The sequence below is a fragment of the Gimesia aquarii genome, assembly GCF_007748195.1.
GTDB classification, from domain to species: Bacteria; Planctomycetota; Planctomycetia; order Planctomycetales; family Planctomycetaceae; genus Gimesia; species Gimesia aquarii.
The window spans coordinates 4,611,858-4,668,105 of the sequence record NZ_CP037920.1; the positions used below are offsets into that span (position 1 = coordinate 4,611,858).

Annotated in this window: 63 protein-coding genes (2 of these 63 only partly in view); 17 read left to right on the forward strand and 46 right to left on the reverse strand. The window is 46.9% G+C overall.

Annotation, left to right across the window (positions count from 1 at the left end):
• The 3 genes from V144x_RS17760 to V144x_RS17770 form a co-directional block, all read left to right on the forward strand.
• A protein-coding gene (locus tag V144x_RS17760; protein WP_144986650.1) for a DUF1559 domain-containing protein crosses the window boundary here: on the forward strand, positions 1 to 483 show its 3' portion. It extends 426 nt beyond the left edge of the window; 483 of the gene's 909 nt are visible here — the last part of the coding sequence; its start codon lies beyond the left edge, outside the window; its stop codon occupies positions 481 to 483.
• A gap of 58 nt (positions 484 to 541) precedes the next feature.
• Entirely contained in the window at positions 542 to 967 is a 426-nt protein-coding gene (locus tag V144x_RS17765) for a hypothetical protein (RefSeq protein WP_144986652.1), read from the forward strand.
• A gap of 90 nt (positions 968 to 1,057) precedes the next feature.
• On the forward strand, positions 1,058 to 2,200 hold the full coding sequence (locus V144x_RS17770; protein WP_144986655.1) for a sialidase family protein: 1,143 nt from the start codon (positions 1,058 to 1,060) through the stop codon (positions 2,198 to 2,200).
• A gap of 27 nt (positions 2,201 to 2,227) precedes the next feature.
• Here the strand turns inward: V144x_RS17770 and V144x_RS17775 are convergent, their stop codons facing one another.
• Complete coding sequence (locus tag V144x_RS17775; RefSeq protein WP_144986657.1) at positions 2,228 to 2,767, reverse strand: hypothetical protein; 540 nt, start codon at positions 2,765 to 2,767, stop codon at positions 2,228 to 2,230.
• A 480-nt stretch (positions 2,768 to 3,247) separates the two neighbouring features.
• On the opposite strand from V144x_RS17775, the gene V144x_RS17780 reads away from it, so the two are divergent.
• Positions 3,248 to 3,664 carry an ester cyclase gene (locus V144x_RS17780; RefSeq protein WP_144986659.1) on the forward strand — a complete coding sequence of 139 codons (417 nt, stop codon included), beginning with the start codon at positions 3,248 to 3,250 and terminating at the stop codon, positions 3,662 to 3,664.
• A 67-nt stretch (positions 3,665 to 3,731) separates the two neighbouring features.
• Here V144x_RS17780 and V144x_RS17785 read toward each other — a convergent pair whose 3' ends face one another.
• The 16 genes from V144x_RS17785 to V144x_RS17860 all read right to left on the reverse strand — a co-directional run bounded on the left by V144x_RS17785 (position 3,732) and on the right by V144x_RS17860 (position 15,211).
• A complete protein-coding gene (locus V144x_RS17785; RefSeq protein WP_144986661.1) occupies positions 3,732 to 4,295 on the reverse strand; it encodes a hypothetical protein in 564 nt (187 codons plus the stop codon).
• A 233-nt stretch (positions 4,296 to 4,528) separates the two neighbouring features.
• Positions 4,529 to 5,035 (reverse strand): hypothetical protein, encoded by a 507-nt coding sequence (locus V144x_RS17790; protein WP_144986662.1) that lies wholly within the window; start codon positions 5,033 to 5,035, stop codon positions 4,529 to 4,531.
• 115 nt (positions 5,036 to 5,150) lie between these two features.
• Complete coding sequence (locus V144x_RS17795; protein ID WP_144986665.1) at positions 5,151 to 5,393, reverse strand: DUF6868 family protein; 243 nt, start codon at positions 5,391 to 5,393, stop codon at positions 5,151 to 5,153.
• 159 nt (positions 5,394 to 5,552) lie between these two features.
• Entirely contained in the window at positions 5,553 to 6,116 is a 564-nt protein-coding gene (locus V144x_RS17800; RefSeq protein WP_144986667.1) for a hypothetical protein, read from the reverse strand.
• An 18-nt stretch (positions 6,117 to 6,134) separates the two neighbouring features.
• Positions 6,135 to 6,611 carry an SRPBCC family protein gene (locus V144x_RS17805; protein ID WP_144986669.1) on the reverse strand — a complete coding sequence of 159 codons (477 nt, stop codon included), beginning with the start codon at positions 6,609 to 6,611 and terminating at the stop codon, positions 6,135 to 6,137.
• Between the two features lie 67 nt (positions 6,612 to 6,678).
• Positions 6,679 to 7,347: a pyroglutamyl-peptidase I gene (gene pcp, locus V144x_RS17810; protein WP_144986671.1), complete on the reverse strand. Its 669-nt coding sequence runs from the start codon at positions 7,345 to 7,347 to the stop codon at positions 6,679 to 6,681.
• 152 nt (positions 7,348 to 7,499) lie between these two features.
• Positions 7,500 to 9,002 (reverse strand): SDR family oxidoreductase, encoded by a 1,503-nt coding sequence (locus V144x_RS17815; RefSeq protein WP_144986673.1) that lies wholly within the window; start codon positions 9,000 to 9,002, stop codon positions 7,500 to 7,502.
• 176 nt (positions 9,003 to 9,178) lie between these two features.
• Positions 9,179 to 9,808, reverse strand: coding sequence for a macro domain-containing protein (locus V144x_RS17820; RefSeq protein ID WP_144986675.1), 630 nt, complete (start codon positions 9,806 to 9,808; stop codon positions 9,179 to 9,181).
• 170 nt (positions 9,809 to 9,978) lie between these two features.
• Positions 9,979 to 10,407, reverse strand: a complete 429-nt coding sequence (locus V144x_RS17825; protein ID WP_144986677.1) for a hypothetical protein — start codon at positions 10,405 to 10,407, stop codon at positions 9,979 to 9,981.
• 10 nt (positions 10,408 to 10,417) lie between these two features.
• The gene (locus V144x_RS17830; protein WP_197998493.1) at positions 10,418 to 10,912 is read right to left on the reverse strand and encodes a hypothetical protein; all 495 of its coding nucleotides are present in this window, start codon (positions 10,910 to 10,912) and stop codon (positions 10,418 to 10,420) included.
• A gap of 2 nt (positions 10,913 to 10,914) precedes the next feature.
• A complete protein-coding gene (locus tag V144x_RS17835) occupies positions 10,915 to 11,439 on the reverse strand; it encodes a hypothetical protein (RefSeq protein ID WP_144986681.1) in 525 nt (174 codons plus the stop codon).
• A 122-nt stretch (positions 11,440 to 11,561) separates the two neighbouring features.
• The gene (locus V144x_RS17840; RefSeq protein ID WP_144986683.1) at positions 11,562 to 12,134 is read right to left on the reverse strand and encodes an ester cyclase; all 573 of its coding nucleotides are present in this window, start codon (positions 12,132 to 12,134) and stop codon (positions 11,562 to 11,564) included.
• Positions 12,135 to 12,283: 149 nt separating this feature from the next.
• Entirely contained in the window at positions 12,284 to 12,985 is a 702-nt protein-coding gene (locus V144x_RS17845) for a class I SAM-dependent DNA methyltransferase (protein WP_144986684.1), read from the reverse strand.
• Between the two features lie 24 nt (positions 12,986 to 13,009).
• Positions 13,010 to 13,921, reverse strand: coding sequence for a GNAT family N-acetyltransferase (locus tag V144x_RS17850; RefSeq protein WP_144986687.1), 912 nt, complete (start codon positions 13,919 to 13,921; stop codon positions 13,010 to 13,012).
• An 81-nt stretch (positions 13,922 to 14,002) separates the two neighbouring features.
• Entirely contained in the window at positions 14,003 to 14,674 is a 672-nt protein-coding gene (locus tag V144x_RS17855; protein ID WP_144986689.1) for a hypothetical protein, read from the reverse strand.
• Positions 14,675 to 14,725: 51 nt separating this feature from the next.
• Positions 14,726 to 15,211 carry a hypothetical protein gene (locus V144x_RS17860; protein WP_144986690.1) on the reverse strand — a complete coding sequence of 162 codons (486 nt, stop codon included), beginning with the start codon at positions 15,209 to 15,211 and terminating at the stop codon, positions 14,726 to 14,728.
• A 284-nt stretch (positions 15,212 to 15,495) separates the two neighbouring features.
• Here V144x_RS17860 and V144x_RS17865 point away from each other — a divergent pair, with 284 nt between their 5' ends.
• Positions 15,496 to 17,433, forward strand: coding sequence for a PQQ-dependent sugar dehydrogenase (locus V144x_RS17865; protein WP_144986692.1), 1,938 nt, complete (start codon positions 15,496 to 15,498; stop codon positions 17,431 to 17,433).
• A 45-nt stretch (positions 17,434 to 17,478) separates the two neighbouring features.
• Complete coding sequence (locus tag V144x_RS17870; protein WP_144986694.1) at positions 17,479 to 18,360, forward strand: carbon-nitrogen hydrolase family protein; 882 nt, start codon at positions 17,479 to 17,481, stop codon at positions 18,358 to 18,360.
• On the opposite strand, the gene V144x_RS17875 is transcribed toward V144x_RS17870, so the two are convergent.
• The 15 genes from V144x_RS17875 to V144x_RS17940 form a co-directional block, all read right to left on the reverse strand.
• The gene (locus tag V144x_RS17875) at positions 18,357 to 18,938 is read right to left on the reverse strand and encodes an HD domain-containing protein (protein WP_144986696.1); all 582 of its coding nucleotides are present in this window, start codon (positions 18,936 to 18,938) and stop codon (positions 18,357 to 18,359) included. The two genes, V144x_RS17870 and V144x_RS17875, sit on opposite strands and share 4 nt — an antisense overlap.
• Before the next feature lie 19 nt (positions 18,939 to 18,957).
• Positions 18,958 to 20,043, reverse strand: coding sequence for a hypothetical protein (locus V144x_RS17880; protein WP_144986698.1), 1,086 nt, complete (start codon positions 20,041 to 20,043; stop codon positions 18,958 to 18,960).
• 167 nt (positions 20,044 to 20,210) lie between these two features.
• Positions 20,211 to 21,536, reverse strand: a complete 1,326-nt coding sequence (locus V144x_RS17885) for a glycosyltransferase (protein WP_144986700.1) — start codon at positions 21,534 to 21,536, stop codon at positions 20,211 to 20,213.
• Positions 21,537 to 21,569: 33 nt separating this feature from the next.
• Positions 21,570 to 22,424 (reverse strand): alpha/beta fold hydrolase, encoded by an 855-nt coding sequence (locus V144x_RS17890; protein WP_144986702.1) that lies wholly within the window; start codon positions 22,422 to 22,424, stop codon positions 21,570 to 21,572.
• Between the two features lie 33 nt (positions 22,425 to 22,457).
• Positions 22,458 to 22,790: a TfoX/Sxy family protein gene (locus tag V144x_RS17895; protein WP_144986704.1), complete on the reverse strand. Its 333-nt coding sequence runs from the start codon at positions 22,788 to 22,790 to the stop codon at positions 22,458 to 22,460.
• A 242-nt stretch (positions 22,791 to 23,032) separates the two neighbouring features.
• Positions 23,033 to 23,626, reverse strand: coding sequence for a DUF4291 domain-containing protein (locus V144x_RS17900; protein WP_144986706.1), 594 nt, complete (start codon positions 23,624 to 23,626; stop codon positions 23,033 to 23,035).
• Between the two features lie 35 nt (positions 23,627 to 23,661).
• Entirely contained in the window at positions 23,662 to 24,015 is a 354-nt protein-coding gene (locus V144x_RS17905) for a VOC family protein (RefSeq protein ID WP_144986708.1), read from the reverse strand.
• A gap of 137 nt (positions 24,016 to 24,152) precedes the next feature.
• Positions 24,153 to 24,692: a hypothetical protein gene (locus tag V144x_RS17910; protein WP_144986710.1), complete on the reverse strand. Its 540-nt coding sequence runs from the start codon at positions 24,690 to 24,692 to the stop codon at positions 24,153 to 24,155.
• A 241-nt stretch (positions 24,693 to 24,933) separates the two neighbouring features.
• Positions 24,934 to 25,056 carry a hypothetical protein gene (locus V144x_RS28920; protein ID WP_261343628.1) on the reverse strand — a complete coding sequence of 41 codons (123 nt, stop codon included), beginning with the start codon at positions 25,054 to 25,056 and terminating at the stop codon, positions 24,934 to 24,936.
• A complete protein-coding gene (locus V144x_RS17915; protein ID WP_144986712.1) occupies positions 25,046 to 26,128 on the reverse strand; it encodes an MFS transporter in 1,083 nt (360 codons plus the stop codon). Before V144x_RS17915 ends, V144x_RS28920 begins: the two co-directional genes overlap by 11 nt.
• Positions 26,129 to 26,214: 86 nt before the next feature.
• The gene (locus V144x_RS17920) at positions 26,215 to 27,303 is read right to left on the reverse strand and encodes a hypothetical protein (protein WP_144986714.1); all 1,089 of its coding nucleotides are present in this window, start codon (positions 27,301 to 27,303) and stop codon (positions 26,215 to 26,217) included.
• A gap of 75 nt (positions 27,304 to 27,378) precedes the next feature.
• Entirely contained in the window at positions 27,379 to 27,615 is a 237-nt protein-coding gene (locus tag V144x_RS17925; RefSeq protein ID WP_144986716.1) for a hypothetical protein, read from the reverse strand.
• 40 nt (positions 27,616 to 27,655) lie between these two features.
• On the reverse strand, positions 27,656 to 27,958 hold the full coding sequence (locus V144x_RS17930; RefSeq protein WP_144986718.1) for a hypothetical protein: 303 nt from the start codon (positions 27,956 to 27,958) through the stop codon (positions 27,656 to 27,658).
• 35 nt (positions 27,959 to 27,993) lie between these two features.
• On the reverse strand, positions 27,994 to 28,641 hold the full coding sequence (locus tag V144x_RS17935) for a suppressor of fused domain protein (protein ID WP_144986720.1): 648 nt from the start codon (positions 28,639 to 28,641) through the stop codon (positions 27,994 to 27,996).
• Positions 28,642 to 28,661: 20 nt separating this feature from the next.
• Positions 28,662 to 29,243 (reverse strand): RDD family protein, encoded by a 582-nt coding sequence (locus V144x_RS17940; protein WP_197998494.1) that lies wholly within the window; start codon positions 29,241 to 29,243, stop codon positions 28,662 to 28,664.
• 208 nt (positions 29,244 to 29,451) lie between these two features.
• Between V144x_RS17940 and V144x_RS17945 the strand changes: the two genes are divergently transcribed.
• Entirely contained in the window at positions 29,452 to 31,710 is a 2,259-nt protein-coding gene (locus tag V144x_RS17945; RefSeq protein WP_144986724.1) for a penicillin acylase family protein, read from the forward strand.
• Between the two features lie 38 nt (positions 31,711 to 31,748).
• On the opposite strand, the gene V144x_RS17950 is transcribed toward V144x_RS17945, so the two are convergent.
• Positions 31,749 to 32,456, reverse strand: a complete 708-nt coding sequence (locus V144x_RS17950; RefSeq protein ID WP_197998495.1) for an alpha/beta hydrolase — start codon at positions 32,454 to 32,456, stop codon at positions 31,749 to 31,751.
• A 200-nt stretch (positions 32,457 to 32,656) separates the two neighbouring features.
• Here V144x_RS17950 and V144x_RS17955 point away from each other — a divergent pair, with 200 nt between their 5' ends.
• From V144x_RS17955 to V144x_RS17975, 5 genes are all read left to right on the forward strand, one after another.
• The gene (locus V144x_RS17955) at positions 32,657 to 33,031 is read left to right on the forward strand and encodes an ArsR/SmtB family transcription factor (protein ID WP_197998496.1); all 375 of its coding nucleotides are present in this window, start codon (positions 32,657 to 32,659) and stop codon (positions 33,029 to 33,031) included.
• Positions 33,032 to 33,037: 6 nt separating this feature from the next.
• Entirely contained in the window at positions 33,038 to 33,487 is a 450-nt protein-coding gene (locus tag V144x_RS17960; protein ID WP_144986728.1) for an SRPBCC family protein, read from the forward strand.
• A 34-nt stretch (positions 33,488 to 33,521) separates the two neighbouring features.
• Positions 33,522 to 34,034 carry a DinB family protein gene (locus V144x_RS17965; RefSeq protein WP_144986730.1) on the forward strand — a complete coding sequence of 171 codons (513 nt, stop codon included), beginning with the start codon at positions 33,522 to 33,524 and terminating at the stop codon, positions 34,032 to 34,034.
• A 94-nt stretch (positions 34,035 to 34,128) separates the two neighbouring features.
• Positions 34,129 to 34,842 carry a DUF899 domain-containing protein gene (locus tag V144x_RS17970; RefSeq protein WP_144986732.1) on the forward strand — a complete coding sequence of 238 codons (714 nt, stop codon included), beginning with the start codon at positions 34,129 to 34,131 and terminating at the stop codon, positions 34,840 to 34,842.
• Between the two features lie 35 nt (positions 34,843 to 34,877).
• A complete protein-coding gene (locus V144x_RS17975; protein WP_144986734.1) occupies positions 34,878 to 35,171 on the forward strand; it encodes a hypothetical protein in 294 nt (97 codons plus the stop codon).
• Between the two features lie 24 nt (positions 35,172 to 35,195).
• Here V144x_RS17975 and V144x_RS17980 read toward each other — a convergent pair whose 3' ends face one another.
• The 3 genes from V144x_RS17980 to V144x_RS17990 all read right to left on the reverse strand — a co-directional run bounded on the left by V144x_RS17980 (position 35,196) and on the right by V144x_RS17990 (position 37,668).
• A complete protein-coding gene (locus tag V144x_RS17980; protein ID WP_144986736.1) occupies positions 35,196 to 36,083 on the reverse strand; it encodes a hypothetical protein in 888 nt (295 codons plus the stop codon).
• A 208-nt stretch (positions 36,084 to 36,291) separates the two neighbouring features.
• A complete protein-coding gene (locus tag V144x_RS17985; RefSeq protein WP_144986738.1) occupies positions 36,292 to 36,834 on the reverse strand; it encodes a cysteine hydrolase family protein in 543 nt (180 codons plus the stop codon).
• 99 nt (positions 36,835 to 36,933) lie between these two features.
• On the reverse strand, positions 36,934 to 37,668 hold the full coding sequence (locus tag V144x_RS17990) for an AraC family transcriptional regulator (protein WP_144986740.1): 735 nt from the start codon (positions 37,666 to 37,668) through the stop codon (positions 36,934 to 36,936).
• 169 nt (positions 37,669 to 37,837) lie between these two features.
• On the opposite strand from V144x_RS17990, the gene V144x_RS17995 reads away from it, so the two are divergent.
• The 3 genes from V144x_RS17995 to V144x_RS18005 are packed head-to-tail and all read left to right on the forward strand — an operon-like array spanning position 37,838 to position 41,003.
• Positions 37,838 to 38,785, forward strand: a complete 948-nt coding sequence (locus V144x_RS17995; protein ID WP_144986742.1) for a dihydrodipicolinate synthase family protein — start codon at positions 37,838 to 37,840, stop codon at positions 38,783 to 38,785.
• Positions 38,786 to 38,802: 17 nt separating this feature from the next.
• Entirely contained in the window at positions 38,803 to 39,747 is a 945-nt protein-coding gene (locus V144x_RS18000; protein WP_144986744.1) for a proline racemase family protein, read from the forward strand.
• The gene (locus V144x_RS18005; RefSeq protein ID WP_144986746.1) at positions 39,744 to 41,003 is read left to right on the forward strand and encodes an NAD(P)/FAD-dependent oxidoreductase; all 1,260 of its coding nucleotides are present in this window, start codon (positions 39,744 to 39,746) and stop codon (positions 41,001 to 41,003) included. Before V144x_RS18000 ends, V144x_RS18005 begins: the two co-directional genes overlap by 4 nt.
• Before the next feature lie 25 nt (positions 41,004 to 41,028).
• On the opposite strand, the gene V144x_RS18010 is transcribed toward V144x_RS18005, so the two are convergent.
• Positions 41,029 to 41,919 carry a PH domain-containing protein gene (locus V144x_RS18010; RefSeq protein WP_144986748.1) on the reverse strand — a complete coding sequence of 297 codons (891 nt, stop codon included), beginning with the start codon at positions 41,917 to 41,919 and terminating at the stop codon, positions 41,029 to 41,031.
• Between the two features lie 152 nt (positions 41,920 to 42,071).
• Positions 42,072 to 42,929 carry a TIGR02452 family protein gene (locus tag V144x_RS18015; RefSeq protein ID WP_144986750.1) on the reverse strand — a complete coding sequence of 286 codons (858 nt, stop codon included), beginning with the start codon at positions 42,927 to 42,929 and terminating at the stop codon, positions 42,072 to 42,074.
• A 307-nt stretch (positions 42,930 to 43,236) separates the two neighbouring features.
• Between V144x_RS18015 and V144x_RS18020 the strand changes: the two genes are divergently transcribed.
• Complete coding sequence (locus V144x_RS18020; RefSeq protein ID WP_144986752.1) at positions 43,237 to 44,790, forward strand: glycoside hydrolase family protein; 1,554 nt, start codon at positions 43,237 to 43,239, stop codon at positions 44,788 to 44,790.
• A 149-nt stretch (positions 44,791 to 44,939) separates the two neighbouring features.
• Here the strand turns inward: V144x_RS18020 and V144x_RS18025 are convergent, their stop codons facing one another.
• The 8 genes from V144x_RS18025 to V144x_RS18060 all read right to left on the reverse strand — a co-directional run bounded on the left by V144x_RS18025 (position 44,940) and on the right by V144x_RS18060 (position 54,490).
• Positions 44,940 to 45,944, reverse strand: a complete 1,005-nt coding sequence (locus V144x_RS18025; protein ID WP_144986754.1) for an ABC transporter permease — start codon at positions 45,942 to 45,944, stop codon at positions 44,940 to 44,942.
• A complete protein-coding gene (locus V144x_RS18030) occupies positions 45,941 to 47,500 on the reverse strand; it encodes a sugar ABC transporter ATP-binding protein (RefSeq protein WP_144986760.1) in 1,560 nt (519 codons plus the stop codon). The genes V144x_RS18025 and V144x_RS18030 overlap by 4 nt, the downstream gene beginning before the upstream one ends.
• Positions 47,497 to 48,480, reverse strand: coding sequence for a sugar ABC transporter substrate-binding protein (locus V144x_RS18035; RefSeq protein WP_232102568.1), 984 nt, complete (start codon positions 48,478 to 48,480; stop codon positions 47,497 to 47,499). Before V144x_RS18035 ends, V144x_RS18030 begins: the two co-directional genes overlap by 4 nt.
• A 13-nt stretch (positions 48,481 to 48,493) precedes the next feature.
• On the reverse strand, positions 48,494 to 49,426 hold the full coding sequence (gene rbsK / locus V144x_RS18040) for a ribokinase (protein WP_144986762.1): 933 nt from the start codon (positions 49,424 to 49,426) through the stop codon (positions 48,494 to 48,496).
• 16 nt (positions 49,427 to 49,442) lie between these two features.
• Positions 49,443 to 50,510 carry a nucleoside hydrolase gene (locus V144x_RS18045; RefSeq protein WP_144986765.1) on the reverse strand — a complete coding sequence of 356 codons (1,068 nt, stop codon included), beginning with the start codon at positions 50,508 to 50,510 and terminating at the stop codon, positions 49,443 to 49,445.
• A gap of 37 nt (positions 50,511 to 50,547) precedes the next feature.
• Positions 50,548 to 51,582 (reverse strand): LacI family DNA-binding transcriptional regulator, encoded by a 1,035-nt coding sequence (locus V144x_RS18050; protein ID WP_144986767.1) that lies wholly within the window; start codon positions 51,580 to 51,582, stop codon positions 50,548 to 50,550.
• 124 nt (positions 51,583 to 51,706) lie between these two features.
• A complete protein-coding gene (locus tag V144x_RS18055) occupies positions 51,707 to 52,981 on the reverse strand; it encodes a glycoside hydrolase family 71/99-like protein (protein WP_144986769.1) in 1,275 nt (424 codons plus the stop codon).
• 9 nt (positions 52,982 to 52,990) lie between these two features.
• Complete coding sequence (locus V144x_RS18060; protein WP_144986771.1) at positions 52,991 to 54,490, reverse strand: outer membrane protein assembly factor BamB family protein; 1,500 nt, start codon at positions 54,488 to 54,490, stop codon at positions 52,991 to 52,993.
• Positions 54,491 to 54,816: 326 nt separating this feature from the next.
• Here V144x_RS18060 and V144x_RS18065 point away from each other — a divergent pair, with 326 nt between their 5' ends.
• A protein-coding gene (locus V144x_RS18065; protein ID WP_144986773.1) for a DUF1501 domain-containing protein crosses the window boundary here: on the forward strand, positions 54,817 to 56,248 show its 5' portion. Its footprint extends 8 nt past the window's final position; 1,432 of the gene's 1,440 nt are visible here — the first part of the coding sequence; its start codon is at positions 54,817 to 54,819; its stop codon lies off the right edge, out of view.

Genomic DNA, 56,248 nt, shown 5'->3' on the forward strand with positions numbered 1-56,248 from the left:
TGTAACCGGACCGGTGGTATTAATAACGGCGGACCAGGCAATAGAGACGATCTGGGCCGCTCAAACATGGCTGGCGTTGCTGACTCCGTGAATTGGGAATGTGCTGCGAACTGGGGCCGCTCCGATGGTGATGGTGTGTTGTATAACAATTCCAGAACGAAGATCCGTGACATCATCGATGGCAGTAGCAATACATTAATGGTTGGCGAAGTAACCGGAGGCAGACCCGGGTCTTTTGACTGTAATTACTGGAGCGTCGTGAATCATATCGACACCGCCGGAGGTATTAACGGGCCAAATACCACGCCTGGCCAAGGGACATGGAGCCTCAGATCACAACAGGCTTCGAGCTGGCATACGGGCGGCTGTCATTTTTTGCTGGCAGATGGCAGTGTGCATTTTCTTTCCGAAAACATCGACTCTGGAGTGTTAAAAAGTTTAACCACACGCGCCGGCGGCGAAGTCGTCTCCCCCTTTGAGTAATGCATTCCTTAAGTCCCTATCTTTAAAGACATCGAAGATAATAACAAGGCCAGCAACAATGAAACAGAGTTCGGTAATCGTAATCTTTGTTCTGAGTCTCACACTTTCAGGCTGTGGATCGACGGAGACGGGCCCCGATCGAACGATTGTAACCGGAAAGGTCACATTCAAAGGGGAACCAGTACTACAAGGACAAATCTGGTTTCTCCCTCAAGCGGGCAGGGAGGCTCCTCAGGCGGGCGCACCAATTGTTGAGGGACAATACCGAGTGGAAAATAAAGGGGGAGTCCCCATCGGTTCCTGTCAGGTGAAAATTACAGCAGAACAACCCAAAGCAGACATAAAAATTGTCGAGGACGGCGGCCCCGAAGAAATTCCCACCACTCAGTATTTACCAGCACGCTATAATGAGCAAACAGAATTGACGGCTGAAATCAAATCCAGTGCGGATCCTATAGAAATCGATTTCGAACTCAAGCCATAACACTTACTTTTGCTGATAAGAATAACCTGATTTTATTTTATCCTCCAATCAAAACAGACACTTATTTCCTTATTGATAGAAGACGGATTCATGAAACCATTCTTTTCATTCCAGACTGCGTTGCTTTTCCTCTTAACCATCACTTGCAGCAATCTGTCTCTACATGCCGACGACAAATTACCACTCATTGATATTTCGAAGCAGGCAGAACGTCAGACAGTAATTGCCGCCGGTACCAAAGACGTCTATCAGGGACATCCCACGACATTGCTGATGCCCGATCAGAAAACGATGTTTGCCGTCTGGTGCGTCAATCATGGTGGTTCAGCAGGCCCCATGGCCAAGAGCATGGATGGTGGAAAATCCTGGCAGAGGCTTGATGACCAATTACCAAAGGGCTATGCCACGCATCAAAATTGTCCCAGCATTTATCGCATGGTCGACCAGTCAGGCAAAGCACGGCTGTGGGTTTTTTCAGCCGCCAGAGGCACGCGCAGTGGACCGGGCATGCCCAGTATTATGAGCGAAGATGCAGGAAAAACCTGGAAAGAGATGCCCCCCCTGGGTTTTCCCTGCGTGATGACGTTCAGCAGTATGGTCAAGTTAAAAGATGGTCGCTATCTGGGACTGTATCATAAAGGACCTGATGGCAAAGACCGATCTCCTCTGGTGGTCCTGCAAACCATCTCCGATGATGGGGGGTTCAATTGGTCGGAACCACAAATCGTGGCCGAAGTCAAAGGTAAAAACCCATGCGAACCCTGTGTGTTCCGCAGTCCTGATGGAAAACAACTTTGTTGCCTGATGCGAGAAAACACGCACAAAGGACGCAGCCTGATGATGTTCAGCAATGATGAAGGCACCACCTGGTCCACTCCCGTTGATACTCCCTGGGGACTAACGGGAGACCGACACAAAGAAGTCTTTACGAAAGAGGGCCAACTGGTGGTCAGTTTTCGTGATCAAGCACCCGGCAGTTCCACGCGCGGCCACTTTGTAGCCTGGGTCGGAACCTATGACGACATTATTAACGGACGAGACGGCAAATATCGCATTAAGCTGTTACACCATTATGGACGAACCGGAGACTGTGGTTATCCGGGAGTCGAACTGCTCCCCGATGGGACAATCGTCGCGACAACCTATGTGAAATATCGCAACGACAAAGCAAAAAATTCGGTCGTTTCTGTTCGTTTTCGCCTCAACGAACTACCTCATTCATCAGACCAATAAACTGACAAACGATTGAAAATAAGGCCACTAATATTTCGGAGTATCGACAAAACCTTCACCGACTTTTTCCATAATATAACCCAAAAACACAGCGCCCCCTTCCAGGCAGGCAAATAAGATAATCAGCCAGAGACGCTCTGTAAAAGTAAAGGCGATGACGGAAAATACATTCGGAATCTGACGAAATGCATTGAACACAAAGTCTTTCAGAGAAACAAAAACGTTTTTGATCATAGCACCTCTGGCTCGACTTCGTCTGCCAAACCTTGTTTCATTAGGATCTTCTGCGCTATTCTCTTCGATAAATTTTTCAGCTTCATTCGACCTCCAGCCTTCTTTCGCATGCGCGTAAGCCGCTGCTGCACACGCCCAGCCAAACAGGGCAATTGCCACCATTAACATCGCAATCACTTTATGGGTTGAAGGTTCTTCGTCTTTCTTCTTTTTTTTCCGCTTTTTGTCTGTTGCCTTTTTTTGAGGCGTTGCAGAGGCCTTAGCTTCAACCTTTCCTGCAGTCGGTCTACGTCTCCGTTTACGCTTTGGACTTCGATTTGGCTCTTGGATCATTGCTGAGGTCCCAATTGATGCTGAATGTGTTATTCACAAATACTTGCCTTGAATGCCTGATTTTTTACACACCTTCTTCTACATTTTCTTCAATCCCTTTTCAGAAACAAAATCTGGTCGAAACGTGTCAATCTTGTCGTACGTCTCCACAGTCTTGGGATAATCGTTGTCGTTTTCATAAACCCCAGCGATCTCAACAAACATGAAAACACTTTTTAATATGGTGAATCGATTACCGTTCTCATCACCTTATCTAGATCTATGCATCTATTTCAATCAATAACATGTGAATCTGATGAAGATTTGTAATCATTTAAACTTCACGGCATAAAGTGCTTGCAGTATCGTTTTTTCGTTCTACGATGAAACTCATTATAAGTTATCTGAAATCGCGATGGCTTCTGACATGAATCTGGACTACATGGGCTATCTAATTTACATACTTTGAATCGGGCTTCACCATCAGATGAGGAGAAAGAGATGTCAGTAGACGAACAAAAGAGCATGTCGCGCAGCATTCTGGAATTGTGGGGCAGCCATAATACAATTCAGACAGAGGATCTCGTGACTGCAAATTATGTCAGCCATCAGCAACCCAGCCCCGATAGTTCTGGTGCATCAACATTGAAACGAGAAGAATGGGAGCAGTTACTCAAGGACTTTCATGAGGCCTTCAGTGAGGGTTCTGTGCAGATTCTTTCGCAGATTGCCGAAAACAATCTCGTCGCGAGCCGTTGGGAGTTCACCGCAACCCAGGGAGGAGACTTTAGAGGGAGTTCATCCAGCGGCAAGACAACAACATGGACGGGAGTCCAAACAGATCGATATGAAGGTGGCAAGATTGCAGAAAGCTGGGTCAACTGGGACAAGGCCAGTTTCCTGGAAGGCCTTGCTTAGTTGAGCTACAAAAATCGTACAGCTACTTCGCTAGAACCTGACAAAACGAAGTGGCTGTTACTTTTGATTAGTCACTTGTCTCAACATTGTCTGACAAATCATTAAGATAGTTCCGCAAGCGGATTGATAAATCAAGATACTGTTTTGCCTGATCCTCGGTGAATGTATAACCTTCGGCGTGCACAATCTTGTTTCTCAACAGGCGTAGATCATTGAAGATCTTGCAATGGCGTTCGTCCATCAGATCCTGTTGATCCAGCGTATCCTGAATCAATTTGTAAGGAGTCGACACATCATAATTCAATCTGTGCCCCTTCGCCTGAATTAGTGCTTTGGCGGCAGTTTCGATGGACTTCCAGGCTTCCACCACAGCCGCCGTGGGAGAAATACTGGCGAGTTCATAAAGATCGATCTCGATACTTTCCAGTTTCCGTTCCGGCGGCGGTGCATCCAGTGAAACTTCTTGAGCTTCGGCCTGAATTTTTTGAATGCTCTCGCGGAAACTGACTTCCAGGTCTTTATATTTGAGTTTCTTGGTGGTCTGCACCAGTTTCCCCAATGGCTGCCGCAAGATGACTACAACAATAATCACTGTCACGGGCCAGACCAGGATTTCAATCAATTCGTTCATGTTGCCTCTGTGGATTAATTCTCATATAAAAGATTGTTTAGCCTGCATGCCGCAAGTTGCTATTATCTTGTTTGGAAAACAGTTCATTCCTCGCTAATTTAACAGACCATTGATCTCCATAGTAACGAGCCACAACATAACCAGTCCCCATATCTCTTACTTATTCAAACTCTTCCAGAAGTCCAAATTGGACTGTGATTATTTCCACCAGACTGGTCATTTTGCTCATTTGTTTAAGGATCAACAAACTGCTGCAGGTGTTGTTCAAGTTCATTCCATTCTTTGATGACATGTTGATGAATTTCCGGATCAGAATAATAGGGATGCCCACTGGCGACGTAAGCATCGATCGATTCCTTCACCTGAGCAATCAACGTCAACACGCGTGGCGCAAGCTGCAACAACTCTTGTAGACTCTCTTCAGTAAACTGAAACTGGATCACAGATCCCAGCCCCAGAATCTGACACCACTCACTTCCATTCTCTTTGCCCCAGACTGGAGTGACCAGCAGATAACGTTCGAGTACCGGGAAATAATAGACAAACGCCTTATCTCCCATCCACATGAAATCTTCTGAGTACGTACCGGGATTCTCCAAAAATTTCTGGTACGCCTCTGCCAGGCTCAAGCCACCAAAATTTTTCCAGGCAGACTGCGCATCCAGGTCACCTTCAAAAGGATCAAAGTCCCGTTCGCCGGGTAGGGAACCGGACTGATTCTGAAATTGATTTTGTGTCATACTACTTTATATCTCTCTAAACCCAACACACCCCTAGATCAACAGCGCTCGTCAGGGGTTTGGTCTTTAACTGTCATAAGCTTATTTTTCAGCAACCAAAATTCTCCTAAACAGATCACCCAATCATCAACAGTGCCAGATAGGGGACCAGGCTGAACGCAATAAAGACAAGCTTAAACAACCCGAGCAACGAGTAGATCACTACATCGAACGTTTCTCGCGGCAGAGGAAACCATTTGCTTTGGAGCCGATACACATAATCGGGAGCGAACATGAAAAAAAACGTCCACAGAATCAGTACGCCCCCATTGAAGATTGTGCACCACATAAAGAATGTTGTCAGAGTCTGCGTGTCCATTTTGTACTTCCTTTGTTATTCGGCGCCCTGTTGATACCAAATCGAAAGCATCAATAAAAATCCGACTGGTTTCTGAATAAGACCATTATAACCTGCTGCTACCTACAGTGTGAGTCTTTCAAGATTTCTCTCACTAAACTACGACATTGAAACAGGTCATCATCGACCACGGTCACTCTCTGGAAATCGCTTCTTCCCTCGCAGTGGTTGCCCCCACAAACGATATGCGGCAATTCCATCCTGTATTCCTGAGAAAAGAACAAACACCGCCATCACAGCCATCACCAAACGCAGTAAGTCCGGTACGCTGGCTGGCTCGTATTTGATATGAGTCGGTAAATTACGCCAATCACCGACACCATAACAAACAGCGGTCACAAAGGCACCGAATAACATTGCCAGGATGATGTGCAACACATATTCTCCGCTTGGCAATCCACCAAAGAAACGGCGGCTCTCGCGCTCCAAAGCAAAATCGACAATAGAGATCGCAACGTCAAAAACAAATACAGCAATGAGTCCCCAGAAGTACATACCATGCAAGGCAGCGTTTGGGACCACGAGAAATAACAGCGCGTAGGTCGGTCCACGCAAACTGTGCACGATGAGTTCAAGACGGGAATCAGGGTGCGAACGAATTCCGTGTGCAAAACTGTGATAGAACGCTATATCGGTTGCTCCCAGGCATCCGATCGCAAAAAGCAGGTAGGTTGCCACTTCCATTATTTAGTTGCCTGTCAGTTAAGTTGAAGCGGTAAATTGAATCAATCCATCATTGTCAGCCATACGTTCTAGTGCCAAATTTCGGAATGCAAACAGAGAACGAATAGAATATGCGGCCAGGAGCCGTGTTACAGGTTCGCCTCCATACTGCCACGATAACCGGATAGTGAGTCGATCCCTAACAACCGTGTTCTCTCCCATTGGTTCGAACTCATGAATGTGAGTAAACAGTGAAAACGGGCCGTGAATCAATTCCTCTCCAAAACGGTGCGGTGGTTCATAAATCGTGTGACGGAATCCTAACACTACAGGAATACAACCCGACATTGTTTGCTCGATCCAGGTCGTTGCTCCCGGATGGATGTGCCCCTCATGGTGCAGCAACCGGAAACCAGGCCACTCCGCATGTAATACACTTAAATGAGCTGGATTTTCATGGAAGCGAAATACCGTTTCGAGCGAAGCTGAAACTAGCTGTTCAAAACGAAACTCCATGAAAACTCACTCTCTGTTGAATTCAAAGATCAGGAATTGGTATAAAACTCTGCAATTCGGTTAGAGGTTAGATCTGTAATCGTGAAACACTCGGTTCGTCAATATCTTTTGGATGTTCGAACGCGGCCTGAATACCCGCTTTGACTCCGGCCGTCGACGTTTTGACTGACATACTGGGCGCCCCCAGGTTCTCATCCAATGCCGCCACGCTTGGTAAGTGGGGCAGATGAATCCACCCCGCGCGAATGGGGAGTTGCTCTTGGGCGATATGATGCAGAACGCCATACATCAGATGATTACAGCAGAACGTTCCCGCCGCATCTGAAATATCAGAGGGAATCCCAGCGGCACGCATCGCTTTGACCATCGCACGTAACGGGAGCGTGGTGTAGTAAGCCGCTGGCCCCTCGGCTACCGTCGGTTGTCCCTGTAACACGTTACCTGCATTGTCTGCCAATTGATACCGGGTCCCGTCATTGAAGTTTTGCGCGAGCCGTTCGACCGTGATCATCGCACGACCGCCATATTCACCCAGCATAATCACCAGTTCCGGCTGCACTTCGGCAATGGCAGCACAAACAAAGTCGATGCATTCAAAGAACACGTTCGGAACAATGCGAGAGACAATTTCTGCATCACCAACCAAAGTACCATCAAGGGCCCTCGCTACAGACTCTGCCGGATTGGTGGGAGTGTTTCCGTATGGTTCGAAACCGGTCAGTAACACTTTTCTCATTGGGATCTTTCCTGAAACTGAATCGCGTTAGCTCTCTGGCACGTATGAACCCTCATTACCTTGTAGTATCAATTACGAGGCTACATCGTCTCAATTTATTTTAAATCATTGAGTATAAGAAGGTAAGGGCAGAGGATCGGGGCGATAGGAATTCACTTTTGTGAAATGGTTGTTGGGGTTTGCTCATCTACCTGCAACGCAGCTTTCGCTATATTTCGTAGCATGCCTGAAAAGACAAAATGATGCAGCGGGCAAACCGCATACCAGTACAAACGCCCAAGCAGACCGATGGGATCATAAATCGCTGTTTGCGTGATGGTCGAAGATTGATCGTTACCCGTTACCTGGAATTCGAGCCAGGCGCGTCCGGGGAGTTTCATCTCGGCAACCAGTCGTAGACGATGCTCAGGCTCATAAGCTTCCACGCGCCAGAAGTCGACGGTATCGCCAACCCGCAAATGTTCCGCATGCAAACGACCACGACGCATGCCGACGCCACCTACCAGTAAATCCATAAACCCTCGCAGATGCCATAACCAGTTGCAGGCATACCAGCCAGTATCGCCGCCAATTCGTTGAATTGGCTGAAACGCAATCGAGGGAGGACGGGCAACTTGTGTCGTCCGCGAATCGACAAGTCGCGTACCAAATCGAACTCCCACCCAGGTGGGAAGTGCGCCCGAAGAAGAAAGCGCATCGGACCACCGCGTCTCCGCGAAGGCTTTGTCTTCATTCGCCAAGGCACGACGAATCGCCTGTTCGATGCCCATCGGTTGGATATCAAATACGTTCAAAGCGGCATCATCGCGAACCACCGTGGAATGCACGATGCTTTCAATCAGTTTACGCCCAATGCGCGCGTATAAGGGTGTGACTAACCCCAACCACAGACTCGAAAGATAGGGTGTTAACACAGGTACCGGTATCATGCGAATTCGTAAATTACGACACTTAGCATACACACGCATGATGTCGGCGTAAGAATCTTGATCAGCACCGCCGATCTCATAGACGTGATAGTCTGAGAGCGGCAAATTCATGGCTGCCGTTAGATAGCCAATCAAATCTTCAATGGCAATCGGTTGCGCGTTACGCATCACCCACTTGGGTGTAATCATGATCGGCAGACGTTCCACCAACGAACGAATCATCTCAAAGGAGAGGCTTCCCGAACCGATGACAATCGACGCACGAAACTCTAGCACAGGGACATCTGACTCGCGCAAAATTTCTCCCACTTCCTGGCGACTCCGTAGATGAGGCGAGAGTTCTTCATGCTCATCTCCCAGTCCTCCCAGATAGATAATGCGTTCCACTCCTGCCACGCGCGCCGCTTCCGCGAAATTCCGTGCGGCCAGACGATCGTTTTCCTCAAACGAACCTTTGACCCCCATCGAGTGAATTAGATAGTAGGCAACTTTCACCCCCTTAAGTACGGCATCGAGTGTTTCACGTTCGAGTACATCGCCAGCCACCACTTCAGTCGAAGCGGCCACCTTAGGCTGCAGGATTTCAGGACGTCGTGCCAGGCAACGCACTCGATAACCACTCTGTTCCAGCACAGGCAGCAATCGCCCACCCACGTAGCCCGTGGCCCCCGTAAGCAAAATTAACCCGGTTTCAGCAGCAGCAACTAGACTTTCTGATTCAGGCATTGATGCAGGCGCTTTCGTTTTTGTGATTCCTACTTATGGTGGAGATCACTAAAACATCTCTACAGTAGAAGAACGAATGGAACACACGTGATTATAGCGCCAAAGAATCAAATAGTGAGTTCTCTTTTGAAAAAATCACCGAATTCTACAGGGATGATAGCGATGACGAACTAGTTTCATCGAACCACGTGTCGATTGCCATCATAGGCAATCGCTTTTTGTCGCCTGATCACCATATCCCAATCCATACGGTGTGGTGGATCCAGATAATGCTGATAAGCGACTGCCATTTGCCGTGCGACTTCGCGATAAGGCACGTTACCAAAACCGGCACCCATCGCAGGGAAAACGACGGTTTTGATTTTGTCTTTCTCATCAACCTGACTCACATTATGCTGGTACACCGCCAGTAACGAGGCCCATGTCGCGGCATACACCTTATCTGTCCCGGAAATCGAACCGGGCACACGCATCGTGGGAGAATGGGCAACGAATGGATAATCAGCATTACCCGTCGGTTCGATGAAAGAACTGCCTATCGGTTGTTCGCCTAGATAGGCGTCCATAATGCGATATTGAATCCGACGCATCAGGTCTTCACCATGAAAATGCACCACGGCAGCGTCAATCCCGGCGTTCATGATCCCAAACGCATTGGCTGCCGTCACAAAACAATCATGCGGAGGCAAATCTTCAAAGCGACTTTCGAGTACAGTCACTCGGGGTAAATCTTGAAAGCGATCACGAAATGCGTCGCACATTTCTGTTTCTGGATGAATTAACCAAAGATCAATGGGCAATGCCATAGTGTAGCTGAGAACCTTTCTGAATATCTCTCGAGATTTATAACATGGTCGTTCAGGATAAGTCAACCAGGAACATGCTTAATCTCAAGTGCGATCTTTGTAAAAAATCTGAGTGAAAGATCTCAAAAGCGCTGATCATTGTTTAAATGGAATATCCAATGAAAGAAATTTCAGTCAAGAATTTCAATTGATTCAGGTTGACCCCAAGCATAGCTTACATCATCAATGGTAATTTTTGACACCATGATGCCAATTTCATGATCATTCAGTTGAAGCATCACGCAACCAGGACGCAGGGTAATATCTTGAAATGTCATTTTTATTCCCGACATCTCATCTGCTTCATCAGGTAACTTGAAAGTCCCCGACTTAATCACATCAGTACCAATATCTTTAAATAAAACCTGGCGGCTCAGATGATCTGATTCAGTTCCCGCTCGTCGAATCGTCAGAATCAGATCGGGCCCCTCGTTGTCAACTTCCACTTCCCAATATCCCTGACTGGCATTGTACGAAAGGAACCACAGAAAAAAGAGAATCACTAAAACAAAACATACACCAATAACGTAAAGCAGATCCAGTTTCTCAGACTTTTTCATTTCCGCGCTCTCAGCTCTGTTTCAAAATGTTTCGAATTCTGGCTTTGACTGACGCTGCTTCATTCTGCATTGCCTGATCCAGAAGCTGATCGACCTCTGCCTGATATTCCGGATATTGTTTAGCAAGCACATAAAACCCGTTATAAGCCCAGGCTCTCACGAACTTATTCTGATCAGCGAGACAATTCCTCAGAAAAGATTCAACGACTTTGACTTTCGACTTACGAATGGGCATCAATGGCATAGATTGCAAAATATGTAACTTCGATTCCCAATGTTCCAATTTGGGCAGCGTTCTGTAAATACTTCCTATCTCTTGAAGAGTCAAATGCCCCTTATCCTCCAAATGCTTCTTTAATAGCCAGGTGGCGCCTTTTTGGTAAGGTACCTGTTTGATCAAAGAAAGTGCCTCAGAAATAAAGGCAGGTGCATGATAATAACGGCTGTAAATCAAGTGAATGTCATCGGCAGATTTGCCATCCCAGTCAGCAATTTCTTGTTGCATGCTCATGTTTCAGATACTTCGCTACTTGATTCTTTTACTTCAATTTCAGATTCGGGAGCCTCAAGTTTGACAACCGTTTCTTTCTTCTGCGTCGTTACTTGAACCTCCGCTTTCTTATCGGTTGTCTCATTTCCCTTTAGTAGTTCACTGCAAGTCTTAAACCAGGCGACCACGTGCAATAGCACCATCACCGTGCCTGCGATCAGGAACAACCACAAACTGGTAGACAACAACCAGGGCAGAGGGTCTATCTGATGAAACTGTTTGTTCCAGAGTTGATTGAATCCCAATACATTCCAAAGCAGATAAATGCCTAAAATAAAGGCAGACAGAACCATCGGCAGATCAGCCAGAGTCAGCCAGCCTAGTTTCTTGCGTATTTCCCATTTTTTACTCGCAGCTTTGGGATCATCCCCGGGAATTTCATTCATTTTCTGAATCGCCAACAGTCTGATCGCAGACAGATAAGCAGATAACGTAATTGCGATTCCAAAAATTGCCATAAGATTACTGGTTTCGGTGATCATTGAGCATCTCCCTTCGAACTGGAATCAGGAATGATTCTTATCGGACCAGGCCGGTTAAAGTCAAAACTAATATTCCTCAATTGAGAGTGCCTGCTTGATTATTTTAAGTATGATTCAATACGCTATAGTAGTTCATCCTCAATCGTGCGTTTGATTAATTGATTCGAGGGAACTGAATTGCGATCGAGCATCTTGTGGGCTGCTTCCGCGCCAGAAACCGGAAGCGTTTCAGGATCGAGCAACCCCGCCTGTACCAGTGCGGAAGCCTGATCCCAATGAATGTGTTCTTCGCTCATCTTTCCCTCTTCGAACGAAATAATCACAATCAGAACCAGTTCTAACCGACGCCCTGTGGGCGGAACGCCCGGCAATAACCAATCCATCTGCACCGTGTGCGTACAACGAAATACAAATTCATCCACAATACGATTCTGTCCGACAGTCCGTGAGATTAACTCTGTCTCTACATCGGCCGGCATATGTGGGATGAAATACTTGTCATAAAAGTGCTCCAACTGTTTCCGTCCCACGCCACCAGTCAGCGTCGGTATGTGATTCACATACGGCTCTTCGGTCATCGTCCCACAAGATGCGGAAGCACTCTTGGTTTCAAACTCCGCCTCTAAATGTGCTTCCCATAACTCAACCATCGCCCGCTGCTCCGGCGTCAGTTCATTCATATCGAGTGTAAACACTTAGATTTTCCCCTGCGAAAGGCTGAAAGTCAGCTTCAGTAGTCCAAAGTGTAAGAGGATTACAAACCGATCTTCGAGTCACGATGAGGTACATAGCAACGATCAGATTCGATTCTATCTCTTATTTATATCATAACGTAAAAATGAGATTACGAAACTACTTTACATTTGAGAAATAGAAAACCGGGCTCTGTCGATAGTTTTTGGTAAGATTCCGGAGACGATTCCTGCATATGTGAGTCAGGTTCCCCCTCAGTTAATGTGATGACACACATCCCCGCATCGACAATGGCTTGAATAATCGATGTGAGAGGGCGTCGATAGTATTCCACCCGTACCGGGCGCCCAACCGTATCCCATTCATCCACAATTTTCTCAGTTAAAAAGTAATTGCCGGAGGGAGAGAGTTGATAATCGACAAAGGGATGATGTGTAGAAAAGATAAAAATGCCATCCGATTTTAAGATCCGCTTGATATCAGAAAACAGTTTCGTGAAATCTTCGAGATAATGAATCATCAAAGGGCAAACAGCCACATCAAAAGTCTGATCCTGTTCGTTGGGTAATCCATCAGCAAGATTTTGAACATAGCATTGAATCTTATCACCCAATTTTTCCTTTACGATTTGAATCATTTCTTGAGAACCATCAACGGCAGTGACTTTGGCACCGTTCTCAACCAGAAATTTAGAATAAAGCCCCGGCCCACAACCTAAATCAATCACTGTTTTCTCATTCACTTCAGGGAGCAATGAGAGTAATGATGGCCGTTCATAATGGGCATTATAAGAATTATTTTGAATCGCCGAGTCATATTCTCTGGCGAATTCATCATACATGGGATTGTTCATTTAGTTCTCAATCAAGCTAAAACATTATGTCTTGGCAGTCGTCATTCCGTCTGATTGTTTTTTCTGCATGAATCGGTTGCCATCCATTTTCCAGTCCTCCCAACCCAGATGGCGGAAAAATCCGACTGCGCGAACCTTCTCATTGGGATCGGTCGTCAGCCAAATCTCTAGCCAGCCTCGTGCCCAGAGCGAATCTTCAACCATTGTCAACAGTCTCTTACCGATACCGTTCCCTTCATACTCCCGTAGTACCGCGATCACCCACATCTCTCCCGTTTTTCTGTTGCCAATCGCAAAACCAACTACCCGATTCTCAATCTCACAAAGCCAACCTTGATGCGTATGTTTCAGCATCTGTTTCACTACGTTGTAAGTATACCCCAAAGATTCCAGCTCTTCCGCGCCGTTTGAATTTTCCCAGGTTGCAATCCGCACCTCAAAAAGTGCTGGGATATCCTCTAATTGAATTTCTCTGTATTTTGCGTTTGCCTGGTAGATCCTCCCGATCAGCTCTTCAATATCATTGTTTTCATCCCATGAAAGAAGATCCTCTCCGGCTGGCCAGAAACGAACTTCGGTGCCTAGCTCAGTGTCTTGACGAAAATTCATTATTACAGTCGGACGCCTACTCCTCTTAGTGCCATAGCGTATATGCTTGATGTCCCCAAGATTAACTCTGATTTCCTTTCCTGAATTTCTGAGCAATAATGAGTCCCCGTCATCATATACCTCATCAAGCACTTTTAATTCTTTGGATTTCATAATGCTCCACAGAGCGATAATTATGATTGGGGTGAAATAAATAGCGAAAATCGGATTTCCTCGTACCCCAAATACAAGCATGGTCATAACATAGAATAAAGCACACAGAAAAATAATTGGGTAAAGCTTTTTATGAAAGAAAGTGACTCTACAAGATATTTTTTTCATGACCATTTTGCAATCTGTTTGATTAATCGTAATAAAAACAGAAAGAGTAGATTCCGAAACAAAACAAACCAAATATCTTGTAATTTTTCATTGGCTCAAAGATACACTCTCTGAAGCGACATTCTGCCAGACACCAAATCGTATCAAACCGGGAACGACACTCAGCATTACTATCAACCCGATTGTACCAATCACGAATGAAACAAAACCCAAAGTGTAAACAGGAATTTGTTCGCAACCACACAACTGGTACCTTGCATAAATCATTTGTGGATAATCAGCCAAAGCAGTCACTCCATCTTCTATAATTATCGTCGCCGTATAGTCCCCCGTTCGAAAAGTAGGAATGTCGGCCAATATAATATCTCCAGTGACATTCCGTATGATCCGACCATTTTGAGGATGAACTCCTAAATGAACCAATTCTCTGCTATCAACCTCATTTCCTTCCGCATCGGTGAATGTAATCGAAGCCGATAAACCAGTCAGTAGTCCGTCAGGTACATTTCCCGCTTCATCTTTAATATTACAGTCCAAAACAATAAGCTCACCGTGCGAGATACTACAGGTCTGATGAAAAGGAACACTGACTTTTCCCGGCTGAGACAAATCGATGGTTGTCTCCATCGGTCGGGCCACTATCCATTCTTGGAAATTTTCTTTGAAACGATAAGCAGATGCTCCGAAGGAATATGCGGTATAAATCAAGACCAAAGCAATAATCAAACAGATGATCCTACCAATGGCCAGCTTTCGCATAGTCGAGACTATCCAACTTAAACAAACAAAAAATTTAACTTGCAAGAATTGTTATTGGGCTTTGTCGACATCCTCAACGATTGCGGTACCTTTCGCATCAATGCCGATGATTCGCTTTGTCGGTATCTGATCGGGCCGATAAAGCTGTGGCCGATACTGATAATCTGGATTCTGGAGTTTCTTCACAATGATGTTTCCCAGTTCGTGATGGAGTTTTGCGGCTGTCGCCAAGTCCATCTGTGCGGTGAGTGCGGTGAAGTTCTGATTGGGATCATGCAAGCGCAACATCACACGCATATCGGGAAGGTTTTTGCCGTTTAAGTCGACTCCTCTCCAGCTCGTCTCGACACTCCATCGATAACGTGCTGGAATGGCAACCACTCCGGAATCATCAACATGCAGGGCACTGGTATACATGTTAAAAGAATTACCGTACTTGTCGATTTGATTCCTTGCAGGCGGCTCTGCAGAGAGCACAGTAAACAAGCCACAGACGACAAGGGGACCAAATATTGAGGATCTGACAAAACGTTTCATACTACGCCTCCATTCGTTTTTTATGTTTGCGATGTGAATTGAGATAGCAACCATGAAAGGGGTAGCACCCACCTCAAAAACTAGACTTTTCTTTGAATCCCGTGAGTATACACAATCGCCCTTCAGATGGCATTAAAAAATTGAGAAGTCAGCCTGCCTTTGTGGTTGATTCTGCCTGGAAAATGTTGGATAACAGTAGTAAGAAGAAATCGTCCTCACTCCCAGTTAATACTCACTCCATCGATTCCAGTCGATTACTTATTCATTAAGAAAGTTCATTCGTGATGCGCAATAAATTATGTTTGATGCTGACGTTGATTCCAGCAAGCCTTTCTCTTGTCGTGGCAACCGCTGGTGCCGATGATTCATTAAATCGCCTCTCGAAAGCTGAACAGCGTAGTGGCTGGAAACTGCTCTTTGATGGAAAGACAACTGACGGCTGGCGCAATTATCAAAAAGAGAGTGTCAGTGATGGTTGGACGATTAAAGACGGTGTCCTCTCCCGTTCCGCAAAAGGGGCCGGCGACATCATCACGAAAGATCAGTTCGAATTCTTCGAAATCTCGCTTGAGTATCGCATTTCCAAAGAGGGCAACAGCGGCCTGATGTTTCACGTCACGGAAGAAGAAAAGACTCCCTGGCGCACCGGGCCGGAAGTTCAGATTCAAGATAACGTCGATGGACACGACCCACAAAAGGCTGGCTGGCTCTACCAACTTTACAAACCAGCCACACCCAAATGGATGATCGAAGCAGAAAAGGCAGGCAAAAAAGTCACGCCCGCCGTCGTCGATGCCACACGTCCCGCTGGTAAGTGGAATCACCTCTTCCTCAGAGTCGGGCCTGATCGATCCGAAGTCGTTATGAATGGTGTGAAATATTTCCGTTTCAATAAAGGGAGCGCCGACTGGGATAAACGGGTCGCCGCCAGCAAGTTCTCAAAGTTCCCTAAATTCGGAAAACCGACCAAAGGACATATCTGTCTGCAAGATCACAACGACCTGGTTTCATTCCGAAATATCAAAATCAGAGAGATCCCCGCAGATGGTTCGGTACAGGATCCCAGTGATGGGAAACTGGCACTCAAAGGCGTTCCCGCATTCCCTGATTTAAAATGGGAAGGTTGGGAAGCCGTCAATGAAGAAACCGGAAAAGTCGTTCCACTGCGACCTATGATAGTGACTCACGCCAATGATGATAGCGGTCGTATTTTTATCGCGACGCAGAACGGCATGATTCATGTTATTGATAAGAAGTCGCCAAAGAAAACCAAGCTGTTTCTCGACATCCGACCTAAGGTCGCCCCCTGGAAGAAGAACAATGAAGAAGGCATGTTAGGTCTGGCCTTTCACCCTGACTTCAAAGAAAATGGTCAGTTCTTCGTTTACTATTCCGCATCGGAAGGCCCCCGTCGATCGATTGTTTCCAAGTTTCAAGTTTCAAAAGACGATCCCAATCGCGCTGATGCCAACAGTGAGCAAGTCGTAATGGAAATCGACCAGCCCTATGGTAACCATAACGGTGGATCTATTGCCTTTGGTCCGGACGGGTATCTGTATATTGGACTGGGAGACGGCGGTTCCGGCAATGATCCACTCGGCAACGGTCAGAATCTGGAAACCTTACTCGGTTCCATTTTACGTATCGATGTAGACCACAAACAAAACGGCAAGAACTATGCGATTCCCGCAGACAACCCGTTTGTCGATCGCGCCAAAGCCAAACCTGAAATTTACGCGTACGGCGTTCGCAATGTCTGGCGGCTGAGCTTTGATCCTCAAACCGGCACGTTGTATGCAGGAGAAGTCGGCCAGGATCTCTGGGAAGAAGTCAACATTATTAAAAAAGGTGGCAACTACGGCTGGAGCGTTCGCGAAGGCACACGCAATTTTGGCAATCGTCCTGAGACTGCAAAAGACGCGCCCATCGATCCGATCTGGGAATACGATCACGGCGTCGGTCGTTCCATCACCGGTGGCATCGTCTATCGAGGCAAGCGGCTGCCTGAACTGCAAGGCATGTATGTCTACGCCGACTTTGTCTCCGGAAAAATCTGGGCGCTCGAATACGATGAAGCGTCTGGTAAAGTCATTCGCAATCTGCAAATCAGCCCAGGCGGGATTCCCGTCATGGCATTTGGAACCGATCAAGACGGAGAGCTGTATTACACAGTTCAAACCGTCAAAGGCGGCGAAGGAATTTTCCGGTTTGAAAAAGAGTAGACGGTAAGGATAGATCTATTTTTCGATTTGCGAGAGGTGATTCCAATGAGCAAATTCATCTACCAAAGTTGGTGTTTTTTGATCGTGATCACTCTAATCGGTACACAAACTGGTTTGGCAAAGGAAAAAACTAAACCAACTGCCCGCAATCGAGTTCGTTTAGCGCTGATGCGAGCAGTTCCGGAAAAATGGAAACTGGAGTCAAACTACCAACTTTTTGAGAAAGCAGTCTCCCAGGCTGCCCAAAAAAAAGCCAATGTGTTGATCACCCCAGAGTGCTGGCTCGATGGTTATGCGAGTACTACCAAAGATTCTACTCCGGAGAAAATTCGTACGGTTGCTCAACCACTCGACCAAAGCAAGTACCTTAAAAACGTAGCTCGCCTGGCAAAGAAACACCATATGTTTATTTGTTTTGGTTTTACGTCGCTGGAAAAAGGACGGGCTTTTAACGCCTCTGGCTTGTGGAGTGATCAGGGAAAACTGATTGGCGTGTATCATAAAACGCACCTGCAAGCTCATGACTTGCAGTACGCACCAGGGCGGGCCTTGCCCGTTTGGAACACGCCCTGGGGAAAAGTGGGTATGATGATTTGCGCCGATCGCCGTTGGCCCGAAACAGCCAGGACGTTACGGCTCCAAGGGGCGCGTCTGATTCTCAATCCCACTTACGGTTTTCATAACGATTTAAACGAAGCCATGATGCGAACTCGATCTTACGAGAACCAATGCTTCATTGCGTTTACTCATCCTAAGCAAAGCCTGGTCACCGGCCCCCGAGGACAAGTGCTCGCAAATCAGGATGACAAGAACGACAAAGACGATGCGCCCCAAATTTTGATTTGTGACATCAACCTTTCACAGGCAAAAGAGAATAACCACCTCCAGGATCGCCGACCGGAAATTTATGGCCCGCTTAATCGTTAACCGCCATGCTGAGAGTGTGCCGCATTAGCTGCCGTGTCTTTGTCAATGAGAGCACGTATTTGAGAGGCCAGCGGCACGGCGTCCGTATATTGTTTTCCGTAATCCAGATTGAACGCGTAATCAAAACCTTTAGGGTTCCGACCTTGATTATGTTGTATGAGGGTTTCAATCTTATCGAGTGCTTTTGCGATCTGTGCTTCGTGGGATGCGACGTTTTCGTACTCGTCCCACAGAGATAAGAACTCAAATTTTAAATGTTCGGGCAGTGTCGACAGGAGGGATTCGAAATCAGCTCGTTCCTTATCAGATTTGGGAGCTGCGCCTGTTTGAAAGGGAGCCGGTATGTCACCATCAATCGCCTCACCCAAATCATGTAGAACACAAATCTTTAAAAGTCGAAGCAAGTCAACATTTGGTAATAAATCTGAAAACGTAATGACTAACAGTGTTAAACGCCATGTGTGGTCAGCGACACTCTCGGTTCGGCCTTCGGTGGTATGACCACTGCGAAGGGTGTCTTTCAAACGCTCGGCGCGGCGAAGAAACTCCAGGCGATCTTGAAGTTGCGAATTATCCATAAAAAAACATTTTCTATATTCAGGAACTAGAGACGAAGTACTTGCGGACCCAAAGCATGTACCCCACGAACACGACAAAGCTCAGGCTGAATATCAAGGGCAGATTCATCCGATCGATCATTCCGGATTGCTCAATAATTTTTAACTGTTCCTTGGGCAGATTCATTTCCTTGTAAAAGTCCATCATGCCGATGCGGGAAAAGGTAATGATGCCAGAAACGCCTAAAGTCACGTATGCAATCAGCACCGTCCACCAGGCCGCAATCTTTAACTTATACGTTGCCCAGGCCAGATAAACGGAAAGTAAAGAAAAGACCAGCATCACCAAACCACCTGACACCCCCTTCAAAAGGATTCCAAAGAACGGTGTCACAAAACCGTAGCTCGCCGAATAGAAGATCGATAAGGAGCTGTATCCCAGAAACAAACTCATCGCCAGCACTGGCAGCGGACACTTGTCGGTCCAGCGAACATGAGGGTCTTTCATCTCGCACGTCGCTTTCACATGCTTACTCTGATAGAACAGAACAAAAATTCCAGGCAGAAAAAGATACATGCAACTGATCGTTCCCGTCATCACCACCTGCATAAACAGGAGCATCTCAGGTGGAATCTTCTGATCCTGAGCTGCCATGTTGAACAGGTTCGGCATCCAAACGACGATCATGATCATCGCCAGAATGCCGATGACGAGCCACATCCACGCCAGTACTAATGTGAGTGCTCTCGCCCAACGACGGGCAAGAAATGAACCGACTCCCAACCAGATTAACAACACCGCCAACAGGGCATAAATTCCAATTGCTGGAACCAGCGTCTGTGTGTCCAGTTGGGGATTGACATCAGGGGCGACAGCCAGCGATAGCAACATCAATGGAATCATCAAGGCACAGCAGCCCCCCATGAAAATTTGCAGCAACCCAAAAATGATCAGCCCGGTACTTCGATCCTTGAACGGTGGACTATCGGTTGATTGATTGTCGACACTTGAGGAGCCTCCAGCACTGGTTGACTGCGCTGACTGTGCGGGAAGTTCGTTACTGACAGGATCGGGCTTTGTTGGTTCATCTGCCTGCGAAGCATCATCTATTTCGTTGTCATTCATGGCGATTCCAGATCTGCAGTAACTGATTGATTATTTGAAGAACAGCTATCACAGATAATACTGCAACAGTTTCTTACATGTCAGGGTACTCATCAGCGTAACAAATAAATGCAGTGTATCAAGAAAATAACGAAAGGCCCTAGTAAAGCACCATGAGAACTAACCAGTCATTGTAAACCATCTGATCTTCTATCAACGAGTGATGATTCAGAATATCGTGCTAACCATTGGTCAATGAATTCAACGGCATTGGCAACACCATCTTCGCTTCGAATCCGCTGACCGATTTGATCGGCTTTCTCAATCATGGCAGTATCTGTGGTGACTTGTCGAATCGCTGTGCTTAATTTTTCGACTGTCAGTTTCTTTTGAGGCAGGGGAGTGGGACCCACACCCAGATTTTCAATAATGCTGCCCCAAAAAGGTTGATCGCCAAAGAAAGGACAAAGGATCGAAGGCCGCCCGGCACGAAGCCCCGCGGCTGTCGTTCCACATCCCCCATGATGCACCACGGCTGCCACTTGGGGAAACAACCAGTCGTGCGGTGCAAAATTGAGCTTAAAAATGGTCTCCGGTAATTCGATTTGATCCAGATCAAGACCGCCCCAGCCGCGCGCTAAGATTGCACGTGCTCCCGTTGTTTTCACGGCTTCGACGATAATTTTCGTCAGACGCAGAGGGTCCTGCCCAAAGATACTACCAAAGCCAAAATAGATTGGTGACGCACCGTTTGCCAGAAACTCCTGAAGTTCTGCCGGAGGCTCCCAATCGTCGATCTGGTTCAGGAACCAGTATCCGGACACTCTTGCGTTCTCAGGCCAGTCTGAAGGACGGGGAATCACAGATTCGCTAAACGCGTACAGAGCGGGCGCTGGCTGACCGTCTGACTGGTTTAAAAAATCAATTCCCTGCTTGCGGGGCATGTTATTCTCTTTGCGCCATGCAGAAATATGTTTTCGCATTCCCCACCAGGTTGCTTTGTTGATCAGTCTATGAGTGAACCGGTTATACCACCGCCCCAGCTTCCACCGCGGCAGCCCCATCGCGGGGAAGTCGCCAGTGACAGCAAATAGAGGCAAATAGAATCCAATGATACTGGGCACATTCAATCGTTCAGCAAAATCGGGAGCACACAGTGCTTTCGGATGATAGAGAACGAGATCAGGGTGAACGGCTTGCGTTGCTTGCCAGGAGTCATCAATCTGACGACGCTGCATAGGCCCAACGGTGGGAATGATTTTGATCGCCGTGCGTATTGCTTCCCACAGGTTCCCCGTATTTTCCATCGCAATCTTACCGTCATCTGAATGCATGAACTTGATCAGGTCATCATTCATAAACGCATAATCTAATCCATGTGCAGTGACAAAGGACTCAAAATAGGCACAGGTGCAAACAGTAACGGAATGACCGGAGGCCTTGAGCCCTTTACCCAGGGCGACATAAGGCTGCACATCCCCCTGCGTACCGACGGTAATGATCAATATATTCATATCAACTAATGGATGCCTCACATTGATTGGCAGTTAGTGACTCAGTGATTCGCAAAAAACGCGTACGGCAGCATTGAAGGCTAATGGATTCTCCAGAAAAACAAAATGGCTGCCCCCCTTGTCAGCATCAATCATTGTCACTTCTCCGGCGGGAATTCGGGAGGCAATCCAGGGCATTACATCCGGCCCCAGATGACTGCCTTTCCCACCGATACAAAGGGTGGGCAGGGTAATTCGTGGCAGGAGATCGCGAAAGTCAGCATAACTCACACTGAGCAGTAACTGGGCTGCATACGATCGTGGAAATTTTAAACTGTCCCGTGTCACATTTGCCAGTTCTGATTCTGGATAGGCAGAGGTAAACATGCTAGCCAGAAACTCGGCTGACTTTGCTTCTCCCTCTGGTCCACCAATGATCGCCGCTTGCTCTAACATTTCATCACCGCCAACCGAAGCACCATAATTACGACACTCCGTCTCGGACCACTCAGAGCGCTTGATACGGGCAATCATCTGATCACAAAGGACTAAGCCACGCAGACCGTCTTCACCAAAAAGATCAATGTAATTCCAGATCACGGCACAACCTGCTGAGTGTCCCAGCAAAATTACGTTCTGCAAGTCGAGCGTTTCAACAAACTCCCGCACATCCATCGCCAGGCGTGAAAGACGATAACCGTGGTCTGGTTTCGCAGATTCCCCATGCCCACGATAATCGAGGGCCAGACAACGAAACCCATTACTCAAATCATCCAGTTGCTTATGAAATTGCGCCGCCGACTGCGACCATCCCGACAACAGCACCAACGTCGGCCCTGTGCCCGCTTCGAGATAGTGCAACTCAACACCGTCCGATGTAGTGAAATGTCCAGAATCGATTTCCGACATCTTACGAATTCTCCCTCCGATGTTCTGGAATACCTATACCTGTTGAGCTGCTTTCAGAAAGTATTTTTTCCAAGTGACTGCTTCACAACTCTCAGGATCTTCAAACAGCGCATATCCTTTTTTGGTACGGCCCTTCGCAAAATATTTGAGCGGCTTCGCTTTACCTTCAGCAATCAGGTCTTCTGCTTCCTGCTCAGGTAATTTAAACGCCAGACCCATCGGCGACCACGAAGCACAAATCGTTCCATCGGCATACAGGGCAGCACCACTGAAGAAATGCTTGACTTCTAAAGAATACGTAACTTCGTCCTCGATCTTCAATTTAGTAATGAGGTCAGATAATTTATTGAAATATTCTTTCGCCATATTTTTAACAATTTTACTGCTTTACTTTGAATGAAATATTAAAACAGTATTACTTGCCGTCCTAATTCACATTTGCTTGTAGAATACTCATTATTATCAGGATTTTCTCATGTCTGAATTGATCGTCAACCTTGTGTCATTCAGTTCAGAGCATCATAACAAAGTAAGGGAGCTTGGCTATTGTTACACCTTTATTCAGAACTGAAATGAAAACCGATTTAAACTTGTCACGAGCAATTTCATTAACTGTGAATCATCAACCGTCGTCCCAATTCGGAGCTGACCGAGTATTGTTTTTCCGCAGGCAAATGTCGCTTCAAACTTTGACCACCTGTTTTTCTCATTTGATTTAACTTGAAGACAAGCGGCGTCAAGTCTTCTATCTTCACAATCCAATCATCCACAAATTCTCGAATGATATGCCTGCTTAAACCAACTTGAACACTAAAGTAAGGCAGAGCAGCACCACGTTGACTACGTTCCGTATCCCATTGAATGTGCACATGAGCCGCTTTGAATTCGTACTCCCACTCTGCCCCTGAAGCATAAACGCTTTTTTCAGGTGAGGTCAAAACTCCCAACGACAAAGCTTTTTCCCAACCGGTGCGTATTATATGCACAGCCAATATTCGATTCTGACCTGACTTTTTCCCCCAATTACTGCGATGCATCAACCACAAAAAAGAGGGCTTAATCCAAGTCATTCTATTAAACGAAAAGGGCGCAACAAATCTCTGTTGTTTCAGCGCAGGGTCCGCAATTTGTGAAGAGTACGCTTGATACATGACAATCGTTTCACGATCATAATTTGCTCGAATCTCATATAATTCCGCCATAATTACAACTCCTGGAATTTGCAATCTCTCAGTCTTTACTCAGGTAAACTTTGGCTCAACTCCACTTTGCGACCATCCGGATCTTGAATTACCAGAATCTTTTGTTGTTGAAATTCATAGGTTGATATGACTTCGATCTTCACACGATCTAATAATACACTGAGTTTACTCGTTAACTCGAATCGAAATCCCAACCGCGTCTGATCACTCTGTATGCCTTGTTTCAGGGGATATAATTCAAATACCAGTCCGTCTAATTCTGCAACATAATGCATAGGCCCCGATCCATGTTGTTCTTTTTCAAAGGAAAATCCTAACTGCTCATAAAAGGCTTTACTGACGTCTAGATCACGGCAACGTAAAACAAGCAAGTTAAGTTTAATTTCCATAACGCTTCCTGATAATAGAATGTGATTGACGTAAGCAAAGACACAGTAGTCAGTCTGACGTTCGCTGAATTTTAAGCAATGGATACTAAAGAGTCATACTCTTCGATGTGCTTGCCATTGTATCCGTCGGGCAACAACTATCTTCTACGTCGCCGCGGTTTCCCATCAACGGCTTCACTCGCCAACCGATACAGCTTAAATCCTGCGTAACCCAGCCAGACACAGCAACCAAGGAAGATCCAAACCGCTAGTTTTCTCGAGTATCCCTTGATGCGAGACGAATTTTCGACACCAGAAAAGTATTGGATTGTTACCTTGGGACCCGGAATCGGCGCGCTAATAGGGATATCGTCACGTTCGCTATGATGATTTCCGTCTTTATCGGTAAATGTATATTCTACCGCGAGAACTTTTTTCCGGTGACGGCGAAAGCGACGTCCTGATGATACTTCAGTCGTATATGTTCTGGTCACATCCGCTTCCGTGGTCGTACTCCACACAGCGTATTTCAGTTCCTGATAGGAAAAGAATCCCGAAACAAGAAATACTACGACGGCAATCAGTAACCATTTCAGTTTTGACAGTTCTTCTTCTTCGTCCATGCTAATCAATTTCTTCAGATCGCGTTTTGGTGTGTTTCGTTCGGCGGGAGAGATTCTTACGAATTCTGGCCTCATCACTAGGTTTTTCAGGAAATAATAATTTCTGAATTCCATATCGAGCAGATATGCAATCGACTCGATATGGGCAATAAGGTAAGCCTCTCTGATTTAATTGAACAGGTCCTAAAGAATGATTCTCAAAAAAACATTTGATTCTCAGAACTTTGGGCTCACAATAGCTATTCAATTCCTTCGGGAATACTAACCCGACCCAACATTCCACAATGGTTTTTACTCATGCACATAGGATTAATCACTACGTATTCGGGAGAAAAACGACTGTGGCAAACGGTGCCGTCGTCATCCACTCAGCTAAAGGTAGAAAACTCATCGCGGATAATGTGAATAAAATCAGAAAAATTCGATTTTTAGAACTCATGTTCGGTCACTTCTAATGGTTCATGTCGAAATTGCTCCTCTACTCTACGCTGGATTTCATCCGTACGAATTCGCGAGCGGTAAAACCAAAGTGTCAAAAATACGATCACCGCATTAATACTGCCACAGAGGAAGCCCCCTTGTAAACCGCCAATTGCCAAACCCCCAATAATAAATGCAACCACAAAGAGCATCACATCCAGTAATCCCGATCGAAAAACTTTTTTTATTTCCTGTTTGGTAGACTCATAATTATCGTACTTATAAATAGCATAAAAGAAAGTAATCAAGGTCCCCTCGCATACTCCTAACAAGATAGATACTGGAATCCATTTTTCATGACTCGTAATGAGCGACAGAGTGTATCCCACTGCCGCACCTGTAAGAATTCCAACAATCGCTCCCAATCCACTCAAGATGGGAACTTTCCAGTGACATGGAGGGGCATTACGGGGGATTCCTGAAAGCGTAAGAAAAGAATACCAATGGTCCAGCATTTCAGTTGAATGGCCGCAAGCAATGCGTTTTTCAGGCGTCAGAATGACGATTCCCTGACGCAATCCAGTCAGCATACAAAGTTCGTCATCGAAGGTACTACCAAGAAACCAGTTACATTCTGACAACGGTACTTCTTGTACTTTCTGAATTGTTTGAATGACAAGTTGCTTTTTATTGACTAATACCGTTCGTGGGAGGTTTGCGCGAAGAAAAGGCATTCCAATCAGTGCCTTCAGAAGAAGTAGTACTATGCAACCACTACTGAAAAAAGTAAAAACAAAAATAAACTCTGCAAGATCAGCTTTCCCAGCAAAAACGAACAGCAAATATAGCACAAGAAATAACAGAAACAGAAAGTTTAAAAGCATCCTGCCATAATTCATGACGTAACGAAGAACACTTACGTCATATTTAGCAACCACATCTACAAGACGACCACCATCGATCACAAAGTGATAAAACTCGGGTGAAACGTCCTCGACACATTTGCGACAATAGAGATGATCATCCCATAGTTTAATTGCATCACCGGAAATGGGATCAGAACAGTAATGACAGCGATCCGATTCGATCAAACAAACCTCCTGTTGGACTGTTTTGAATAGATTTACCCGATAAGTAAAACAGTGGTTCGAGTTGTCAGAAAAAAAGTTAACTGTTTTTACCGTTCGATCTCGCTCAATTCAATAAGTTGACGCTGTACCAACCCTGTTACTTCAGTATCGCCCTGAAGTTCTCTATTCTCAATCCATGACCGGCAACACCAGGCCACGATGACTCCTAACACTCCATTAATACCACCACAGATAAGGGCAGGCAAAGGACCAGCAAAAATACACACTTTGACCCCAATGATCAGGAAGGCACCACCAAGAAAACCGGGATGTAATCTTTTATGAGCCGCTTTTGCTCCATAGGAAGTATAATAAGCATAATTAAACGCCGTACCAAATCCATCGAAAGTACCAAGGAACTGCATCGCGAACGGCCAAAGGGGATCATTCGTAAAGAGTGCAACAATATGCCCCACACACCATCCTGCTAGAAAACCTATCAATGTTCCTGCAATAGAAATCAATAAGATGCGCAATGCATCCCAATACGACTTTCGCCGAACCCCCGCCAGTATCAGAAAGGCTCCCCAATATTTCAACATTTCAGGTGAATGGCCACAGCTTATGAAGGCCCCAGAATGATTGATCGTAATTCCCTTCTGAAGTCCCGTGAAATAGGTAAGCCCATCTCGATCAATCCCGCCGAATTTCCACTTACACTCAGCCAGCGGGAATCGAATTTCGTCCTGTGGTCTGATCACCAACAACTGACCAGATTCTACAGTCACTGTTCGGGGCAGAGAACGACGATGGCTCGCGAGTAACAATTTAAGAAATATGTAACCAAGGACAAAACCACCACAGAAAAAGGAACATCCAATTAAAAGATCAATCTTGGCATTCACCTTATCCATATTTGCGAGCACCAGAAACGGTAACATAAAGATAATAAAGGCCACCGCTACTGTTTTTTTGCCCGCACCTTTGAAATATTTCTTGAGGCTGATATCAGACTTTTCGACTGTCTCTTCGAGCCGACCACCGTTAGTTACAAATTCAAAAAGCTCGGGCGAAACGTCTTTCACACATTTGCGACAATAGACACGATCATCCCACAACGTCACTGCTTCGCCAGAGACGGGGTCAGCACAATACGGACAGTAGGCGGGTTTGTTCAAACGAACGCCTCCTGACATGCTGTTCTTTACTGAAGTCATTGCTATTTACGATTATAGAAATATCTTAATGCAAAACATTACTTTCCATAAAAACTAATCGCCGCCTATTTCCTCTTCCTGCGTTTCAACCTCCTTCGCTTCCGTCACGTGCTCGCTTGAGGGGTTCACTATGCGGTCCATCTCGACCATCATTCCAACGATCCCGCCAGAACCTGCACCTGTACTTCCTTCATGGTCATACAGGTCCTTCACACACCGGACAAGAATTAAGGGTATCAACAATAAGAACAAGACGAGTACCACAATCATGATCAGATCGAATGGCTGCATAAGTTGACTCCCTGGCCATTTGACAAATGAGATTAGATCATCAGCCACTGACTTCCGATTCGCGAATCTCCTGCTGTTTCCGGTTGCAATAACGAATGGCAACGGGCAGCCCAATTCCGTACGGAATCCAGAGCAAGTGCTTATAAGACACTGGCAAGAGAAACATCAGTGCAATAAACGTTAAGATGATCGTCCACAAGATCACAGACATCTGGATCATCAACGATTTTTCCCGCGGACCATTCGTATTTTTAATACTGAACCAGGTGCCGATTGCACCGCCCATAAAGCCAATGACCGTGCCACCAATACCGCCAATCAAGCCAATTGTTGCAGGATCCATTGTGTGTGTCCTCCACTGAATATCATTTGAAATTCTCAAACAACCGGATCGCGATCCAAATCCGAATAGGGATAATGGCCCGCCTTTTTTAATCGTTTAATCAAGCTGTTACCACCTTTTTTTCGAGCATAGTTCATCTCTCTCCGAAATACCTCAATCACGACCATCATACCAAAAGAATTCAGCTCACTATCAGAAAACGAACCATAGCGATCAAAGATCAAACATTTCCCCCCGATTTCTTCCATATCCTCTGGAAATTCGCAGGTTTCAGCAGGATTTAACGTCGCCTGTGCACTGTAGGGGGCAACCACATTCAGGATAGCTTTGAGATGATGATGTATTTGCCCGAAACTGGTGCTCTTATCAAGCGCCTCTTCAAAAGAAAATTTCTCTCTAGTAAACATCACAAGTTCATAACAGTCAAAAAAATCATTCCTGGAACCTTTTCCAGGCAGAGTTGACAACTCTTTGGTAGCAATCCCCACTCCTTCAATTCCATTTGGATAATAATACCCATGGAGCGCACCTCCCACCGCATAGGGAATCAAAGAATGCATCACCATGTCATGCTCTTTGCCCAATACATGTTCCATCAGATTGCTTTTCTCTTCATACCACTGCTCAGCAGCAGCTTCATCAGATGTTTCGCGTGAGAAAATTCTCTTAATCCAGTTCCACATCGTTACATTTCCAATGCTGGCTAAACTGACTCGTTCTCTTTCGATGACATTTTCTGATCGAACTGTTTTGGTCGTGTCACACGTTGATAAACATAGATAAAGCCTAAAGCACAATAATTGGCAAGATGAATTTCAGAGCGTCCCTGTGGCGCGGAGTTTTTCTTAACAACACAAGTCCCTGCAAAACGGTCGGTCAGCGACTGGCGATCTTCATCAACAGCAGACCACATTAGATCGTAGATATAATTAAACGACATAAAAGTGCTGAGCAAAAGACGATATGTCATTCGAAATACAGAAGGCTTATTTCCTCTAAGATTGACAATCTTCGAATTGGTCACCCAATAACCAACTGTCCGAATTCTTGAAGCTCTGACAACAGTCAGATAACCCCAAACACAAAATAACCAGATCCAAATGGGAGTCTCACTCACATAATCACCTGTCAGCAAGTCATGGACTATCGTGATCAATGCCTGTAATAAAATTAACACAGTTACATCAACCATAAAAATGATAATCCGGCGCATGATCCCAATATAATCATCGGAGGTAAAGTAGACACCTTCACCCAAAGATCGATCATGTTGATATTCGGGCATGCAAATTGATCCTCTAAAAAGCAAATTATCTGTCAAAACCAGATCACTTCGACCAGAAACATACATCTCAATAGAGTACATGCCATCAGGCTAATGTGCAAACTCATAATAAGCCTCTGATTACCGTTCCTACTTGACTTCACACTCATACCGGCTTCTAATAAATTTTGTTTAAGCGCTATATGCATACGAAAGAAGGACCGACGAAATGGAACAGCAAACCTATTCTTCTATAAAAAATTACTTCTTGGGGATTGCCTCCTTTTTATTCTATTTCATCAGCCCACTCATTTCAGAAGCCATCGAGAATCAGTCGACAGAGGTAAAAGCAAAACAAAACGCCAGTGTCTTACTTACACAAAGCCTCGATCGCGCGAAACAACTCGCACACAAAACGACAATCTACCGAGACACGTACGGCGTACCACACGTCACAGGGCCAACCGATGCCAGTGTGGTCTTTGGTTTTACCTATGCTCGTGCGGAAGACGAGTTTCAAAAAATCCAAAAAAGCCTGCTCAGCGGAATGGGACGTTCCGCAGAATTAATCGGACCAGGCGGATTTCCGATTGATCGTCTGATGCGCATCAACGAAGTTCCGAAGCACGCAAAGGCCGAATTCGCAGCCACTGACGATGAATTCAAAACTATTCTGATCGCCTATGCCGATGCGCTCAATTACTACGTCGCGAATCACCCCGAAGAGCAACCTGTACTCATAAGGCGGTTCGAACCGTGGCATCTGCTGGCAGCCAGTCGAACCATGAATCTCGCTTTATTGACAAAGAGTCCAGAATACCGGCACCTGTTAAAAGTGATGAAACAACAGGCAGACTCGAAAAAGAACAAAACCAAATTGCCAGAACCAAAACCAAAGGAGGAACAAGATGGCTCAAACATGTGGGCCATCGGTCCCAATCGCAGTGCCACCGGAAACGCAATGCTGCTGATCAATCCTCATATCCCGCTCAACGAAGTCTATGAAGGGCATCTGAACAGCGAAACCGGTTTGAATATTTCAGGTGGTTTCGCATACGGTAGCTTCCTGTTTCCCTTTGCTGGGCACAACGAAAAACTGGGATGGAGTCTGACGGTCAACTACCCGGATATCGTGGATGTCTATGTGGAATCATTTAATCATCCCCAGAATCCCTTAAAGTATCGTTTTAACGACCAATGGCTGACAGCGGAGACCTGGAAAGAGACGATTAAAATCAAGCAAACCAATGGAACATTGATCGAACAGGAGATCACCTGTTTAAAAACTCATCATGGACCTGTCTTGATTCTTTCTGACAAGAAAGGCTATGCGATTCGCACGGCAATGATTCGTGAGGGAGGCATGCCACAGCAATTCTATCAAATGGCAAAAGCCAAAAACCGCAATGAATTCCAGGCAGCGGTTTCAAAACGCGCGCTGGTCTTTCACAACATCATGTATGCCGACGTTGAAGGAAACACGTGGTACGTCTACAACTCGGCAACGCCCCGACGCGATCCAACAATCGATTGGACCAAACCAGTCCCCGGTAACACATCTGCAACAGAATGGGCGGGCTACCACGCACTGCATGAACTACCACAGGTTCTGAATCCGCCATGTGGCTGGATGCAGAACTGTAATTCATCTCCGTTCACGACATGTACAATGAAAGAAAGTCCGCAGCGTAAGAAATACCCTCGCTATTTAGGCCATCGAGATCAGGACAACAACCGAGTCAAAATCTCAAAGAAGATCTTGTCCGGGAATGACAAATTTACTTTTGACACATGGTCTGACGCCGCCTGGGACACTCACGTAAATGAAGCTACCACCTGGATTTTAGGCATGTCGAAAGCTCTCTCATCCATCGAAAGTGAAACCACAAACCAGCGACATTCTCAACTGGCGAAATCCGTCAAACCATTAGTCGACGAACTCAAGTCTTGGGACCAGCAATGTAAACAAGATTCTGTAGCGTCAACACTGTTTCATTTATGGTATGAAAAAATGGGACGAAGAATTCAACGAACCAAACCAAACGACATCGCAACGCTTGAAGTGTTCAATGGAGTAAAACAAGATTTAGAAAACAAGTTTGGTGATTGGCGTATTGAATATGGCGAAGTGTTTCGGCATCAGCGCCCCGACAGAGCAGGGCAGTTGGCTGGCGATACAGGAAAGAGTTTTCCTCTTGCCGGAGGTCACCCTCGAGTCGGAATGGTTTTTACGCATCTGTCGCGTGAAATTCCCGGTTCAAAAAAGAGATATGGTTTTCACGGCCATTCCTACGTCAGCGTGATCGAATTTGATCCTGATGGAATTCGGTCCAGATCGATTGTGCCTTTTGGACAAAGCACAAATCCAAAGTCACCTCATTATCTGGATCAGGCACCGCTCTATGCAAACGGTCAATTCAAACCGGCCTGGTTTACGATGGACGAAGTTCGCAAGAACACCAGCGGGTCTTATCATCCGGGAGAATAGCCGGTTCAGCAATGCGTCTCTATTTCAAATATGACTCATCATCCCAACAACCATTGCATCGCATCAGAAAATTCGGCTTCCCAACACTTTGGATCGTGCCCTCCTGCAAAGAGATGATAGTGCACTACGTCTCCTTGCGCCTTTAGTGTATCGGCGAATCTTTTCACAGCGGAAATCTGATCGACATCTTGTACTAAGCCAGTCGGAGGATGAATGATTCCCGAATCTGTTTCCTGATCACCCACACTAATCCAAAATTTGCCACTCGTTGTAGAACGACTCTGTAAATCATTCTTCAACCACTCGTTGTTCCACCACAGAGATCCAGACTGACAAAGTGTGAATAAAAAGACCTCAGGTGTAGTCAGAGCAATATACGCCGCCTGCAGTCCACTCAAACTCAGCCCACCGATCAAACAATCTTGCCTGGAAATTCCTGCATTCCGACTTTGAATCCACTCAATCAGGTCTTCGGTAATGAAACGCGCATAACGATCATTGCAGGTAAAGTCGTAATGACGCGTTTCGCCATCCACATAAGAAACAAACAAGCAAGCCACGGGAGGAATTAAGCCTTCGCGTTGTAGCACAGTCAATTTATCCGGTACGTCCATTTGATTGACATAATATTCGCCATCCAGAAAAAGGCAAATTTTTTCAGGAGACTGCTCGGCAGGTAAGTACCACACTCGGCGTGTGTATTCACTGCAAGAACTCGTCAGAGTGTGTTCTTCTAAATTCATCATTAAGTGCATCTCTTATTTATAGAAGATGTTTTCGTCAGTCTGAACTTCAAAACCTGACAACCTCTAGACTTCACGCCTGACAAACTCTTCGCGAAGGCACAGGATCTTAAGTCCCACCAATCGCAATCACAACGACGACTTTCACAAAATTTGGTTTTCGTTCCAAAAAAGGACTTTACATATTCCCATATGGGAATACAATGACCGCCATGCCTAGATCACCAACAACAACCGACGCTTTTAATGCCATTGCGGAAGAACGTAGGCGCGAGATCATCCATCATCTGGCAGGCCAGGAGCGTTCTGTGAATGACCTGGTGGACTCGATGGGTGTGGCACAACCACAAGTATCGAAACATCTTCGCGTTTTGCGCGAGGTGGGACTCGTGAATGTGAGACAGGACGGAAAACACCGCTGGTACAGCCTCAACGCCAGACAGCTAAAACCAGTTTTTGACTGGGTACAAACATTTGAACGATTCTGGGATCACCAGTTGGCTGGAGTCAAAGCACTTGCTGAGGCTAAGGCCAAAGCAGCGAAACAAGAGAAATCCAAGAAAGAGAAAGAAGGGTAACCAAACATGGTAACAGCAGCAGATCAAAATCAAACATCGTTACATATCGAGCGCACTATCGAAATTGCCGCGCCGATTCAACTGGCGTACGAATCGCTACTCGAACAATTGGGACCTGCTTCCAAAATGCCGGATGGAACTCCTTTGCCTATGAAACTGGAAGCGTGGCCCGGCGGACGCTGGTTTCGCGATCTTGGAGAAGGGACAGGGCATTTCTGGGGAACAGTGCAGGTCATCAAGCCCCCCACCTTAATCGAAATCAATGGGCCACTCTTCATGTCTTATCCGGTCATGTCACATATGCAATACCGGCTCATCGAAAAAGGTGAAGCCACCACACTACAGTTCCTGCATCAGGCCATTGGAAATATTGATCCCTCACATGCAGAACATGTGACTCCTGGCTGGGAATACCAGTTAGGCCAAATCAAACAACGTGCTGAAAAATCAGCTTAAAAACCCCTTATAAAACAGAATCAGGAGATTATTTATGACAACACAACAACAAACCCCCTCAATTGTAGAACACGCTGCGGAACAACTGCCTCGCTCTCGTAATTTTTTACTTGGACTACTGGAAACGTTATCTGATGACCAATTACACGTGCGTGCTGGTGGAGCAGGGAACCATGCCCTGTGGGTGATGGGCCACGTCGCTTATGCGGACGACTTGTTCGTTTCATTATTTTGCAATGAACCCAGTTGTTTGCCGGAAGGACACACCGAGTTGTTTATCAACGGAACGACTCCCAGTGACAACCCTGCCGACTATCCCGACCGTGAAGAATTATTGAAACGGATGGAAACTGCCCGCACCAGACTGATTAAGTGGGCTCAGAGTTTAGAAGGCGATGCCATTTGGCAGGCATCCCCGGAAGAAATCGCGCAGATTGCCCCTGATGCAATCACTGCCGTACACACATTAGCACAACATGATTTTGTGCACGGCGGTCAAATCGCCACAATTCGAGCAACACTCGGCATGGAACCAGTCTTTGCTTAATACATAACGATTTAAGATGTCGTCGCAAATTCTCGACAATCTACGTGCGGCGGCATTTTCTTTCTTTCACATTCATTTCAAGAGGACAACTCAAATGTCATCCCCTGCAATTGTTTCTCCCGATCAGTGGCTCGAAGCCCGTCGCGAATTACTCATCAAAGAAAAAGCTGTGAGGCACGAACTGGACGATCTGGCGCGCCAACGAAGAGAGTTGCCACGTGTCAAAGTCGAAGAGGACTACCTGTTTGAATCAGAATCTGGTCAGCAAACACTCTCAGATCTTTTTGGTGATAACAGCCAACTGATTGTTTATCATTTTATGTACGGCCCTGGCTGGAAGGCAGGGTGCGTCTCCTGTTCCTTTCTCGCTGATCATTTTGATGGGATCAATCTCCATCTGGCTCACCACGATGTTTCTCTGGTTGCCATCGCGCGGGCACCTCTCGCCGAATTTCAGGATTTTAAACAGAGAATGGGTTGGGCTTTTCCCTGGGTCTCTTCAGCGGGCAGCAATTTCAACTTTGATTTTGGTGTCTCATTTACAAAAGAGCAAATCGCTGAAGAAGCAGCCTTTTACAACTATGAACATACAGGGAAAGTTGCAGAGGAAATGCCCGGCTTGAGTGTCTTCGTCAAAGAAGCCGACGGCAGCTTATATCACACCTATTCAACTTATACCCGCGGTCTTGACATTTTGCTGGGAGCACATAATTTTCTTGATCTGACTCCGAACGGACGCAACGAGAAAACAACCATGGATTGGGTGCGACATCACGATAAATATAAAACCAACAAGACTGCACAGTAATTAGACGAGTGTTGCTCCGCAAAAGAAAGTTGATTATGAGTTCATCTTGCCACTGCAGAACCTCTCTCAAAGAAACACCAACAGTCGGTAAACCTGCAAAACAAATTCTACCGACTTTAAGCTGTCTTCTCTCCGGGCTCGCTCTGGCATTAATGCCAAAGTGTCCTGCCTGTGTTGCTGCATATATTGCCCTCTTCACTGGTGTCGGACTTTCGACACCAGTTGCCGGGTATCTAAGAATTTTACTGGTCATACTCTGGAGTATTTCTTTTGTGTTTGCGATTAGTTTGATCATCAAGCGACGGTGGCTCTCCTGGAGTACACACTGATTCGACAACACCTCAAATGTTTGTCTATTTCTTGGGGATTTTTTTCAGGTGCAGGCCTTTCGTAGCGATTTGCACGCTCAATGCGGCATCTGCCAAATTCGCGATGAAAAAAATTGCTAATCCTGTGAAATACTTCCCCTCAGAAAATGCGATTAAGGTGAGCAGGACTAATAACAAAAAACCACAAAACTCAGCGCAGGCCAATGCATAATGCCTCATCACAATATCGCCCCACGAAGGGAAGATAAAGCTGCGAATTCCAACTTCGGAAGGTGTCCAATAGGTAGCACGACAACACTCACACTGATAGATATTCGGTGGAATCACACTAAAGCAGTGACCACAAAGCTGCTCTTGTGATTGAGTCACTGCAGGATCAAATCCTTTGTCCCGATATTCCAGTCCAATCTCCTCAACAAGGCACTGCATACTTTGCTGTGCTTCTTTGTTAAATCCGGAAAACCACAAATTGTTGCCATCTTTGAGGCAAATCTTTGTATAGCCAAGAATCGTGGAAACGATCTCATCAATTTGGCTATAGTAAATTGACCAGAATGTCTTATGAGGAATTCCCATCCTATCGGTGCGAATACAGAACACACGTAAATTCGTAAATACTATTACGGTATGCAACGTGCTTTCTGCCCACAATGAGCCCATTAAAAACACATCGGAGAGTGTTGATTGACTCCCTTTGGAGAGAAATAAAACGACTTCTTTTTTCAGAAGCATCATTCCCAGCAGAGGCTCAAGATGCCGTACCAAATCAACCTTATCCCTGATTTGGACATTAATGAAGAACCCATCAATGCGAGGAAACATTGTTTCCAACCGATAAGAAATTTTGGGATACCAATAGAAATTCAATTCCCCTAATTTCTCTGCCACTCGATCTCGGTCAACAGTTTCCATGGCTCCCCCTTCCTTAATAGAGTTATCAAAGAAGTTTGAGCTTATTTTACTCGAGATTCATCAGAAAATTTTCAAAAAAAAGCAGGAAGTGAATTTTATCTCCGTTTTGAAAGAAATGTAGTTGACTCATAAATAGAATCAGTTAGCCATGACTTGGCTTACCTCTGAAATAGTGACATCAAATCAAAAGAAATGCGAGGAATCATCATCAAATCCGCTCGGTCCAGCTTTGCACATCCAGTACTTCACTCAACATCATCTGCTGTGCGCAGAGAACCGAACGATGCAACTCTTCTGCCGTCACTTCTCCTGCGGAGTTCGAGAGAGAGAGTGTCCCCGTCGCATCACCCAAAAACTCAACGGTAAATCCCAGGTGTACTGCCTGTCGCGCTGTTGTGTCACAGCACATATGCGTCATGTATCCTGCAATTGTGATGGTATCCACACCACGATCACGCAACCATTCTTCTAAATCGGTACTTGTAAAACTTCCCGGTAATGTCTTCTGAACTAGATGGTCATACGAACGAGATGCTACCTCAGGGTGTAGTTCCCATTCCGGCGTTCCTTTTTGAAAGAACGGCTTATCTGAATCTGGAAAATAATGTTGTATCACAACGGTTGGTACAGAACCTGCCGCTGCATCCATCGCCTCCAAAATCTTTTCCAGATGCCCCGCGGGATGGGTAATGGGCAATGCTCCAGTAAAATACTCATTTTGCACGTCGATGACTAACAGCGCACGGCTCATTGAATCGCCTCACATTCTTTACAGTGATCTTTTAAAACCCAAAACAATTGACCCGATACGCAGAATAGCATAATCGTGAGCGAGCAACAATTGTTTTAATCAGCTGTAATCTCTCGACTTCTGATAGTCGCGGGGTGATATTCCCGTTGTACGACGAAACTGACGTGTGAAGGCACTCTGATCGGAGTAACCCACACTCAACGCGATGGAAGCAATCGATGCCTCAGTCTCCCTCAGTGCCTGTCGTGCACGATCAATGCGCAATTTCAAAAGCCATTGACCTGCAGTCAGACCAAAAACATGACGCATACGTCGGTTGAGTTGATAGTGTGACATTTCAGCAATCTTAGTCAGTTCATCAACTGTGGGAGGCTTTGCCAGATGTTCTTCAGCATAAGAAATCGCTGCTGCGAGGTGCTGATACGCTTCTGTCGTCATATCAGGCAAATGTAGGTCCTGGGAGACACCAACCAATCCCACAACAGTGCCGGTTTTTCGTTTTCGTAAAGGGAGTTTGGTCGTCAGACACCATCCCACATCTCCTGAAGCGTAAATATGCAGTTCTAATTGCGAAACAATCGGCTGTCCCGTTTGCAATACCGACAGGTCCTGCGCCACAAAACTGGTTCCCAGCGGCGCGGGAAGTACCTCGGCTGCAGTGCATCCAATTAATTGTCGCTTGTCTTGAACGTTACAACGATCCACAAGCGTGTTATTGACAACTAAATATTCCCCTCGCTCGTTCTTGATGAAAAAAACAATGTCTGATAAGTGATCAAACAACTCCTCACCCGTAAAGGGGGGATCAAGTTGGCTTAGCATTTCATAAATCATGAGTTTGTCTCCATTTCATAATTGTGCGCTTTTTTAAGTTGAATGTCGACTCTTAGTCAAGACAACGCACAATTTTAGACATAACATATACAGTATTCTGAATTCGTATTCAGCGGGATCGCGCCGCGATTAAGCTAAAGATCGAAACGCTTCGACAAGGAGAACTGATGTGACTGATAAGGCACACGTATTTCGCGGATGTATTCCTGCTCTAATGACACCATGTTCTGCTGATGGTCTTCCTGACTTTGAGTCTCTAGTCAAAAAAGGTCGTGAACTCATCGCGGCCGGAATGCGGGCTGTTGTCTACTGTGGCTCTATGGGCGACTGGCCCTTACTCACCGATGAACAACGCAGAGAAGGGGTACGTCAACTGGTGGAAGCAGGCATACCAGTCGTCGTAGGCACTGGAGCACAAAACACGCAACGCGCGGTGGCGATTGCCAGTCACGCAAAAGAAACTGGAGCGGCAGGACTGATGGTCATACCACGTGTCTTGTCACGTGGCACCTCGACCACAGCACAGCGTGATCACTTTGCAGCTATCTTGAAAGCGGGCGGTGAACTTCCTGCTGTGATTTATAACAGTCCCTATTATGGCTTCGAAACGAAAGCGGATCTATTTTTCGATCTGCGCCGCGATTATTCCAATCTCGTGGGATTCAAAGAATTCGGGGGTGCGGAATCACTGAGCTACGCCGCTGAGCATATTACTCATAGCGATCCGGACCTTGTGCTGATTGCAGGTGTAGATACTCAGGTCTTTCATGGCTACGTACATTGTGGCGCAAGCGGTGCTATTACAGGTGTCGGTAATGCGTTACCAAAAGAAACTCTGCGTCTGATCGAACTCTGCGAACAGGCAGCCGCCGGTGATGCAGAAGCGAGAAAACTCGCACTCGAACTCACGGAAGCACTCAATGTACTTGCTACTTATGATGAAGGCCCGGACCTTGTGTTGTACTACAAGTATCTGATGGTGCTGGAAGGCAATCCGAAGTATGAACATCACTTCTACAAATCGGATGCACTCAGTCCCAGTCAACAGAATTTTATTCGCTCGCAGTGGGAACAATTCAGAAAATGGTGGAGTATGTGGCCAGGTTCGAACACTTAAATCGCGAGGAGCCTATTATGCGCATCATCGACTCACATACTGAAGGAGAGCCAACACGTGTCATCGTCGGAGGAGGACCAGACCTGGGTAGTGGCTCTCTGTCGGAACGCTTGCAACGCTTTAAAGAAGAATTTGACAACTATCGTAGCGCGGTGATTAGTGAACCACGTGGATCAGAGGCAGTCGTAGGTGCTTTACTTTGTGAGCCTGTCGATTCCACTTGTGCGGCGGGCGTCATCTTCTTCAATAATACCGGCTATCTGGGCATGTGTGGTCATGGTGCGATGGGGGTGGCTGTCACTCTTGCCTATCAGGGGAGCGTGGAACTCGGTATCTGTCGGTTAGAGACACCTGTCGGGGTTGTCGAAGCCAGTCTTCTCTCGCCTAACAAAGTTGCAATTCATAATGTTCCCAGTTATCGCTTTCGACAAAAGGTCAGTCTGAATGTTTCCGATTTAGGAACGGTTGTTGGTGACATCGCCTGGGGTGGGAACTGGTTTTTCCTGATTGAACAATCACCTGTTGCACTCACGCTAGAAAATGTGAGACCACTTACTGAAGCGGCTCGACTGATCAGATCAGAGCTGAAACGTCAACAGATCACCGGGGCAGATGACGAAGAGATTGATCACATTGAATTCTTCGGGCCTGCAGAATTCCCTGATGCAAACAGTCGTAATTTCGTTTATTGCCCCGGTGGTGCCTATGATCGTTCCCCCTGTGGTACCGGCACCAGTGCCAAACTTGCTTGTCTGGCTGCTGACGGAAAACTAAAGCCGAATGAACCCTGGATTCAGGAAAGTATTATCGGCAGTCGTTTTCTTGCCACCTATTGCGACATAAATGATGGCCACATTGTCCCCACCATCACTGGTAACGCTTATATCTGCGGAGAAGGACAACTCATCCAACAACCCAATGATCCATTTCGATTTGGAATCACTGTTGAAGGCCAATCATGAATGTCTCCTCGGAACCCAAAACAGCGATTGTTGTCGGCTCGGGAATCATTGGAATTGCTTGTGCTCACTATCTGTCAAAAACAGGCATCCAGGTTACCGTCATAGACCGAAAGTCGATCGCGGGCGCTTGCTCGTATGGAAACTGTGGGTATATCTGTCCAAGTCACGTCTTGCCTCTCACAGAACCGGGAGCATTTCGCGTCGCTCTGAAATCACTGTTTACTCCCCATGCCCCCTTTCGTGTCAAACCACGATTGAGCCCGGCTCTATGGAACTGGATGTGGCAATTCGCCAGACGCTGCACTCATCGCCAGATGCTCGCCTCGGGGAATCATCTCAAATCAATTCTAGACTCTTCAATGGTCGAATATCGCAAACTCATCAAAGAAGAGCAGCTTGATTGTGAATGGACAGAAAAAGGACTGCTCTATGTGTTGCAAACCGAAAAAGGAATGCACGAATTCTCGAAGACAGATCAAATTCTGTCCGAGCACTTTGAGGTGAAGGCCCACTGTATTAAAGGCCATGATCTCCCCGCATTTGACCCCGCACTAAAACACGATCTTGCAGGTGCCTATTATTATCCGTCCGATACTTCCGTGCGACCGGACTTACTCAATTCACAGTGGGTAGACCATCTCAAAGAAAGAGGCGTCAAATTCGTCGAGAATTGCGAGTTACAAGAGCTTCGAAAATCGAATGAGCAGATCACACATCTGAATACTTCGTGTGGAGAAATGGACGCTGATCGTATCATTTTTGCCACAGGTGCGTGGAGCCCGCAATTCTCAGCGGAATTGGAATGTCAGATTCCAATCCAGCCGGGCAAAGGTTACTCAGTCACGATGCAGCGGCCGGAGCCGTGCCCACAATATCCAATGCTGTTTCCAGAGCATAAAGTAGGTGTCTCACCATTCGAAAACGGCTATCGTCTAGGGTCAATGATGGAATTCGCAGGCTATGACACCTCAATCCCCAAGCATCGCATTGCTCAATTATGCACATCTGCAGAGCCTTATCTGATTGCCCCCTTCACAGAGCGCGAACAGGAAACATGGTTCGGTTGGCGTCCCATGACCTGGGATAGCCTGCCGATTATCGGCCGCGTTCCCAATCTCACGAATGCCTATCTCGCCACCGGCCATAATATGCTCGGAATGAGTTTGGCCACCGCCACAGGAAAATTAATTGCCGAGATCGTGCAAGACCAACCCACGCACATTGACGCGAATCCATTTTCACCAGCGCGGTTTTGAAATGCAGAGCTTCAATTAAGATCGCTCATGCTTCTCTGGGAACCTTCTTGAGATGCAATCCTTTCGCAGCAATTTGTGCAGTAATTGCTGCGTCAGCGCCATTAGCGATAACAAACAAGAATACAGCAAAACCATACTCTCCATCTGAAACTGCAAATGCGATTGCCATAAGTAAGATCATAAACCCGAGTAGCTCAGCACATGCCACAGAATAATGTTTCATGACAAAGTCACCCCAAGACGGGAAGACAAAGCTACGGATACCGATCTCCGATGGTTTCCAGAAAGTGGCTCCACAGCTTTCACACTCATAATTGTGTTTCGGAACAACATCAAAACAATTGCCGCACAGTTTCTCGCGAGATTGAGAAACTTCGGGATCAAAGCCTTTTTCTTCAAACAATTTGTAGGCATCCAGAAACACCGCCCGCATCGTCTTGCGATCAATTTTGGGAAAACCGGAATAGTTCAGATTCTTGCCATCTTTCAGACAAATTTTTGCGTTTCCAAAGATCGTACTTTTCAACTCCTTAATTTGGCTATAGTAAATCGACCAGAAGGTTCGTTTTGGTTTTCCCTTGCCATTGGTCCTAATACAAAGCAGTCTTAAATTCGTGAGCACCACCACCGTATGATTAATCGTTTGTGCCCAGAGTGCACCCATAAAAAACTGCTCAGAAACAGAGGACTGATTCCCTTTGGAAATAAAGAGCACTTCCTCATTTTCCATAAGCAACTCTTTCAACAACGGTTCCACACGCTGCACCAGTTTGAACTTTTTCTTAATCCCGCTGTTAGCAAACATCCCTTCAATTTTGGGAAACATCGTTTCCAGTCGATAATTAATATCAGGCGATAACCTGAGGTTCAATTGTGTTAGTTTGGTATCCACCAGATTACTATCAACAGCGGCCATAGCCTATAATTCCTAAATTTGAGTCGGTCAAAGAAGTGGGAACGTGCATCTTACCCCGAGACGCCGAATTGTTCAAAAAATATCCTTGAATTTTCGAGTGATTTTTTTATTCGGTGACCGACCTCATTTTTTATCCACACAAATCTGAATTGTTAAAGTAGTTCTGCAAAGAATTGATCAAACGCCTTAAAGATCGGTTTTTCCTTCGTCCGATCGAATACAGAAAATCGAACCTGCTTGAAACGACCAAAATATGGAGAACCTTCACACAGAAATTCATAAAAATTCTCTGCCACCATCTTAGGACAATTTCGAAAAACGCCACACCCCCAAGCCCCCAGAACCAGCGCATCACAGCCTTTTGCCGCGAATAAAGCCAGCACTTTATCCATCCGTGTTTTGAATAACTGCGGGATCGCATCAACTTTATCAGGTTCATTTTTCTGAATGGCCCCCGCATTCGGAGCTGCACTGGTCAGGAAGTCCACTTGGTAACTTGCTTCCAGAAAGGCACCAGCGTCATCACGAAACACAGGACAACCTGGCGAGAAAATCATCCGATCTGAGTAAAAGGCACTCCGCAGATTCCGATGTGTATCATAGTATTCTTCAAAAAACAGATTCAACGAACTATATAAGCTTGAACTCCGAGCCAAGCTTTCTTCCTGTGCCTGACTACCTCCTAGGAAACCACCGCCAGGATTTTTAGCTGACGCAAAATTGAGTACACCTATTTTGCTGCAATCTTCTTCAGAACAAAGTTCACGAGCGCCTTCTAAAGTTGTTTCATTCACGAGACGGAAACTGGTACTCGTAAACGATCGCGGCTGTTCAGACACGTCACGTCTAATCTGATCCAGTTGCTCTGGATCAAAATGCTCGGCCCCAGCATTACATGCTTCCACCTCCGCTTGAATCGCCACCAATTCCCCTTGCGGATTCACATAGCGACCTTTTTCTACCACTTCTAATGTTGTTTTCGCCAGTTGCGATCTTGCTGATCGACTCATACTAAATCCTTTTCTTCCTAAATTTTTTTATTTTTTCTTGTTAAGAACAAGAATACCTTAGTGTATTTAATACAACAAGATATCCGTAAAAAGGTTCGCTAGTTTTTACAAAATATTTCGAAAAATTTTCACACAACTGCTAATACTGACTGCTCCACGCGAATGACGCCCAAAACCTCAATCCCTTTCGTATATTTCGTGGTCGAATCACTTCCCTTTGGCTTTCTATCCAGTCAGAATTTTCGATAGAATAGAAGTCCTCTCCTCATCCATCAGCCGCAAGATAACATCAATCAGGAACATCATCATGAAGCGATTGCTGGCCCTCTGCCTCTCACTTTTGATCATCATCACCTCAAGCATCAGCTTCGCAGCCGAACCTATTAATATTGGCTCGCAACTGGAATTAATGGTGGATGACACCTTAATTGAATCGCGCTCACCAGAGACCCGCTTTGTGTTGCATCATCCCATTCCGCAGGGAGTTGTATTCACCTATGATGCCCCCTGGGAAGGGAGTGGCTGCGGCTATCAGAGTATTTTCAAAGACGGCGACAAATATCGTATGTACTACAAAGCCTGGCAGCTCAACGTGCAGCAGGGAAAACTCGGCCCCAATCCCAGTAACTTCACCTGCTATGCTGAGAGTGATGATGGAATCCACTGGAAACGTCCTGATCTCGGCCTGTTTGCTTTTCCGAAAGGTGGCTCCAAAGACAACAACATCGTGATCGGGCTTGAACGTCGCGACTGGATGAAAGATGCCCAACCCGATCCCGTGCATCCCGCCGTCTTCAAAGACGAAAACCCGAACTGTACTGCTGATGCCAAATACAAGGCCATTCTGCGCTCCCGCGGTCCCAAAGGTCTGCTCGTCCTGAAATCACCAGATGGCATTCACTGGTCGCTCATGATTGATAAACCGGTGATTACCCATGGTGCCTTCGATTCACAAAACCTGGCGTTCTGGGATCCCACCATCAAAAAATACCGCGCCTACTGGCGTTATTTTACAGCCGGCACCACTGATAAAGTCTGGAAGCCGGCCGGCTATCGCGATATCCGTACCGCGACCTCTGAAGACTTACTGAATTGGAGCAAGCCCCAGAACCTGACTTATGGCGATGCACCACCCGAGCATCTCTATACGAATCAAATCAAACCCTACTATCGTGCTCCCCACATTCTGATCGGCTTGCCCACACGTTACATCGAACGTGGCTGGTCAAAATCGATGGAAGCGCTGCCCGATGCGAAACATCGTAAGATGCGTTCTTCCATTTCTGATCGTTATGGCATGGCCATTACCGAAGCCCTTTTCATGACCAGCCGTGACGGCGTGAAATTCAAACGCTGGCAGGAAGCCTTCCTGCGTCCCGGCCCCGAACGCAACGACACCTGGGCCTACGGCAATCAATACATTGCCTGGCAAATGGTCGAAACCAAATCTACCACCGAAGGTGCTCCGAATGAACTTTCTCTCTATGCTTCCGAGGGCTACTGGACCGGAACAAGCAATCAACTGAGACGCTACACGATGCGAATCGACGGCTTTGTCTCTCTAAAAGCACCGATGAAGGGAGGAGAGATCATCACTAAACCCTTCACGTTCAAGGGTAAAGAACTGCTGTTCAACTTCGCCACCTCCGCCGCCGGTTCCATTGTCGTCGAATTACAAACCCCAGACGGCAAACCGATCCCCGGCTTCACAGAAAAAGAGGGCATCGAACTCTTCGGCGACACACTCTCACGCTCCGTTCACTGGAAAAATGGTTCCGACGTCAGCCAACTCGCCGGCAAACCAATCCGCATGAAAATCAAACTCAAAGACGCGGATCTGTATTCGCTGCGGTTTAAATAAACGAGGATGTAAGGCAAAAGTAATTTCTTAAAATATGCAAGTGCCACTGTCGGCTCATTCTTTAGGCCGACAGTGCGTTGAACTAACAAACCCAACAACCCAAACTTTTGTATCTTTCGTGGTAGTGAAACAACCACATCAAAGCCAACTCACCCACGCCGCTTCCACCGCTGTCGAGCGGCGTCCAGTAACACCGCGACAATGATCACCGCTCCCGTAATCACACGTTTAATCGGATCCGAAGCCCCAACCTGAGCCAGCCCTGTTTGCAGGACGGCGATGATTAGCACACCGAAGAACGTATTGATCACCGAACCGCGACCGCCCATCAGGCTGGTACCGCCGATCACACAGGCTGCGATGGCCGCCAGTTCTAATCCGACGGCGGCGTTGGGGTCGGCAGTGGAAAGTCTGGAAGTTTGCATGATGCCAGCTAAACCACACATCAAACCGCTGATTGTGAACACGGTGATTGAGTAGGGAGCTGTGCGGATGCCCGACATGCGCACTGCTTCCACGTTTGTGCCAATGGCGATGCAGTATCTGCCAAACACAGTCCGTGTGAGCAAATATTGTCCCGCCGCAACGATGACCAGCGATAACAGAAACGCAGGAGAGAATGCGAGGCCCTTCATTGGCACGCCAATCCATTCAATCGAAGAGCCAATGTATTTTGTCTGTGAATCTGTCATCAGATAGGCACTGCCGCGTGCCATTTCCAGCATGCCCAATGTAACGATGAACGATGGGATACTCGCTTTCACGCTGATCACACCATTCAACACGCCACAAAACGCCCCCACTCCCAGACAGATGGGAACCGCCGCCCAAAGCGGCCAGCCATAGTTAACCATCAACACCCCCAATACGGCTGAAGAGAGTGCCAACAGCGAACCCACCGACAAATCAATGCCACCGATAATCAGTACCAGCGTCATCCCAACGGCAATCACTGTCAGGTCAGGAATTTGATTGGCAATCGTGATCAAAGTCTGCTGCGACAGAAAATTCTGGCTCATCAGACTGAAGATCAGAACCAACAGCGCCAGCACACCCAGCAATCCCACGTATTGCAGGAGCGAAGACATCAGGTTTCCGCTGACAGAGCGTGAAGCAGAAGTCGTCTCGGAAACAGGGGCAGGGGAGTCGTTCATACGTTTGATCCTGGAACAAGATGAGTCTCTGGTTGTGTGTATCCTGAAAAGCAATCTTGCATGATCGCGTCGTAGGACCATGTTTCGCGGGTATATTCTGAAACCAGTTTCCCCGCCGACATCACGCCGATGCGATCACAGGTCTCGAACAGTTCTTCCAGATCACTGCTTACAATAATGAGTGCCTTACCTTGTTTAGCAAGCTTGTCGAATAGCTGATGAATCTTTCTGCGGGCTGCCACATCAATGCCGCGAGTCGGTTCATCAAACAGAAACACGTCGGCGTCTTTTAACAACCACTTTGCCACGGTCACCTTTTGTTGATTGCCACCACTCAGCGTACTCACAGTTTGCTCAATATTGCGGGCGTGAATTTGCATCGTGTCCCGCTGTGCTTCGACGAGCTTTCTTTCCTGGCTTCGATTGATGATACCAACGGAACCAGCCAGCAAATCCATGCTGGAGAGTGTCGTATTCACCCGAATCGATTGTGAAAGTAACAACCCGTTTTGCTTGCGATCTTCTGTTACCATTGCCAGTCGTTGTGAGACTGCTGTATGAGGATGGTCAAACTGATAAGCCGATGATTCCCCCCGTAAAAAAATTTCTCCGCTGTCCGCTCGGTCAGCCCCAAATATCAACCGTAACAGTTCAGTACGCCCCGATCCCACCAGACCGGCGATTCCATAACGTTCGCCCGCTTTGACTGAAAAATTCACATTTTGAACCACGGACGCGCGCCCCAATCCGGAAACACGAATCATTTCCTGGTTCGTTGCATAAGACCGATGATTCTGAATTGCGTGCTGCGCCGTCCCTGTTTCTCCCGTCATGAGATCAATCACTCGTTCGATCGGTTTGAACTCATCCACCTTATGAGTGTTTACATATTTGCCATCTCGCAACACAGTCAGACGGTCGGCAATCTGAGCGATTTCATCCAGCCGATGACTGATATAAATAATACCAACACCATTCTTTCTCAGTTCAGAGAGCCGCGTAAACAGCCGCTCGGTTTCACCAGCACTCAATGCCGCCGTCGGTTCATCCAGAATCAACACCTGACAATTCCGATCCAGGGCCGCTGCGATTTCCAGCATCTGTTGCTGGCCAACACCGAGGCTACCCGCCATTTGATTGGTGTCGATATCGTTTAACCCGAATCGATCCAAAGCCACTCGTGCATGTGCATGGAGTAACTTTCGATTGACGATCCCACACCGCTGTGGAAAGCGTCCCAGTAATAGATTTTCAGCGACAGTCAACGTCGGAATCAGATTCAGTTCCTGTTGTACAATCTGGACACCCAACGACTCGGCAGAGCGTTTATCGCGGGGATTGTACAACTCGCCGTTCAGAGTCATGCTGCCCGAAGTTGCTAGCGTCAAACCGGCGATAATCCGACAGAGCGTACTTTTGCCCGCACCATTGGCTCCCAGCAGCGCGTGGATTTCACCTGCTTTGAGTTCAAACTGCACGTTATCCAATACCCGTACAACGTAATCCTTGCACAGTCCGCGGACGGTAAGACGGAGCGGCTGCGACTCACCATTCATTTCAGAACCTCAGCGGTAATGAGATCGACGGGGGTTTCGCGATCTTCAACTTTCGCATCCGGGTCCTCTATCAAACGCAATGCGTGTTCAATTCCAAACACCGCCAGCTCACCACCATGCTGGTCGGCCGTCGCCAGGATCTGGCCATCCCGAATTGCCTGTTGAACGGCGGCGATATTATCAAATCCGACAATGGCCACCTCGCCAGTCTTGTTATTATTCTTGACGGCCGCTAATGCCCCCAGAGCCATACTGTCATTCGCTGCCAGAATCGCTTTGACATTCGGATGCTCGCTAAGCATCGAAAGGGCCAGAGTATTCGCCATACTCATTTCCCATTGTGCCGACTGACTGTCTACAATCTTGATTCCCGCATCCTGCATCGCCGCCTCAAAACCAAGTCGCCGCTGTGTTCCGTTAAATGAGGTTCGGATGCCTTCTAATACAACCACTTCATCACCCGACTTCAGCTTCGAAGCCAGGAAATCGCCCACCTTTTTGGCTCCCGCTTGATTATCGGGCCCAACGAAGGGAATTGAAATTTTTTCCGCTTCCAGGATTTCCTGATCCAGCTTATTATCGATGTTTACGACCACCACCCCCGCTTCCCGCGCGCGACGGAGAGCAGGAACCAGCGCTTTTGAATCCGCGGGGGCAATCACAATTGCATCCACGCCGTTAGCTACCATTTCTTCAACGAGTGCCACCTGACGACTGAGATCTCGCTCATCCTTGATTCCGTTCACAATGAGTTCATATTCATCCCCTTGTTGCTGTTGATGTTTTTTAGCTCCCTCCGCCATGGAAGAAAAAAAGTCGTTCGCCAGTGACTTCATGATTAAAGCAATCCGTGGTTTTTTATCTCCCGAATTGACGTCAACCTGCTCAGCTTTCTGATCACTGTTTTCTGTGCAGCTCATCAGCAGGCAACAGAATGCCAACAATAAACTATAATGCCAATGTCTTCTGAACTCGTTCATTTGAGCGTCCCTCTTATTGTCGTTTTAAAAGTGTTTCGATCTGTTCTCGTGTCGGCATCGCTGTTTGTGCTCCTGCGCCCGATGCAGCCAACGCACCCGCGGCGGAAGCAAACTGTACCGCTTCGATCAAACTCGCATGCTCTGCCAGGCGAACGGCTATTCCCGCTGCAAACGCATCACCGGCAGCTGTAGAATCGATGGCTTCTACGGCAAATGACGGCACTGTTTGAATGGTCTCTCCGTCAAACAGAACTGCCCCTTGTTCCCCCATCGTGATGATTGCCTGTTTCGGGCCAAGCTGTATCAGTTCTTTCATCAGCGACACCGCATCGTCCATTGACTCAACCGGTTTCCCCAGCAATGCCGCCGCCTCGGATTGATTGGGGCAAATCAAATCGACATTCAATAAATCGGCACAACATTCAAGCGGAGCAGGCGCCGGATCGAGAATCACAGGCACTCCCGCATCGCGTGCGATCTGTGTTGTATACGCGACGATCTCCTGCGGCACCTCCAATTGCATCAGCAAAACATCACTGCCGTATATCACCTCTCTAGCTTGTTCGATCTCCTGCTGATTGACCAGAGCGTTGGCACCAGGCACAACGAGAATCGCATTCTCGCCACTCTCTTCCACCATCACTACTGCGACACCACTGGCGGTATTCTCTCGCCGTATAATGCGCGATGTATCAACGTTTTCTTCTGCAAGGTTCTGCAACAATTGCGTAGCAAAACTGTCATCTCCCACACAGCCAATCATTGTGACTTCCGCGCCCATGCGGGCTGCTGCCACCGCCTGATTCGCACCTTTGCCTCCCGGATTTTCCACTTTAGAATCAGCAATGACCGTCTCACCAGGGAGTGGCAGATTTGACGCACGGATCATCAAATCCATGTTGATGGAACCGACGACAGTGATCTTCGCTTGTTGCTTCTCAGCCATTAAACAATCTTCGCTTCTATTTTGCAGGTGGTTGACTGGAAAGCTGCACGAGCGCTTCGATCAGCCGCTGGCGTTGGGCATCATTCAGCTTTAAATAGCGGTGACGACCTTGATCGTTTTTCTTAAATGTCGTCAGACCATTGTCTTTGACATCGACATCGCCTGAATCCGAAAGACCAAAATACCCGCGATGAGGAAAGACCGCATAAAGCACACTCGTTAAATCCCAGGTCGGACGATTGTGAGGCGGAGGGTTATACAGAATGTATGCCTCGGCTAACGGATGATGAGGCGTGTAATTATAATCCTCTTCGATGCTTTCATGCGGATAGGGTACCGATAGACCAATTTCATAACCACTCCACACAACGGGTGTCGGCCATTCCTGAGCCAGCTTTTGCGCGGCTGGGACATCCTTAATAATATTATACTCGAGATGATCAACCAGTTTCCCTTTTCTGGGAATTTTTTCAAACGCCCCCGCCATGATCGAAAGCAGCTTCACTTTTTGTTTCACCAGTTGTTTTCCAGTCAACGGACTGATGTCATCTCTGGTCGATTTCAGTAAATTCGCCAGATTGGTCGAAAAACCGACTTGTGCAATGACCACTGAACTATCTTTCGCGCCAGCCAATGCTTTGCGTAAGACCGTTACAGCATCGGGGATCTGCTTGGCATCTTTCAAATCATGGGGATAGCGTAATTTGCCGTTGTCTTTTTGTTGAGCCAGTTTGTTAAACTTGCCTGTTGTGGGTGTTACCCCACTCCGACAGATGCCAATCGGAACTTCACCTTTGCCATAAAACGTATTCACCGCGTCAGTGAACGATGCAGCCAGTGGATTGTCTTTCGTAATCGTAACGGCCAGCAATTTACAATCGCCACGGGCTTCGAGTGCATGAATCATGCCTAGCGCCAGGACATCATCTACGTCATTTCCGATATCGGTATCAAAGATCAGTGGGACAGGACGCTCTGGTTCCTCTGCCTCCAATGTCGCACTCATCCATAACAATGTGCAACAAAAAAAACTACAAACGAGCCATGAGTAACGATAGTTGAGCGACTTCGCATTTTGATTCATTTTCTTGAAACCTTTCTCAGAGTTGTTTTATTTATGTTCACTCGACTTTTGCAATCGAAGATCGATTAATGATTTCGACAGGAATACGATGTTGTTTTTCTGTAGGTTGTTTTCCGGTTTTGATTTGTTCCATCAGCAAGCTCGCGGCAACGCGCCCCAATTGACTTACATCCTGACAAACCGATGTGAGCGGTGCGGCCAGATAGGCGGCAAAAGGATGATCATCAAAGGCAATCAATGAAAGATCGTCGGGAATCTTACGTCCCAGTTCCGCAGCCGCCCGCAGTGCCCCTAAGGCATTCTGGTTACTGAATGCAAACAGCGCAGTGATCTCAGGATGAGCGGATAATAGTTGATGTGCGGCCTGATAGCCCGAGGATTCATCGAAATGATTTCCTGCAATCAATGTCGGATCAAAGGCGCCCCCGCAACGTTTGAGTTCTTCACGGTAACCTCTTAAACGCTCCGTGTTCGGCAATGTATCGGGTAGCCCCTGTAATACGCCAATCTGCTGGTGTCCCTGCTCAGTTAATAACTTTGTCGCTGCACGAGCCCCCTCACGATGATCAGAGGTCACCGTGACTAAATTTTTGTGTGCAAATCCTCGGTCTACTAACACCAGAGGCAAGTTCTGTCTGATAATTTTGGTAAGGTGCTGATTTTGAATCCCGACGGGACACACCACCAGACCTTCAATCTGTCGAGCCTGCAATTGCTCGACTAGATGCACTTCAGTCTCGCCATTTTCCTGGCTGTCTGCCAGGAGCACTGAGAACTCATCCTCTTCTGCCGCTAATGTGATTTCTCGGGCGATCGCTGCAAAAAACGGGTTGGCGATGTTGGGCAGGACCACACCCAGTAATTTGGTACGTTGAGAGCGCAAAGATTTCGCCAACAGACTGGGTTGAAACTGCAATCGTTTCGCCGCCGCTTGCACTGAGCGTTCAGTTGAACGACTGATTCGATAGGCTTCCGCTTTCCCCGCCAGAGCCCGAGAAGCCGTTGAAACGCTCACTCCAGCCGCTTCTGCCACCTGTTTTAATGTAATCTGTTTGTTCGCAGAATGACTCATATAACCCCTTTGCACAATCGATTGTGCATAATAGCGAATTTCAACAGGAAATCAAGCCTCGGGATCATTCAGTACAGAGAATGGCTCACAAGTATGCCAAATGCTGTCGTTGCTGAGAACAAATTCAACGGGTTTTTAGCGGGTAAGACTCAAGAATTTCACGTGCCGCGTCATACTGACTCGCAAATAGAAACGCCGCCGCTTTTTTTAGTTTTTGTAACTCATCTGGTTGTTTTTGATACTGTTTTTTCAGTTGATACAGTCGCGCTGGCAATCGTAAATCATTGGCAGTTGCAGTCGTGACATTGCTGTCCTGTGACTTGATGAAGTTCTGGATCATTTCCAGAGACTGATAGCCACGTTTTGTATCAGGTTCAACTATGGTTCCTTCGCCGTAATCATTCCAGGTTGCAATCTGAATCAGGGGGGAGTCACTCTCTGCAGCCAGTTTCAACGATTCCTCCAGGGTCTTGCCACCCCGCGCTTCAATCAATCCATAACTCTTATGTAAACCAGCTTGCTCGTAAATGTCATGAAAACCGGGAAAGGCTACGGCAAGAACCGGCTCTGCCGATGATTTGTCATAATGCAAACGAAGTTGTTTTTGCCACTCATCGGGAGTCACTGTTTTCCCCCCTGAGACAGGAGGCCAGAGAAACATACCATCAAAGCCTGCCGATTTTGTCAGATGCGGCAAACCAAAGAGCAGGGGAGGCAGAGACAAACCAGCTTTGAGCTGGAGCCAATTTGCTTTGTGATAATACTGAGGCCCAAAAACCAGAAGAATCGGCTGGCCCTGAATTTTGACATACGCATCATCGGCAAGCCAATGTTCGTCAAGCCATTTGAAAGCATCCTTTCCGCGGGCAACCGCGTCCTGCTGCGAAATGAATTTGTTCTCGAGCATATGCTTGATCGTCTGGTCTTCATAACAGATCGCAAATTTGAGTCCCGCTTGTTTGATAAATTTGACCAGATGACGTGTATTGCGGTGAATGTGACCATAGTCCCGAAAGTCAGAAATTCCATACCAGTCAACGATCACGCCATTGATGCCAGCCATTTTCATCTGAAGCACATGACATTCCAGCGCATCGGGATCATTCGAATCATAGAGACCAATCAGCGGATAATCATGAGAGGCCACCTCGCGCTGACCATTACTGCGAATTTTTTCGGGATCAAAACGACCCATCGTCCAGTGCCATCCCCATTCGCCACTGACAGGCTTGGAAGCGTACCAGGGCATATAATGGACGAGAACCGGTTTGGCAGAATTCACCTCAGCAGACAGAGCAGAATTCAGACTTAGCATGAGCATGACCACAGCAGAGCTCATAAATGTTACAAAAATGTTGCTCAACACATTGTAGCCTGAATTCACAATTAACTTCCGCATATTGAATACTTACTTCTCACCCACACAAATCAACTTGCTGCGTGTGCGAACAAACATCCGACCGTCGGCAATCGCGGGAGTACCCAGAATGGAATCGCCCATGTCGTTCTTAGCGAGAATCTTTTGCTCCGGGCCATCTTCTAACACAACGATCTTGCCGTTCTCGCCAGCGACATAAATCTTCCCATCGCCAAAAATCGGCGAAGCAAAATATTCACTTTCATTTTGAATTCGCTTGGGCCCCCAGAGCTTCTTGCCTTTCCCCACTTCATAACAGGTTGAAATCCCGCCCCCCTTGACCAGAAACATGCGATCTGCCGTTACCAGAGGCGAGACAATATGATCGGTGTGTTTGGTTGGATGTTTCCAGAGTAAATGTGATTTGGTCACATCACCTCTACCACCACCTTTCACTGCCAGGATAAACTGCTGTGCCGGTTCTTCTCCAAACTTCGCACCTGCCTCATTACCCGGTGGAAGAAACGCGATGTCCAGTTCCTTACCTTCCAGTGCACCATCTTTATTCAGGTCTCCACGATCAAATGTCTTTTTATAGAAGGCCTCGGGAACTTTGACTTTACCCACAAACGCCTGAATTTCGTCTTTGGTCACTTTCCCATCGCTGTTACCTGTCTCCCAGCGATCGATGGAAGCCAGCCACTGGTTGGCAATGCCACCACTTTGGAGTGCAACGTAGATAATGCCATCACGGCTGACGGGAGTCGTTTTAATATTACGTAACAATGTACGGGCACTCCAGAGCCGCTTACCGGTTTTCGGATCGTAACCGATTAACTTACCGGTACCGGCAACAACAATCTCGTCTCCTTTGTCGGTTTCACAAATAACGGGATGGGAATAGTTCACAGCCTGATCGCTGCGATCATCTTTCCAGACAATCTTTCCGGTTGCCTTGTCGAATGCATAGAACGCAGGCGCCAGGTCATCGTCCTGACAGAAGAGTACCAAATCTTTATAAAGCGTAGGAGACATGCCCGCCCCCCATTTGAATACAAAATAAGGCACAGGAAGTTTCTTCTGCCAGATGTCAGCTCCTGTTTCTGCATCGACGGCCAACATGCCGAGTGTGCTGAAGTAAAAGTAAACGCGTTCGTCGTCGGCAGCCGGTGTGGTTGCGGCAAAGCTGTTGGTCTTATGAATTTCGAGCAGTTCGCCGGTCTTCCAGACACGCTCCCACAGTTTTTTCCCGGTCTTGGCATCGAAGGCATAGAGTGCGACTTTGTCTTTACCCACCATACCTGAGGTAAAGACACGCCCCGCAGCAACAACAGGGCAACCGATGCCATCTCCAAGTTTCTCCGACCAGATGACATTTTTCTGGTCACTGAATTCCGCCGGTAACGCGTTTTTTGCCGAGGAGACTCCCGAACAATTCGGACCGCGGAATTGAGGCCAATCTTCTGCCTGTAACAAAGCAGTCTCATTCAGGAAACTATAACAACAAGTAACTAGAGCAAGTATCACAGCCTGTTTTCGCATCGAAAGCATTGGTAGTCTCTCCTGAAAATCATGGAAGCCGGTAAGTCGCGCTGTAAGAACTCTCTCATATTTTGATGGTGGTTGGATTCATCATTCAACTTTTCAGAGAGCTGATATCAACTCTACCTAATCATTTCACCAAAACCCACAGCTCTGTACTACTTTTTTACGTCTTGCAAAAACATATAAAAAAATCTACATATCATAGAGACAGACAACCGATCAGTTGTTAGAATGGTGCAGCAGAATAATCAAACCATCCTTAATTTATCCTTCCCAGCATCAGACCGAGTTAATATCACGTGCTAAACTAAAACAAGCGAAAGGATATTACCATGTTCTCGATCCTGAATCATCCAAGCCGAACCGGTAATGGAATTACACGACGGGAACTTCTTACAACGGGCGGTGCAGGGCTCCTTGGCCTCAGTCTACCTAAGGTCTTACAGGCAGAACAAAAACAGATAACCGATCCCTTTCAAGGGGGACGTGCAAAATCAGTCATCTTTCTGTTTCTGTTTGGTGGTCCCAGTCAACTCGAAACATTTGACCTCAAACCGGAGGCTCCCAGCGAAATTCGTGGTCCGTTTCAATCGATCGACTGCCGTACCCCCGGGCTACTCATCAGCGAACATTTGCCACACCTGGCGAATGTTTCTGATAAATATTCTGTCATTCGCAGCATGACTCATACATTTAATGATCACAGTGGCGGCGGACATTACATCCAAACCGGAAAACGTTGGCACATTCCCATCGGCGCGGGATTTGATGCCACTCCCAAAGACTGGCCTTCGGTGGGTTCGGTCGTTGAATATTTGACTCAACACACACCGGGAGGATTGGAACGTGATCTGCCGAACTACTCGGTAGTCCCCAATCGTCTGGGACGTTTGCAGGCGGGTGGTCGTTACCTTCGACCAGGTGAATATGCGGGTTGGTTGGGACGTGCATATAATCCACTGACAACGACGGTCGATCAACGGGATTCAACAGACAATCCTTACTGGCGTGACTGCACTGATGAAGAATTAAGTTATGAGATCGAAGGGCTTGCACCAGAAGTTCCTCTCAAAACGATCCGTCGCCGCATCGCGCTGCTAAAACACTTTGACCATATGAAGCGAAATTTTGACAAGGCCGATTCACAGATCTTTGACCAGTTTCGTCAACGTGCTTTGGCACTTCTGACTTCGGACAGTACGCGCAATGCATTGAATATTCAAAAAGAACCAGAAACACTCCGTGATCAGTACGGACGTCATCTCTTTGGTCAGTCCTGCCTGATGGCGCGCAGACTGGTTGAAGCAGGCGTTCGCTTTGTCACCGTGCACTATGATTGTGTAGACGGTTATAGCTGGGACTCCCACCGTAACAGTGATGATGTGCAGCACCATTTACTGCCTACGTTCGATCAAGGCGCTGCCGCGTTATTAACGGATCTGGATCAACGAGGCATGCTGGACGAAACACTCGTCATCGCCATGGGTGAAATGGGCCGTACTCCTAAACCAAACAATTCCTGGGGCCGCGGTCACTGGAGCCAACTCTTCCCGGCTCTCATCGCCGGTGCCGGCATTCAGGGAGGTACCACCTATGGACGCTCCGACCGACTTGCTTCCAAACCGGTCGAACATCCTGTCAGTCCGGAAGATCTGGCCGCCACCATCTACTGGGCCATGGGCATTGACCCGGGCTTAATGTTACCCGATGCGCTCAATCGCCCGGTTCCAATCAACGAAGATGGGGAACCACTCAAACAGTTAT

What these genes read in the sequence shown, in the direction of transcription:
- V144x_RS17920 (WP_144986714.1), bottom strand. Translation starts at nt 27,303, where the DNA reads ATGTCAGGAGGCGTTCGTTTGAACAAACCCGCCTACTGTCCGTATTGT.
- V144x_RS17980 (WP_144986736.1), bottom strand. Translation starts at nt 36,083, where the DNA reads ATGGAAACTGTTGACCGAGATCGAGTGGCAGAGAAATTAGGGGAATTG.
- V144x_RS17945 (WP_144986724.1), top strand. Translation starts at nt 29,452, where the DNA reads ATGGAACAGCAAACCTATTCTTCTATAAAAAATTACTTCTTGGGGATT.
- V144x_RS17875 (WP_144986696.1), bottom strand. Translation starts at nt 18,938, where the DNA reads ATGGATAATTCGCAACTTCAAGATCGCCTGGAGTTTCTTCGCCGCGCC.
- V144x_RS17940 (WP_197998494.1), bottom strand. Translation starts at nt 29,243, where the DNA reads ATGCCCGAATATCAACATGATCGATCTTTGGGTGAAGGTGTCTACTTT.
- V144x_RS17970 (WP_144986732.1), top strand. Translation starts at nt 34,129, where the DNA reads ATGTCATCCCCTGCAATTGTTTCTCCCGATCAGTGGCTCGAAGCCCGT.
- V144x_RS17965 (WP_144986730.1), top strand. Translation starts at nt 33,522, where the DNA reads ATGACAACACAACAACAAACCCCCTCAATTGTAGAACACGCTGCGGAA.
- V144x_RS18030 (WP_144986760.1), bottom strand. Translation starts at nt 47,500, where the DNA reads ATGAATGGTGAGTCGCAGCCGCTCCGTCTTACCGTCCGCGGACTGTGC.
- V144x_RS18060 (WP_144986771.1), bottom strand. Translation starts at nt 54,490, where the DNA reads ATGCTTTCGATGCGAAAACAGGCTGTGATACTTGCTCTAGTTACTTGT.
- V144x_RS18055 (WP_144986769.1), bottom strand. Translation starts at nt 52,981, where the DNA reads ATGCGGAAGTTAATTGTGAATTCAGGCTACAATGTGTTGAGCAACATT.
- V144x_RS18005 (WP_144986746.1), top strand. Translation starts at nt 39,744, where the DNA reads ATGAATGTCTCCTCGGAACCCAAAACAGCGATTGTTGTCGGCTCGGGA.
- V144x_RS17895 (WP_144986704.1), bottom strand. Translation starts at nt 22,790, where the DNA reads ATGGCGAAAGAATATTTCAATAAATTATCTGACCTCATTACTAAATTG.
- V144x_RS17785 (WP_144986661.1), bottom strand. Translation starts at nt 4,295, where the DNA reads ATGAACGAATTGATTGAAATCCTGGTCTGGCCCGTGACAGTGATTATT.
- V144x_RS18035 (WP_232102568.1), bottom strand. Translation starts at nt 48,480, where the DNA reads ATGAACGAGTTCAGAAGACATTGGCATTATAGTTTATTGTTGGCATTC.
- V144x_RS17955 (WP_197998496.1), top strand. Translation starts at nt 32,657, where the DNA reads ATGACCGCCATGCCTAGATCACCAACAACAACCGACGCTTTTAATGCC.
- V144x_RS17985 (WP_144986738.1), bottom strand. Translation starts at nt 36,834, where the DNA reads ATGAGCCGTGCGCTGTTAGTCATCGACGTGCAAAATGAGTATTTTACT.
- V144x_RS17905 (WP_144986708.1), bottom strand. Translation starts at nt 24,015, where the DNA reads ATGGAAATTAAACTTAACTTGCTTGTTTTACGTTGCCGTGATCTAGAC.
- V144x_RS17960 (WP_144986728.1), top strand. Translation starts at nt 33,038, where the DNA reads ATGGTAACAGCAGCAGATCAAAATCAAACATCGTTACATATCGAGCGC.
- V144x_RS17865 (WP_144986692.1), top strand. Translation starts at nt 15,496, where the DNA reads ATGCGCAATAAATTATGTTTGATGCTGACGTTGATTCCAGCAAGCCTT.
- V144x_RS17845 (WP_144986684.1), bottom strand. Translation starts at nt 12,985, where the DNA reads ATGAACAATCCCATGTATGATGAATTCGCCAGAGAATATGACTCGGCG.
- V144x_RS17855 (WP_144986689.1), bottom strand. Translation starts at nt 14,674, where the DNA reads ATGCGAAAGCTGGCCATTGGTAGGATCATCTGTTTGATTATTGCTTTG.
- V144x_RS17935 (WP_144986720.1), bottom strand. Translation starts at nt 28,641, where the DNA reads ATGTGGAACTGGATTAAGAGAATTTTCTCACGCGAAACATCTGATGAA.
- V144x_RS17850 (WP_144986687.1), bottom strand. Translation starts at nt 13,921, where the DNA reads ATGGTCATGAAAAAAATATCTTGTAGAGTCACTTTCTTTCATAAAAAG.
- V144x_RS17770 (WP_144986655.1), top strand. Translation starts at nt 1,058, where the DNA reads ATGAAACCATTCTTTTCATTCCAGACTGCGTTGCTTTTCCTCTTAACC.
- V144x_RS17825 (WP_144986677.1), bottom strand. Translation starts at nt 10,407, where the DNA reads ATGAAAAAGTCTGAGAAACTGGATCTGCTTTACGTTATTGGTGTATGT.
- V144x_RS17765 (WP_144986652.1), top strand. Translation starts at nt 542, where the DNA reads ATGAAACAGAGTTCGGTAATCGTAATCTTTGTTCTGAGTCTCACACTT.
- V144x_RS17830 (WP_197998493.1), bottom strand. Translation starts at nt 10,912, where the DNA reads ATGCAACAAGAAATTGCTGACTGGGATGGCAAATCTGCCGATGACATT.
- pcp (WP_144986671.1), bottom strand. Translation starts at nt 7,347, where the DNA reads ATGAGAAAAGTGTTACTGACCGGTTTCGAACCATACGGAAACACTCCC.
- V144x_RS17780 (WP_144986659.1), top strand. Translation starts at nt 3,248, where the DNA reads ATGTCAGTAGACGAACAAAAGAGCATGTCGCGCAGCATTCTGGAATTG.
- V144x_RS17805 (WP_144986669.1), bottom strand. Translation starts at nt 6,611, where the DNA reads ATGGAGTTTCGTTTTGAACAGCTAGTTTCAGCTTCGCTCGAAACGGTA.
- V144x_RS17975 (WP_144986734.1), top strand. Translation starts at nt 34,878, where the DNA reads ATGAGTTCATCTTGCCACTGCAGAACCTCTCTCAAAGAAACACCAACA.
- V144x_RS17950 (WP_197998495.1), bottom strand. Translation starts at nt 32,456, where the DNA reads ATGATGAATTTAGAAGAACACACTCTGACGAGTTCTTGCAGTGAATAC.
- V144x_RS18015 (WP_144986750.1), bottom strand. Translation starts at nt 42,929, where the DNA reads ATGAGTCGATCAGCAAGATCGCAACTGGCGAAAACAACATTAGAAGTG.
- V144x_RS17890 (WP_144986702.1), bottom strand. Translation starts at nt 22,424, where the DNA reads ATGTCGGAAATCGATTCTGGACATTTCACTACATCGGACGGTGTTGAG.
- V144x_RS17880 (WP_144986698.1), bottom strand. Translation starts at nt 20,043, where the DNA reads ATGAATGACAACGAAATAGATGATGCTTCGCAGGCAGATGAACCAACA.
- V144x_RS17860 (WP_144986690.1), bottom strand. Translation starts at nt 15,211, where the DNA reads ATGAAACGTTTTGTCAGATCCTCAATATTTGGTCCCCTTGTCGTCTGT.
- V144x_RS17835 (WP_144986681.1), bottom strand. Translation starts at nt 11,439, where the DNA reads ATGATCACCGAAACCAGTAATCTTATGGCAATTTTTGGAATCGCAATT.
- V144x_RS17990 (WP_144986740.1), bottom strand. Translation starts at nt 37,668, where the DNA reads ATGATTTATGAAATGCTAAGCCAACTTGATCCCCCCTTTACGGGTGAG.
- V144x_RS17815 (WP_144986673.1), bottom strand. Translation starts at nt 9,002, where the DNA reads ATGCCTGAATCAGAAAGTCTAGTTGCTGCTGCTGAAACCGGGTTAATT.
- V144x_RS17790 (WP_144986662.1), bottom strand. Translation starts at nt 5,035, where the DNA reads ATGACACAAAATCAATTTCAGAATCAGTCCGGTTCCCTACCCGGCGAA.
- V144x_RS18000 (WP_144986744.1), top strand. Translation starts at nt 38,803, where the DNA reads ATGCGCATCATCGACTCACATACTGAAGGAGAGCCAACACGTGTCATC.
- V144x_RS18010 (WP_144986748.1), bottom strand. Translation starts at nt 41,919, where the DNA reads ATGGCCGCTGTTGATAGTAATCTGGTGGATACCAAACTAACACAATTG.
- V144x_RS28920 (WP_261343628.1), bottom strand. Translation starts at nt 25,056, where the DNA reads ATGAGTTCTAAAAATCGAATTTTTCTGATTTTATTCACATTATCCGCG.
- V144x_RS18025 (WP_144986754.1), bottom strand. Translation starts at nt 45,944, where the DNA reads ATGAACGACTCCCCTGCCCCTGTTTCCGAGACGACTTCTGCTTCACGC.
- V144x_RS17910 (WP_144986710.1), bottom strand. Translation starts at nt 24,692, where the DNA reads ATGAGGCCAGAATTCGTAAGAATCTCTCCCGCCGAACGAAACACACCA.
- V144x_RS17885 (WP_144986700.1), bottom strand. Translation starts at nt 21,536, where the DNA reads ATGAATATATTGATCATTACCGTCGGTACGCAGGGGGATGTGCAGCCT.
- V144x_RS17925 (WP_144986716.1), bottom strand. Translation starts at nt 27,615, where the DNA reads ATGCAGCCATTCGATCTGATCATGATTGTGGTACTCGTCTTGTTCTTA.
- V144x_RS18020 (WP_144986752.1), top strand. Translation starts at nt 43,237, where the DNA reads ATGAAGCGATTGCTGGCCCTCTGCCTCTCACTTTTGATCATCATCACC.
- V144x_RS17795 (WP_144986665.1), bottom strand. Translation starts at nt 5,393, where the DNA reads ATGGACACGCAGACTCTGACAACATTCTTTATGTGGTGCACAATCTTC.
- V144x_RS17820 (WP_144986675.1), bottom strand. Translation starts at nt 9,808, where the DNA reads ATGGCATTGCCCATTGATCTTTGGTTAATTCATCCAGAAACAGAAATG.
- V144x_RS17900 (WP_144986706.1), bottom strand. Translation starts at nt 23,626, where the DNA reads ATGGCGGAATTATATGAGATTCGAGCAAATTATGATCGTGAAACGATT.
- V144x_RS17930 (WP_144986718.1), bottom strand. Translation starts at nt 27,958, where the DNA reads ATGGATCCTGCAACAATTGGCTTGATTGGCGGTATTGGTGGCACGGTC.
- V144x_RS18045 (WP_144986765.1), bottom strand. Translation starts at nt 50,510, where the DNA reads ATGAATCAAAATGCGAAGTCGCTCAACTATCGTTACTCATGGCTCGTT.
- V144x_RS17775 (WP_144986657.1), bottom strand. Translation starts at nt 2,767, where the DNA reads ATGATCCAAGAGCCAAATCGAAGTCCAAAGCGTAAACGGAGACGTAGA.
- V144x_RS17870 (WP_144986694.1), top strand. Translation starts at nt 17,479, where the DNA reads ATGAGCAAATTCATCTACCAAAGTTGGTGTTTTTTGATCGTGATCACT.
- V144x_RS17800 (WP_144986667.1), bottom strand. Translation starts at nt 6,116, where the DNA reads ATGGAAGTGGCAACCTACCTGCTTTTTGCGATCGGATGCCTGGGAGCA.
- rbsK (WP_144986762.1), bottom strand. Translation starts at nt 49,426, where the DNA reads ATGGCTGAGAAGCAACAAGCGAAGATCACTGTCGTCGGTTCCATCAAC.
- V144x_RS18050 (WP_144986767.1), bottom strand. Translation starts at nt 51,582, where the DNA reads ATGAGTCATTCTGCGAACAAACAGATTACATTAAAACAGGTGGCAGAA.